Origin of the sequence: Thioalkalivibrio sp. ALJ4, from assembly GCF_000377225.1 — a bacterium.
Lineage (GTDB): Bacteria > Pseudomonadota > Gammaproteobacteria > Ectothiorhodospirales > Ectothiorhodospiraceae > Thioalkalivibrio.
In genome coordinates, this window is sequence record NZ_KB897922.1 from 1 (window position 1) to 57,184 (window position 57,184).

Below are 57,184 nucleotides of genomic sequence, written 5' to 3' on the forward strand. Positions count from 1 at the left end.
TCGTAGGTCTGGGCAATGTTATCCATGTCCTCGAAGCCGCCGATCACCCAGTTGCTGCCGTAACAGGTGTGGTAGGTCGAGTTGGGCTCGATCAGTGTCACGTCCAGCCCCGGAGAAAACGTCTTCAGGTACTTGGCGGCCGTAGCCCCACCCGAACCGCCGCCGACCACGACGATACGTGCGCCATTGGAATAACCACCGGCGATCGCGCCACTGACCCCTGTGACGGAAGCCAGACTCGTAATGCCGAACGCCTGCAAGAAGCGGCGTCGATTGAACTGTTGCATGATGGACCCCCTGTTCAGAATCGGGCGAAGTACGACGCCATGGCGTCGATTTCTTCGTCGGTGTAACCCTTGGCGTGACGATCCATGATCGTCGCGTCACGATCGCCATCGCGGAATGCCCGCATCTGACTGCCGATTACCTCCGGCGACAGGCGGGCGAGATCCGGCACGCCCTTTTCGGCGCCCGCGGCGTTGTGACACGCCTTGCACGAGGCCGCCATCAGCTGCCCGCGCGTCACTTCGTCGTTCTCCGCCAGAACGGTGCCGGGCACCGCGGCAGCCATCAGCAGCGAGGCCGCAAGCCCCGCGATGTACATGCGCATCTTCATTGAACAAACTCCTCTTCACTTCGTGTGAATCGCGTTAATGTCGGCAGCGTTGCAGCCTGCCATCTTCCTTGGCCCCGGTAATCACCTCAGGCCACATGCCGTCTTCCTGTTAGGGCCGCCCCGTCGCTCGACCGGTTCGCCTACTCCCCTTCCTGCGACGCGCCGTTCGCTGATCACGGGAATACGTTCACTCTTCGGTGCTCCCGCTGCTCATCTCAGGCCCGGTAACCCACACCTCATTACTACGCCAAAATTCGTAGACCATCCCGCCAGGGGATACCATTGCACGATCACCCGTGCTCCCTGTCCCAAAACCAACTGCCAGCGCCCCTTTTTAAATTCACACCGGTCCGCCGCCATCCTTGACTCCCAATGGCCCGACAATACCGCGATCCAAGGCATGGCACCTATCAAGACACTGAGATTGCCCTAACGCTTATTCCGACCGCGACTCTGCCCTTTCAGCCTCTCCTTACAGGCGCTCTCGGATAAACTCAATCATCTCAGGCGAATCCCACTTTCGCGGCCCGATCGCAATAAACTTCCTTTGGCCCGTGGTGTCGACCAGTATGGTAGTTGGCAATGCTTTGATTCCCCATTCTCCAAGATTGAGGCTTGCATCCTCTACCACGGGAAACGAAACCGGCACATCTTCAAGAAACTCGTCCATTGCCTCACCACCTGGACCCGCATGAACCGCCAGAATCTGGAGCTTATCCGAACCGAACTCCTGGTACAGCTTTTCCTTGGCGGGCATCTCCAACCGACACGGCGCGCACCATGTTGCCCAGAAATAGACCAGAACGACGCGGTCCCGATAATCACCCAACCGGTGTTCGCCACCCTGCACAGCCGGCAACACGAAATCCGGCGCCATCGGTTCCCCGGGTACAGGATCCATAGCCTGGTCCGCATTGGCGTTCCCAAAGAACAGCATCACCAAAAGAAAAACAACGCTATTAAACACTACAATGAAACGTCTCATCGATTACAAGCCCTCCCCAGGCTCCAGAGGTACAATACGTCTCTCCACCCCTACGTTCCCTACTGGAGCGGCGAATGCGTCGGACACCAGCTCTCTATACTCGCCGGTAAGGGACCGCAGGAAGGCGACCAAATCTTCCCGTTCTTGCTCAGTCAGACCCAATGGCTGAATCCGCTCATCCTGTAAAGGATTTTCTATACCACCGTCGTTATAGAATTCGACGACCGCTTCAAGTGAATCCAATGATCCATCGTGCATATACGGCGCTGTGAGCGACACATTCCGGAGGCTCGGCGTCTTGAAATGCCATCGATCATCAGGGTCTTCCGTGATCCTGTAGCGCCCAAGATCTGGAGCAAGCCGGCTTCCAACCGTTCTAATCGTCTCCTCCGAAATGTTCATATAGACGCCAGGTGCAATCAACACTCGAGACCCCTCAGACGACCCCGACCGCCTTGAACGTTCTACTCCCACACCCGTGTTGTGCAGTTTCTGATCAGTGAACAAGGCGTAATCTTCCTTAACCGTATGACATGCAATACATTGCCCCCGACCCGAGAAGATCTCAAAGCCCCGGATTTGACTCTCAGTGATCGCATCTTCTTCATCACCGAAGTACCAGCGGTCGAAGGGAGAATTCCCCGATATCAGTGTCCGCTGATAGGCGGCAAGAGCCTTGGGAACCGTATCGATATCCGGCCCTCGCCCATCAAACGCCGCTTCGAAACGCCCGTCATAATCCGGCAGCGACTCGATCGTCTGCAAGACGTAGCCGATCGACGGGTTTGCCATTTCATTCTTGTCCAGCATCGGTTGCCAGGCCAGCTGCTCAAGCGACTCTTCTCTCGAATCGTGGAAAAGCTCATCAAAGAATCCAACGTTATACAGAGTCGGGGCATTGCGACCAACGGATCTGCCCATTATTCCAACAGCTGTTCTCGTCTCATTATTGGTGAAGCCCTGCTCGGCAATGTGGCACATCGCACATGACTGGGTTCTATTCAAAGAGAGCCTGCGATCAAAGAAAACCTTTCGGCCTAGTGCAACTCGCTCTTCAGTCAACGGATTGGACTCTGGAATTTCCAGTGGAGGTAGGCCCAGCATGCCTTGCTTTGCCCGGCCGACAAGATCTGCCGGAACACCGATACGTGACTCCAAGGCGAGTGATCGGGTCTGAAAATCCGGCCTGTCATATCCTCTTCGGTCATCGCCTGGGCGATCGAAAATATTTTCACCCGAATCAGCAGAAGAATCGGTATCCTCCGCATAATCCGCGCTCGCCATAAAGGACAGTAACAATGCCGACCCGATGCCAGCTAGGATCCAGAGTCCAGTTTTCATATTAGCCTTCCAACCGTTCATCCCTGCACCTTTCTACCTTAAGCGTGGCGGTTATCATCGTTTAATATCGGCGTTGTCACCCGTCAAGGTCTTGAGAAAAGCTACCAGGGCCGCCTTCTCCTCTGTGCTGAGACCCAAGGGTTGTATCAGTGCTGACTGATACCTGTGGGGGACGCCTCCGCGGTCATAGTAAGCAACGACTCCTTCCAGGCTGCCAATAGAGCCATCGTGCATGTACGGCGCTGTCAGCTCCACGTTTCTTAGGGACGGCGTACGGAACTTCCAGCGATCCGCCGGGTTCAATGTCACCTCATACAGACCAAGATCGTTATATGCGCGTTGTTCCGTACCTGTCAGCGCTTCTTCGTTGATGTTAATTGTTTGGCCTGCGACCTCGATCTGCCGACGTTTGGGCCGAAGCCCCATCGAATGTTCGTACCCAATCCCCGTGTTATGCAGGGAGTTATCCGTGAACAGCGCATAGTCTTCATTGACCGTATGGCATGCAGCACAGTTGGCTCGATCGCGAAACACTCTGAAACCCAGCTCTTCCTCCTCATTCAGAGCATCCGACTCCCCCCCGAAATACCACCGGTCGAACCGTGAGTCGCCGGAGACGATCGTGGTCATGTACGCCGACAGCGCCGCCGCGACGTTAGAAACAGTCGCACCCTCTCCGTCAAACACCTGCTCGAACTTTGCCTCCAGGTCCTCGTTGGAGCGCAGACGCTGCAAGACCTGGCCCATCGAACGATTACCGAGGAAGGGCTGGTCAAGCAGCTTTCCCCAAACCAAGGTGTCTAGAGAGAATTCCCTACCATCCCAGTACAGGCGATCCTGATAGGCGACATTAAAAAGCGAACTCGAGTTTCTGCGCAGACTTTGTCCGCCAATGCCCACCGCACGACTCACGGCGTTCTGAGAAAATCCTTCTTGTGGCTTGTGGCAGGACGCACACGCCAAAGTATTGTTGGACGATAGAACCGGGTTTCGGAACAGTTCGCGCCCGAGGTTTGCACGATCGGCACTCAAGGCGTCCTTCTTTGCGGCCGAGAGCGATGGAAGACCCAGCGGGGCCTCTTCTACCCTACCGAGAAGCAACTCACCCCACGCCTCATCCGTTAGCGTGTGATCTGGGTCATCATCGTCCTTTCGGACGGAGGACTTCCCTGCTTGTTCCAGCATCAGCGTGCGAACATCGGTCAACAACAACTCGGGGTGCAGAAAATCGACGCTGTAGATGTTCCTTATACGTTGATCTCGATCAATCAGATACACACGCAGCACGTGTGCAAAATGGCCAGTGAAATTCCCTTCCTTGTCATGCATCCGATTCACCGCTTGACCGTAATCCGAAAGGATTGGGTCCAGCGCGTCTTCGGACTCGGTCGTCAGGAATTTCCAGCTCGCTGTCTCCTGCGTGAAAGCCCTCCGGTACGAGGCCATCACGTCAGGCGAGTCGTTATTGGGATCGAACGACAATGTCAAGAGACGGACGTCACCGTCCAAGTCACTGTCATTCCGAATCTTTTGATGAATCTGTTGCATGACAAATGTCGCCAGGGGGCAACCATTCACGTCATCGCACGACGTGTACACAAAGCTCAACAGGACGTATTGATCGTCGAACAGATCTTTTAATTCGGCAGAGTCCCCAGTTTCAAGCAAAACATCTCCGGAAGGTGCATTCTTGATTGGTGGCAACCGGTAAGTTCCTGGCTCCGGAAGCTTAAACCCCAACGAACCATATCCGGGAGCAAGAAGTACGTCTTCAGAAGATTGAGCGGCAGTGCCGTCGGTGTGTCGGCCGAGATCATGACCGTCTTGGGCCCACAGCGTATTAGGTACCAGTGCAATGGTCATTAACAAAAGCAAGACACTACGCGGGAAAGAGATCAGTCGACTAATAGAGAGATGTCGGATGCACATAAATACTCCGAAGGAAAATCTAGGAGAAAGGGTATCGGCCCAACGGGCCGATACCAATGACCCCAAGCAGGAGAATCAGAGTCTATTCCATGGCCTTGGCTCCAATTCCCCAAACACGGAGGTCTCCATGTCTCCTACCTTTCAGAGGTCTCCTTGGCGGAGAGGATCAATTCGTCAAAGACTGTGTCCTTCATCTTCTCCGAATCGCCGCTCTTTGCAAGGCCGCCCTCAAACAAGCTCGCAGAGTTGAACGTGATCAAATGCGCCCGACCAAGATTTTCTTCGTAGAAATCAATAGTCCACGCTTCAGTCAGCTCGTAGTTACTCTTGTCGAAATGGTACTTGCGGAAGAACTGTTCGTCCTGGTCTCCTTTCTTGTCCCAGTTCGACAGGAGCGAAGTGCTGAAATACACTCGGTCGCCATCCCAGCTCTGGGAAACCATGTTGACCTGTGCGCCGATCTTCCGCTCTTTCACCAGCTTCGCATTGAACGGATCCGAAACATCGAAGAGCCGGGTCTTGCCATCCATAAAGGTGTTGATCCAGAGGTAGCGGTCATCGGAGGAAATTGAGAAGGCGACTGGAAGCGGAACGTCTTCCGGATTACCAATGGTACCGACCTCTTTGGCGGACCACCCTTCTTCCACATCGTCATAGATCACGTAGATCTTCGACGTTAGCGCCGTCGTAACGAAGCAATAGTTGGCACCCCACGCACACCGGATTTCCAGGGGCGCACCGGGGACGTCAAGGACGCGCTTCGCTTGCCGTTCGTGCAAATCCCACACGACGGCGGTATTCCCGAACCGCTGCATGGCTTCCGGGTCCTCGAGCATCTGCCCGAAGTCCATCATGTAATTCGTCCAGCCAGTGAACGAAGACGTGATCATCGCATTTGCTGCAGGCAGGAACCGAACGTCATAGCCATAGCCGTCGGCAAAGTCGCCCGTTTTCTCCGCACCCTGGAGGTTTTCGTCCGTGGGCATCCAGTAGGTTTCGACAAACTCGCCCTCGTTGGTGTATTCGACCAGAGCCGTTCGGCCACCGTGATCGCGGTCGTTCGAGAGCGCACTGATAATCATCCGGCCTGGCAGTGCGAAAAAGCTGTGCGGCCCAACGACACCGCCGGTTTGTTCCACAAAGTCGTCAATCGTCTTGACCAGCTTCGGATTGGATGGGTCCGTGTGCACGTCAAAGATGAAGATCTTATTCGAGTCCAGACCACCCGCCCACAGATAGCGGCGATCATCGGTATAGCCAGAATGGTGTGCCTCGTTCTGACCACCAACCGACACATAGTTGATGACTTCTCCGTAGGTGTCGGAATTGGGATCGACATCAACGGTTACCAGCTTGTCCTGTTCATCGCCTACGCCGTTTTCACCGAGCGTCCAGACGTATGCGTACTCTTCATGCCCGGTGATCTTGGGCGAGTACGGCGACACACAGGTCTCATCCGCCGAGGCGACTCCCGCTCCTCCAAGCCCAAAGCCGAGCATCACTGCTGCAGCTACCGGGGTCATCATCGTTCGCAGTTTCGTGTAACCTTTCTTCATCACTCCTCACCTCTTCTTGTCGCAGGTGGCGTCGAGCGCGTGCTCTGCCACCCTCCTTGAATCGCGCCACCGGGCGCCGCCAATGACGCATAGCCCCAAGCCGTTGCTAGCTCGGCAATTCATCTCCAACCTAGTACAGCAATCTGCACATAAAACAGCCGTAGAAATACGTACGGGCGTAGTAATACCTATTCGGTGAGGAGGAATTACGACCCGACCTCTATAACGCTTGTCTCTGGATCCCTCTCCATGATTACATCATAAGCGAATGTGTGGCGAGCCCAATCCAGTGATCAGCGGAACACCCAGAGGTACTCCTGATCATCTCTCCAACGCACAGGCCCAATACACCGGACCTACCATGTGATGGGATCGCCAAGACTCAGAGGAAAGCGTAGGCCCAATACCCACCTCGATAATGAAGACCTAAAGGACACTTAAATAGGAGGATTGACCTGGAATCAGTGCAAAGCGAGCCGATCCAGGCGATTCATCAGTAGGATTGCGAACGCACAACTAAAGGCAAGACGCTTGCGCCGCAATATAACAGAGCTTTGAGGGGCCGAATATGGGAATACTTTCAGTGAAAGATATCCGTTTCAGAAGGCGACATGGGAATCTCGATTTCGAGCGGGAGGTCGGGAACACTTTTTCCATCGACCTAATATGCCAAACCGATCTGCGAAAGGCAGCAAAAACTGACCGCCTGTCCGACACCCTGGACTATGCGCCCGCAGTCGCAACCGTAAGAGAGATCATGGAAGGGGAATCGGTACATCTAATCGAAACGCTGCTGGACCGAATCGGCGAATCGTTGATGGCACGATTTCCAGACATAATGTCACTCGAGGTTCACCTACGAAAACTACACCCTCCTATCCCGGAAACCTGCGAATATGTCGAATTGGTCGACCATTGGGAGCGTTAATGAGCCTAATTGGGCTTGCGATTGGCAGCGAGATGTTCCCTCGAGAAACACGTGAAGAATTGGCCTGGCGCCACTTCTGTCGGCAGTTGGTAGAAAAGCGACTCTAGTCGGAACCGACGCAAGCCCGGCAAAGTCGGCCCTCGGAACATGGTATGGAATTCTGATCCACCCAAGAGACAATGACTAGCCGTCAAGTAAAGCCGGGACAGAACATCGGAATAAACCATCGAGGCTAGCACCCTGGGCCCCGCCAACAAATATATACTCCGATAGCCGGCGGACCCTAGCCGCTTAACAAGGGGCGCTCCATCGACCCAACGACCTTCATCTTCGGCCCATACATCGAAGCCTTGTGATCGAAGTGATTTTACACGATCAGAATTGGCCCTCTTGCCAGTTGCGACAATAACCCGCTGGTCACTTGTTTCCGATTTTTGAGGAGTTGGAAAATCCAATGAGGAACTTACGATTACGATATCGGGCTGTTCTTTAAGGCCACGGTGAACGCGCCAATCAAGCAGGTGCCGGGTATCCGGATCGATTCCAACCTTAAGGATATTGCCCAGTCGTCCGGCGGCGAGAGCCCGCAGGTAGGCGCCGTGCACGATTATGCAGTCCGACTGTGCTTCTAGCTCTTGCAACAGGTATATATCTTCGGCTGAACCCATTGCTTCGGGTATGTACGAGTCCGCCTCATCGCGACCTAAAGCAACACGCCCGTCCATGCTCGCGATAAAGTTCCCATACACGAAAGGCTTTTCGTTTGTCCCAAGGAGGTGCAATCGATGCCCCAAGTAGAGGCCTAAGACTGAACGCATTTGGGACGGAGCAGGATATAGCTGAAGAAGTTCTGTATTAATCATCGTATAAAGGCCAAGATTTTACGTAGTCGTCGCAACGGTTACCAGTATTATAGGCAATAGCTGGAGATATGAAATGAGTAAGGATCGCCGAGATGATACGACCTATAGCGTGGATGAGATAAATGCCAGGCTTCAGGAGGAATTACCTCACTGGTACTATAAAGATGGGTGGATTCGTCGGAAATATCGAACGAATGGCTGGAAGGGAACCCTAATGGTTATCGGGGCAGTCGGCCATGTTGCCGAAGCCGCGTGGCATCACCCGGACATTAGCGCTTCTTATGCATTCGTCATCGTGAAGCTCATGAACCACGCCGCTAAGGGCGTGACAGACAAGGATTTCGAGCTGGCGCGCAAGATTGAGGAGATGGTGCACTGGCAGCCGGATCCTAACGGTGCACTAGAGGGGACGCCCGACGATTCGCGTTTTCGCTACATCAAGTACGATTAAGCTGGGTCAGGCGACTTTCTTCGGCATCAGCGCGCGCTCTGACTTAACGATTATCGGCTCGCACCCGCTCACGTAGTCTCTTTAGACGGACTTGGGCCTCTGGTGCGCGCGGAAGCTGTTCGGCGTAGTGTAACGCCCGATCCCAGTCTCCTCGCTGGTGCTCGTGATACTTCGCCAGGGCCTCCAGGGCCTCCTGGTGGCCCTCTTCGGCCAACGCTTCCCAGATCGGCACTGCGCGATCAAAACGCTGCGTACGACGCCACTCCCGTGCCAGCCAGAGCTTTCCCCGTGGCGACAGGCTTTCCTCGCCCACTTCAAGGATCCGGCGGGCGGCGTCTTTCCCATCCAGTCGCTCCACGAGTCGTGCGGCCCCTTCGATCGAGCCCTTATGGGACAGTGGATCCTCCAGTACCCGAGCCAGCACGGGGCCCAGTAGGGTCAGGGAGAGGATGTCGTCGGTGTTGTGTTGAATCACGCGCTCCAGCTCATCGCTGCGGCCGGAGGCGAGATAGGCCTTCCAGGCCCACGGGGCCTCCGACCCGGGCAGGTCGTCCTGGCGATCCAGCGCCAGCAAACGTTCCTCGACCGTGCGCAGCCGACAGTCGGGCCAGGCGTGCCCGAACAGGCTGCGCACCGGGTGCAGGAAATCGGTGTGTGCAGTCTCCGGCACATCCGGACGGCGCTGCATGCGGCGGCGATCACGCAGCAGCGGCAGGTCGAAGGTCTTGCCGTTGTAGCTGACCAGGTGATCGCATTCGTCCAGGGCGGCGTCGACCGCGGCCAATAACGCGCCCTCTCCCGCAAACGCGGTCATCAGCCACTGGCGCAACCGGACCCGTCCGCCCTCCAGCGTGGCCAGGCCGACCAGAAACGCGACGGTCCCGGCACCTCCGGCAAGGCCCGTGGTCTCGGTGTCGATGAAGCCTACCCGCGGAGCTGGGCTCCAGAACGGACTCGCCGAAGCGCGCGCCATCGAGAGTGCATACCGTCCATGCGCGTGGTCATCGGGGATCACCCGGTCGATCTCGATCACATGCTCGGCGAGTCGTTCTCCTCCCAGTCGGTTCGCCAGCGCCTCAGGTGACACCGCCTTCCGGCGTGATGGGGTCTTCGCTCGGGTGCGCCCGGTCCCGGCCACGCCCATCCGATCCAGCCGCGCCCGGATCTCGTCGAGCACATTGCCGCTGCCGGGCGCGAAAGGAGAGGACTCGGTCGACGCTCGGCCAGGTGCCGGTGGCTCGCTACCGGCCTGGCGACGCAGCGTGTTCAGGCGGTCATGCAGACCCATGGGATTCCAGGCCTTCGAGGACCGTGATGGCGGCCTGTTTCGGGGAGAACCCGCGGACCTCGTCGCTTGCGAGGATCGGGCCGATGCATCCCGGACAGCCATGGGCGCAGTCGCACTGCCGGATGAGGCTCAGTGCATCTCGGATCACCCGTTCACGGCTATCGAACAGGGGCGCGGAGAGACCTACACCACCCGGATAATGGTCGTACAGGAACACGGCGGGCCGGAACCGGCCTTCCTGCTCCGGATCGCACTCGCCGCCATCCAGCGTGCGGAGCTGGCCGCGGCCGTTCGATCCCACAGTGGCGAACCACCGGGCACCGCCATCACCGACCGCCCGTCCCAGATCCTGCGGCTCGGCCATCACGACGAGCGAAGCCACGTGGTGCATTGCATACGCAGCGCCCAGAAAACCGTCCAGGGCCTCGTGGCGCGAGGCAAAGCGTTGCTCCAGCGTATCCGGTGCCATCTGCCACCAAACGGCCGTGGTGTGCATCTCTTGGTCCGGAAGATGGATGTTGCCGTACCCGATGTTCTCGTGAGTGTAATAGCGGATCTTCTTGTACCCCGGGATGCGCCGGACGATGTGCACCTCGCCGCGGGCGGCCTCACCCTCCCCTGCGGGTGAGCGCTCGAAGTCATCCAGGATCTTCAGACGCGTGTAGTCGATCGCGTCGGTGTAATAGTCCGCGCGGGTGCGCGTGACGAACGCTTTGCGCCCGGTCCAATCCAGCCGCTCGACCTGGTAGGGCACGGCCTGGACCAGATAGATCGCCCCTTCGTACAGCGTCTCGGCCGCACTGGAGAAGTCCACCTCGGCGATGATCTGCTGCTGACCCTGGGTGGTGTCCACCACCACGAAGTTGCCCTCAGCGACTGAGCGGAGGCTGACGCTCTGGGCCGGGTAGCTGTCTTCGGTCCAGTGCCAGGTGTCGGACTCCCGGTGCAGCACGCCCTGCTCCTCGAGATACGCCAGCAGCGACTCCAGATCCTCGCCCCCGAACGTCTCGCCCTTGCGAAAGGGCAGCTCGAAGGCGGCGCAGCGCACATGGTCCAGCAGGATCAGGAGCTGATCCGGCGCGATGCGGGCCTGCTCCGGGGACTGGCCGAGGAAAAACTCCGGATTGCGGATGATGTACTGGTCCAGCGGATCGGAACTGGCGACCAGCACCCCCAGCGAAGGACGGTTGCGCCGGCCGGCCCGGCCCAGGCGCTGCCAGGTGCTGGCAATGGTCCCGGGGTACCCGGTCAGCAGGCAGACATCCAGGCTGCCGATATCCACCCCCAGCTCCAGTGCGGAGGTAGCGATGACGCAGTCGACGTTGCCGTTGCGCAGCGCCTTCTCGGTCTGGCGGCGCTCGTTCGGGAGGTAACCACCGCGGTAGGCCGCGACGCGCGTGGCCTTGCACGGATCGTTATCGAATACATCCTTCATGTAGCGGGTGATCACCTCGACCATCAGTCGCGTGCGCGCAAAGATGATGGTGGTGAGCTTGCCCCGCAGGGCCATGCGCGCGATGCGCGTGACCTGGGAACGGGCCGAGGCGCGGATGCCGAGGTCCGCATTAACCACCGGAGGGTTCCACAGCAACAGGTGACGTTCCCCGACCGGTGCCCCGCTCTCGGTGATCGCCGTCACCGGCTCGCCGACCAGACCCGAGGCCAGTTCTTCCGGGTTGGCAATGGTGGCCGAGCTCATAATGAAGACCGGGTCCGCCCCGTAGAACCGACAGATACGGCGCAGCCGGCGCATCACGTTCGCTACGTGCGAACCGAACACGCCGCGATAGGTGTGCGTCTCGTCGATCACCACGTACTGCAGGCTCTCGAAGAACTGGGCCCACTTGGTGTGGTGTGGCAGGACGCCCTGGTGAAGCATGTCCGGGTTGGTAACGACGATGTCGCCGCGGGTGCGCACCGCCTTTCGGGCATCCCCCGGGGTATCGCCGTCGAACGTGTAGGCACGGACTCCCAGGTCCCCGGCCTCATTGAGCTCCATGAGCTCCGCGACCTGGTCCTGCGAGAGCGCCTTGGTCGGGAACAGATACAGCGCCTTGGCCTTCTGCGCGCGGGCTGCCTGCAGCACCGGGAGGTTGTAGCATAGGGTTTTCCCCGACGCGGTTGGCGTAACCACTACCGTGTGGTGGCCAGCGCGGATCTGGTCCCAGGCCGCGCGCTGGTGGCTGTAGAGGCGTTCCACGCCGCGCGATCGGAGAGCGCCGGCAATGGCCGGATCAAGATCGGTGGGCAGATCCGCGTACTGGGCCGGCCGTGCCGGGAGGACCAGCTCGCCGGTAATGCGCTTGGCGTAGCGCTCCTTGATGCGCTCGACCAGGCGTCGTGCACCCGCCTCGCCACCCTGGGGTTCGGCGCTCAGCTCGGGGACAGAATCTTCGGGGAGGACGCGCGCCGGTTCGGTCATGGCAATCTTCTCGCGGGAGCCGTACAGTGGCGATCATAGCTTGGAGAACAAAGGGAGAACAATGTTCTCTTGCCTGTGCGATCACGAACCTGGAGAACGGATGCCATGGAGGCAGTGACCCCGCACCAGCGTCGCGTGCTCGAAGCCCTGCAGCGCTTCGCCGCCGAGGGCCATGCGCCGAGTCTGGATGAACTGGCCGAGACCTTGGGCCTGCGCTCACGGGGATCCCTTCACAAGCACATCCGCGCCCTGGAAGCGGCCGGCTATGTAAAGCCCGCCCGTGGCCGCCATCGAGGGATCCGCCTGGCCGATGGCCTGGAAGCGTCGTTCCCGCCGGAAGACGAAGCGCCCGCGAGGGGTTCCTGGGGTCCCGACACCCTGCCCCTTCTCGGACGCATCGCCGCCGGACAACCGATTGAGGCATTGGCACATCCGGAAGCCGTCGAGGTCCCTCCGGCCCTTCGCGGCCGGGGTGAGTGTTACGTCCTCGAGGTCAAGGGCGACTCCATGCAGGACGCCGGCATCCTGGACGGCGACTGGGTCGTGATCGAGTCCCGTAGTCACGCCCGCAACGGTGAGATCGTGGTCGCTCTAATCAATGGCGAGGAAGCCACCCTTAAACGGATCGAGCAGACGCCGAACGGCATCCTGCTTCATGCAGAGAATCCGGCGTATAACCCACTGACCGTTGACGCGGAAGCACTCGAGATCCAGGGCGTGCTCGTCGGGCAGATACGCCGATACGCTCCGTGATGGAGTGCCCGTCTAACCGCATGAATGGGTCGGGAGACCAATCTGAAAGCGCATACGCCAAACAGCGGCTTATCCACCAGCGGCTGTCAGAACTCCAAAAGTTAAGCTGAGCCATAGGATTGACAGGTAATCGAGCCGTGAGACCATCAGTCGCACTCAGACATCATCGCGCCGCGGTCCAGCAGATCGTCGAACGGCACCACGCCAGGAACGCTCGCGTCTTTGGTTCAGTTCTCCGTGGAGACGACAAACCAGGAAGCGATCTGGATTTGCTCGTCGATCCGACTGAAGAGACCTCTCTACTGGACATCGGTGCAATCCGCGGTGAATTGACTGAACTGCTCGGGGTGGAAGTCGACGTCGTCACCCCCGGCGCGCTCCCCGAAAAGTGGAGATCTCAGGTGCTCGAGACAGCGCGAGCCATATGAGCGAAAGGGCCGGAGCACGCGCTATGGCGTCAGCAGTGCCAGTTCTGAATGCTCGTCGTTCGCCTTCAGCATAACGAGAGCCCAACAAACCCCGTACACCCAGCGGTGCCGGGCAGCCTCGCCACTTCGTCGGTGCCGGGCAACCACGACGCCTCTGCGTTTCTCGGGGAGATGCTCCGCGAACGGCGCGGGATTGGCGTCACCAGACTCGAGCGTGACCGGTGCGCGCTGCGCCCAGTATTGATACTGCCCCATCGGCGTTTCTCGGCCTTCACCCTTACCTGAGAAATGCATGTATTCGAAGGCATCATCGAGCTGCGTCTCTCGGAGGAACCGCACCCATAGATTGAGCGCGGGCAAGGTCGGCAAGACAACGTCGAACGGACCAGTCGCTAGCTTGCCTGACAGAAAGATCCGAAGGAGCCGCGCGCGTTCTTCCTTGCTCCAGACGCCCTTCACACCCAGGAGTAGCTGGACCGCTTCCCTCGATAACCCCAGTCCCTGTTGAGTCCGGGGTGAAGACATGATCCGTTCATGGCGCCCTGTGGGAGGTCTGCGAAAGTGCTCCGGAAGGTCCGATAGCCAGGCCCTCAAGGCATCCAGTGTGGGCCCTTGCCATGGTCCTACAAAACGAACGACCTTCGGGTCGTCCTCCGACGCTCGATTCAAGTGCTGAGTCGATGAACGTAGTGATTCATCGTGATCTCGGTCGTCAGGTGCCCCATGAGCGCGCTGATTAGCCGTAGGCTGCGGCGCTGAACCGCATCCGCGCGCGCCGCGAGTTCCGTGCCGAATTCTTCCGCGAACCCGCGCCCAACCAGCTTCTGCTGGAGGGCACTGAAAGGCCGTAATGGCGACACACCCAACGGCCTGGCGCTATCCGACCACAGGATGCATCGAGTCGGTTGTTGCGCCACCGCCGGTCCTGCGGCACCCTCGCGGGACTTCCGCGCCTGGCGGGCGTGTTCCCAACGGTATCCTCCGAGCGAAGGCCATGAGTGAAGCGACAATGACGGCGGTGGCCCGGCAGCGACTGCTGCTCCAGGGGCAACTGTCGACCGCCCTGGCGCGGCTGGTGACCCCCTGTGCCGAGAGATGGGGTGATCGCGAGGCCCTGGAGCAGCGACTCGCGGTGGCTCTGGGCGCACTGCCGTCCTGCAAGTACCTCTATGTGCTCGATCATCGCGCTCACCAGGTGACCGCCAACGTATCCCCAGAAGGCCCCTTGCCAGACCAGGCCGGACGGGATCGCAGCACCCGGCCCTACCTGGCCGATGCCCTGGCCGGTGCCGAGTTTTCCATGTCGTCGGCCTACATCAGCCGCAACCGGCGCCGCCCTACCCTGACGGCCGTGCAACGGCTGACCCAAAGCGATGGCACATTGCTGGGGTTCCTGGGGGCGGACTTCGACCTGCGGGAGCTGCCCCTGACCCGCGACCTCTATCAGCAGCCGGACCAATGGATGCAGCTCAAGGGGGATCCAGCGATCCGCGGGGGTCTGTTCAACCAGCATCGGGTGGACAGCCCGCTCGACACCCGTATCGACGAGGTACTGGACCTCCTGACCGAGCTGGTGGCCGCCCACGGCGTATTCCACGGCAAGCTGCATTTCTCCAGCTCCCGGGCCACCTTGTGGCTGCGCGACGACCCATTCCGCTACCGCTTGCTGGACTACGAGGACCTCACGGATCCCGGGATCTGTCTCGCCTATCCTCAGCGGGCCTACCCCGAGGAGGCATTACTCTCCACGGAGCAGGTAGCCGCGGTGTTCCGTACCTTCCGTGAGCTGCGCTTCATGGACGACACGATCTACCTGCGCTCCGGCTCCCTCAATATCTTCAACGGCATGGTTGGCCTCAACTTCTCCTGTGACGGGTCCCACTACATGAGCGGGCAGGAGTTTCTGGCCAAACGCCTGGACTTCTGGCTGGGCTCCGAAGAAGAGCACGAACGCCCGTAATCCCCCGACGTCCGGGCAATCTACCTTCGGATTGACCCCATAACGCCCGAAAGACAAAGTGGACACCCATCTTGTTCACATGCCGCCACAGCCCCTTTCTCTCGTAGGAGCCCAGCCCTCTGGGCGATGGGGAACTGGACACGCCCGATCGGCGAGAGGGCTCGCCTCCTACAGTGGTAGGACCCAGCCTCACCAGGGAACGGGCGTGGGGTGATTCCGTTGCTACAGGCTACGGACATGCCCCTTGGGGCGCTGGGTCAGGCGGCGTCTAGTGGGTGGATGCGGTTTATGTCGTCCTGAATGGCCTGGGCGGCGTCCCAGAGGTCCACGGCACGTTGAGCATTCATCCAGTACTCCGGGGTAGTCCCGAACAGCCGTGCGAGCCGCAGTGCCATCTCCGGACTTAGAGCTCGACGTTCGCGCAGCAGTTCGTTGATGGACTGGCGCGATACGCCTGCCGCCTTGGCCAACTCCGCGGTGCTCAGGCCAAAATCCGGAAGAAAGTCCTCGCGCAGCATTTCACCCGGATGGGTCGGCCGCCGCTTCAGGCCGGTGGTGTTGGAGATGCTCATCACTATTGCCTCCTAGTGATAATCCGTGATTTCGACATCGAAGGCGTCGCCATCCTCGAACCGGAAGCAGAGCCGCCGCTGGTCATTGACGGAGATTGCATACTGACCCTTGCGATCTCCTTCCAGCGCGTGCAGCCGATTGCCGGGAGGAACCCGCAAGTCATCAAGCTGCTCGGCTACCGAGAGATAGTCCAATTTGCGGACCGCCCTTCTGGCAACATCTGGCGGGATCCGCTTCGACTTCCCTGTCGCGTACAACTCTTGCGTACGCCGATCCGCGAACGTCTTGATCATGGCACCAATGTCTCGTATCACGTGACACGTGTCAATCTGCTAGCTAACGCGGCGAGAAAGCGGAGTCCCATCTTGTTCACATTCCGCCACAGCCCCTTTCTCTCGTAGGAGCCCAGCCCTCTGGGCGATGGGGCATTGGACATGCCCGCTCGGCGAGAGGGCTCGCCTCCTACAGTGGGTAAACCCCAGCCTCGATGACGCACAGGCGCAAGCGCTTTGGGGCGGTATCGCCGTTTCGCTGGAGGCTGGATTCCGGCACAGGCCGCTAATGGGTCGAGGCAGTACCAAAAAACTCAACCATGCGTGCAAGGGTTGTCTATAGTTCACAAGACACATTCCAAGAGGACTTCGAATCACATGGCCGATGTTTCCGGCAGCACCCCGCAGGCGAAGTCCTCTCCAACTCCATCCGATAACACCACCAGCCGGGAGTTTGTCCGGGGCCTGCCACGGATGGTCGCCGACCTGGCCGACCGGTGGTACATGATCCGGCAGCGTGGCTGCCGCCATGTGGACCTGGGGGAGATCCGCGCGCTGACCCGGGTGATCGCCGGAGGGCTGGCCGGGACGGCGCTGAAGGAAGCGCTGAACACCGCACGGCGCATTGACGAGCGTGTGGCCCAGCATCTGCAAAGCCCGCTGCCTCCCAACTCCAACGAGCAGGAGACCATTGGCGCCCTGATCCTGCGCCTGCAGGGGACGCTTCCGGACGATCTCGCCGCGTCGGAGGGGCTCCCGGCGGCTCCGGAGCCCGACAGTATGCCGACTCCGGTTCCCGACCGACTGCGGGTCCAGTTGCTCGGGCCGGCCGGCGCGGAACGCGACGAACTGGCACTGCAACTGGTGGCCTGTGGCTTTCGGGTGGACGCCTTCGCCAGCCTGCAGGAGGCGGTGCATGCCGAATCGACAGCGACGCCTCATGCACGCGTCGTCCTGGCGGCGCCGCCGGGCCCGCCAACACCGGATGACGATGCAGCGTTGCCCAATATCCTGATCCTGCAAGCTTCCCAGGTCGGGGAACAGCCAACCACGATCGATGACTGGGACGCGGTCCTGTCGATGCCCACGATTCCCTCCGAGATCGCCGCGACACTGGAGGGCCTGGTCGACTCCAGCCCATGGGATCCGCTGCGGATCATGCTGGTCACCACCGGGCAGTCGGTCTCCCCGACCCGCGCCCTGCAGGAGGCCCCGGCACTCGACATCCAGCGTCTCTTGCCGGAGGACGATGTGCCGGGCCAAGCCCTGGAGAGCCTGCCCGAGGCCATTGTGATCGACGTGGACATCACGCCCGGTCAGGCCGCGGCCCTATCCCGCTCCCTTGATCAGGACCCATCGCTGTTCGACATCCCGCGCGTTCTGCTGACGCCACCAGAAGGCCCTGGAGCCGAGCCGGGCCCTCGGCTTGCGCACATATCGCCGGAGGCGGCGCCCGCGCGTGTCCGCGCCGAGGCGCGCCTCTGCCGCCGACGTCGTCGGGCCGGGCGGGCCCCCGCCACCCTGCGCTCCGGCGACCTGGCGCCCCTGCTGGACCACTGGCGAGCGGGGCTGGCCACTCAGCCCGGAATCGTCGCCCTCGCCTGCGTCGAATGGGACGAGGCCTCAAGTCTGATCCGGGAACAGGGAGTGGCCGGTTTCTCGCTGCTTCAGCGTCGCCTGCTGGGGCGAATCGCGTCAGGCCTGGCCGCGGGCGAGCGCATCACCCGATTCAGCGAGAACGCGACCCTCGTGCTGCTGAACCGAGCCGACGCGGAAGCCCTGTCAGGCTGGGGCGATGCCCTTTATGCGAAGGTCCCGGCGCCGCATGGTGCCCCGAGCCACGCGCCGTACCCGGGCCTGAGCATCGGGATCACGGCACTGGCCGACATACCCGCGGCAGATGCAGTGGACCAGTCTCTGGCGCTTTGTGCGCAGGCCCGCCGGGAGGGCGGAAACCGTATCCAGCTGGACCCGGCGCTGATCACGCCGGAGTGCGGTGCCGCCCAGCAGCAGCACTGGCGCCAGGTGATCACTCGGGCGATTCACGAGCACCGCCTTTTTCTGGTGTATCAGCCGATCGCCAACATCGCCGGCTCCGACAACACGGAGCGCTACGAAGTGCTGCTCCGGATTCGCGATCCGGAAGGCCACACCCAATTACCCGGCCCGTTCGTCAACATGGCCGGACACCTGGACCTCGACCGGGCGCTGGACCGCTGGGTGCTGGCCAACGCAGTGGACATCCTGGGCGCACGACTGCGCACCCATCCGGACTCGGTGTTCTTCGTCAAACTGTCGCGCGGGTCGCTGCGCGACAAGGACCTGGCAGGTTGGCTCGGGCGCATCCTCGCCCAGGCGGCCTTGCCAGCCCGAGCGCTGGTACTGCAGCTGGCGGAGGAAGACATCGTGGCGGACCTACAGCAGGCCGAACGGGTCATTGGGACACTGCGCGATATCCATGTCGGAGTGGCCGTGGAGCACTTCGGACTCTCCAGCGAACAGCCGGCGCAGCTACTGCGCAGCCTGCAGCCCGACTACGTGAAGGTCGCGCGTCCACTGACCCACGGGCTGCACGATGCCGCCGACAAGCTCGCGCGCCTGGAGCCGCTGCTGAACATCGCCCGGGCCAGCGGCGCACGCACCATGGCGGCCTATGTGGAGGATGTGGACGGCCTGGCCCTGCTGTGGCAATCGCAGATCGACCTGGTGCAGGGCAACTTCCTGCGTCAGCCGGACGAAGAGCTGCGCTACGACATCGAGTTCTAGCGCACGGTGCGGTGGTGTCTTCAGTCGCAGGAGGGCCCGGGGTCTGCCTTCAGATTGAGCAGACCGCCGCGTTAGCGGAAGAGGTCGCCCATCTTGCGCGCACACCGCCCCAGCCCTTTTTCTTGTTTTTCTTGTAGGAGCCCAGCCCTCTGGGCGATGGTGAGCCGGACACACCCGATCGGCGAGAGGGCTCGCCTCCTACTGTGGGCAGGCCCCAGCCTCGGCGACGAACCGGCGCGGACACGGGGTCAGACCTTGCCTGTTGCCCTGCCCGGCCAACTTTGGCGCAAAGGGGGGCTCGGATTCCGAGGGGCTCTGTTCCGGCCACACGGGGACGAAAACCAGGATCTGACCTTGTGCCTTGGCTCGTCGATCATTGCGGTCGGTCACAAGGGCCACCTACGGTACCGAGCGAACAGCTACCTCTCGGAACGGTCCGGCAGATTGCCGCGGTCTCTGCGAGACCTCGCAATGACGGAATATCGCGGGCATGACGGGGCCGGACCAAGGTAAGGTCAAACGCATGCACGGCGACGCGGTGCCGCATCGCGAAGGTGGCCCGGATGGCGCGAGTCAGGTCCCCGATGCGACGACCTTGAGGGGTCCGTGGTCGTCGCAGTGGTCACCATGGGGGTGATGCAGGTGGCCGTCTACCAGGTAGTCGACGTGGTCCCCGTGCGGAACGGGCTCGTGGCCGCAGCCGGGACCGTGCACGTGATTCGGGTCGTGACCTTGGCACTGATGGTCCGGGGTGCAGTGATCGGGGTTCGTTTCGCTCACCTCGATGACATGCTCGTCAACATGGTCGCCATGCGGGTGGTGGAGATGGCCATCATGCAGGTAATCCACGTGTCCATTGTGCTCCACCGCGGTGTGTCCGCAGCCGGGTCCGTGTTCATGATCGTGATTCGGATGTTCCTGGCAACTCATGACGCTTTCTCCTGCTGGACAACCTGTTGAGCGATCGCACCTAACCCGTGTTTTAGGTGACCATGGCGATTTCCTCAACTCGTTGGTTGACCCGACGGCACAGCAAGTTCCGACCGTTGTGCTGATCAATGACAGGGTTGGACCCCGGTAACCGGCCAATACGACCGCGGAGAGCCGGACTCTCTGACGTCACCTCGCCTGTTTCCAAGGGCCGTTTACCGCTGCGCGGTTGCCGGTCGCCCCGGGACACCAAAAGCATCCTGAGGGAGCCTGCTTGCAGGCGCCTACCGGGCCCAGAATCGCTCAGGCCTATGGCGAGTGATCAGGGGTACATGATCGTTCGGTGCGCCCGCCGCTGCGATCGAAACTGGCAGCGTGTGGTCGGATAGAGACCTTTGTGCCGATGGCGAGCGACCCAGCCCATGACTTCTCCGAATGTGGAACACGACCGAACCGTTGATCCCGCCGAGGTGGAACGCTACCGCGCCCTGGCCGAGATGTGGTGGGAACCGGATGGAAGACTCTGGCCCCTGCACGTGCTGAACGGCCTGCGCAGTGACTACATCCGCGACCAACTCTGCCACTCGCTCGGGCGGGACGCGGAGGCCGAGCGCCCCCTGGACGGCCTGCGCATCCTCGATATTGGCTGTGGCGGCGGGCTGCTGAGCGAGGCCATGGCCCGCCTGGGCGCGAATGTACTGGGCGTGGACGTCGTCGACCGGAACATCGCCGCGGCTCGGCTTCATGCCGCGGAGCAGGGCCTGGATATCGAGTACGAAGTGAACACCGCGGAAGCCCTCGCGGCACGAGGCGAGACCTTCGACGTGATCCTGAACATGGAGGTGGTGGAGCATGTGGCGGACCTGCCCGCGTTCATGGCGAGCGTCAACCGCATGCTGCGCGCCGGCGGCCACACCTTCGTGGCCACGATCAATCGCAATCCGGTCTCGTTCGTGGTGGCGATTGTCGGTGCCGAGTACCTGTTCCGCATCCTGCCCCGGGGCACCCATCAGTGGAAGCGCTTTGTCACACCGCGGGAAACGAGGGCGCTGCTCGCGCGGGACGGCCTGGAGCCCGTGGCGCAGACGGGAGTCAAGGTGAATCCGCTTTCCCGCCGGATGTGGCTGTCGCGCTCCATGAGCGTCAACTACATGTTGCTGGCACGGAAGCCCGAAGCCTGAAGGACGGGTTCGCTGTATGCCGATTCCGCCGATCCCTCATCCGGGTTACACGATCATGAAAGAGGACACCCACTTTTCCATCAGGCCAGTAGTCCCTTAATCCGGCTGATACTCCAGCGACGAGTGATGCAGATTGATGCGCAATGCACCGGCGTCATCGCGCACAAAACCCCAGGTCTTGTCGACGGTTGTAACCTCTCCATCCTGGTCCGTGAAATGCACCTTCCCCATCGTGATCGCGCTCTTGCCATCGATGAAGATTCCGGCATTCTGTGGTTCGCACTCCTTCCAGGCCTCGAGAGCAAACCCGGAGTCGTCAGGAAAAGAGGAATCGCCCCCCACGAAGTACGACAATGCACCTTCCCGGGTCATGCGGAACGTGTCCGGTTTCTGCGCCAGCGTGGGTTTGAAGAGAACCGTGCCCATCTGGTAGGCATATGCTTCGTCGATGATGTCTGCGGCGAGCGCCTTGGCGGCTTCATGCCCGCTTTCCGCATAGGTGGAACTGATATCGACAAGCGCCTCGCACCAAGCGTCCTGAGCCGCCAGGACGTCTTGCTTCAGAATCGATTGATCGACCACCACGACATCTTCCGCAGCCGCCGAGCCGGAGATCAACGAGATCGTTGCGACTAGTGCGAAGCCAAAAGAGTGCTTCATTGTTACCTCCTCTTTACGCGAGATCATCTCTGTCATGCACTGTCCTGGCGGGCGTCACGCGGTTGGTCGCTCGGCCGGGCGATATCCCGAGCAGCGAGCGCCCGTGAGACCCTTGCACAAAAGCATTCGCGAACGGCGCCTGCTCTACACTCCGCTCGAACCCGGGCCAGCACCCCCCACGACTGAAAGCCCACGCAGTTCCTTGCGGTCCGACCGCGCGAGACATGGACATCGAGCCTGCGAAATAACAGCCAATGGGTCAAGCAGCGACGAGGACGGGCACAGATGTACTTTTCTGAAGGTGAAGCAAGATAAAGGACACCCATATTGTTCACCCGCCGCCACAGCCGCTTTCGCTCGTAGGAGCCCAGCCCTCTGGGCGATAGGGCGCTGGACATGCCCGATCGGCGAGGGGGCTCGCCTCCTACAGTGGGTAGGCCCCAGCCTCGGCGACGAACCGGCGTGCCAGATGCCGCACACGCCCCTTCTCTCGTAGGAGCCCAGCCCTCTGGGCGATAGGGCCCTGGACATGCCCGATCGGCGAGAGGGCTCGCCTCCTACAGTGGGTAGGCCCCAGCCTCGGCGGCGAACCAGCGTGCCAGATGCCGCACACGCCCCCTTCTCTCGTAGGAGCCCAGCCCTCTGGGCGATGGGGCGCTGGACATGCCCGATCGGCGAGAGGGCTCGCCTCCTACAGTGGGTAGGCCCCAGCCTCGGCGACGTGAGAATGCGGCAACCCACCCTCCTCCGGCTCCACGCTGCCTTTCCGGCTGCATTGGAGCTCCAGGTTATCTACCGTCAGGATCGACAGTCCCGTTCGTGTATCGCTCCAAATGCAAGCGCTTCGACGCGGTATCGCCGTTTCGCTGGGGAAGACTAACGGGACATCGGGGAAGACTAACGGGACATCCACCTTTTGGCACGTCCGGGAATCCACCATCGCCGTACGCCGCAGTGCCCCGTTTTGGCATGGCTGTGCTTGCGCCCTATGTCGGCTGCGGAGCGCGGTCTATGATCGAAGGGACATGGGTTCGGTGCCGAGCGCACCCGGGGATGCTGGCGAAAAGAGAGGAACATCATGGCGGGGCCATATCGGATGCTGCATGGGGCCGGGTTGGTGCTTGTTCTGCTGGCAGTCGTATCGGCCGCAGGCTGTGCCATCAGCCAGCCGACGGAAGGCCTGGATGACGAGCGAAACACGATCGCGGTGGCGCGCGAGGCGGGGCCGAGCGTAGTTTCGGTGCGGGTGTCGAGAACAGCAGAAGAGGACGACGCGGGCCCCGACGAGATGACCGAGGTGATCGGTGGCAGTGGCTTCGTGGTAAACGACGAGGGCCAGATCATCACCAACTTCCACGTGATCGCGGCCACGGTTGGCGAGGCGAAGGAGGACCGCATCGATCTGGCACCAGGGGCGACGCTAACGGTGTCGTTCCTCGGGACGCCGGAGGTGGAGCACGATGTGCGGGTGGTCGGTGCCAACCCGGACGTGGATCTGGCGCTACTGGAGCTAGTGGACCCGGCGGCGGCGCCCGACCCCGGCCCGATCCCGCTGGGCGATTCCGACCGGTTGCAGGTCGGCCAGAAGGCGATCGCGATCGGCAATCCGTTCGGCCTGCATTCGACGGTCACCGCCGGGATCGTGTCGGCGCTGGAGCGCGAGCGTCCGGGGCTGGTGGGGATCGAGATCCCGTACATCCAGACCGATGCTGCGATCAACCCCGGCAATTCCGGCGGGCCGCTGCTCGATTCCAGTGGCGAGGCGGTGGGGGTCAACAATGCCATCCTGGCGCCGGCCGGAACCTTCGCGGGCATCGGTCTGGCGGTGCCGAGCAACCTGGTCGCCGAGGCGATGGCGGAGCTGCGCGCGGGCGGTTTTTCCGGCCTGGCGGCCGCGGCGGCGCAGCTGCCGGAACGCCCGCGCATGGGCATGGAGGTGGCGCTGCGGGTGGTGGATTACCCGCGCGGCCTGCGCGCGGAGCTGGGGCTGCCAGAGCATGGCGTGGTGGTGACCGACACCTCGGCCGACGGGCCGGCCGAACGCGCCGGCATCCGGCGGCCGGAGAACGTGGTGCTGGTAAACGGGCGCGCGTTCCCGGTGGATATCGACGTGATCACCCATATCGACGGACAGCGCGTGACGCGGCCGATCGACATCCAGCGCGTGATTCTGGGGCGCGAGGAGGGCGACGTGGTGACGCTGCGGGTATGGCGCGACGGCACTGAGCGCGAGGTGGAGGTCGCACTGGAGATCGTTCCCCTGGGCGAGGATTGAGCCCGAAGGCGGGAACCGCCGCACCCTTGGTCTGACGCCTCTGGCGTGCGCTCTCCGGCAGGAGCCCAGCCCTCTGGGCGATGGAGGCTGGACATGCCCGATCGGCGAGAGGGCTCGCCTCCTACAATGGGTAGACCCCAGCCTCGGCGGCGAACCGGCGTGCCACATGCCGCACACGCCCCCTTCTCTCGTAGGAGCCCAGCCCTCTGGGCGATGGGGCGCTGGACATGCCCGATCGGTGAGAGGGCTCGCCTCCTACAGTGGGTAGGTCCCAGCCTCGGCGGCGAACCGGCGTGCTTTCAGGCGGAGCTGGCGGGTCGGGCGATGACGAGGACGGATGCGCGCGAGCCGTGGCGTCCGAGTGTGGTGAACTCGTCGATCACAAACCCGGCCCCCGCCACCTGTTCCCAAAACGCTTCTTCGTAGGTCACGCGACCGAAATCGATGGTGGTGATGCGTCTGAGCAGCGGCTTGAAGCGTTCCATCCAGCGGGAGGGGCGGGTCTGGAAGGTCTGGGTGAAGAAGACCTTCCCCTCCGGCTTCAGCAGGCTGCGGCAGTGGCGCAGAGCGCCCTCGGGGTCCGGCAGGAGCATGAAGCTGGCGGAGAAGTAGATCGCGTCGTACGGGCCACCCGTGTGGTCGTAGATGGATTCGAGTCGGGCCTCGGCATGATCGGCCAGGGACGAGTCGCGCAGGGCTCGCCGGGCGTGCTTGATGTAGTCGGCATCGATATCGATCCCCGTGATGACGAGCCCCTTCTCGCGCGCCGTGTCGGCATTGGCGAGCAGCGCGCCGGCGGTGCCAATGCCCACGTCCAGCAGGGCCGCCCCGTCCGGCAGCCGCCGCATGACCTCGGCATACCACTGCGAGGTAAGGCGGAGGATCAGCAGGTTGTAGATAGCGCTGCGCATAGGGGAGTCGTCACTGGGATCGGCCGGTAGCGGGCCTACCATACCGGAGCCGGCGCACCGGCTCGAAGCCAGGGTTTCTTGCCAGCCCGTAATACTGTTTATATAAACAGTCTATGGATGCCACTACCCCCGAACCATCGGAGTACGCCGAGCTGACGGCCGTCAGCAACTTCTCGTTCCTGCGCGGGGCCTCGCACCCGGAGGAGCTGGTGGAGCGGGCCCGAGCGCTGGGCTATCGCGCGCTGGCGCTGACCGATATCGCCTCGCTGGCCGGCGTGGTCCGCGCGCACGCGGCGGCGAAGGACTGCGGGTTGCACCTGATCCTAGGGGCGACCTTCCAGCTGGCACACGGCCCCGCCCTGACCCTGCTGGTGCGCAATGCGGCGGGCTATGCCGCGCTGTGCCGGCTGATCACCCATGCACGCGGGGCGGCGGACAAGGGGCACTACCACCTGACACAGGCGGACCTCGACGCCCTGCCCGCCGAGGCGCGTGCCGGCTGGCACGTCCTGCTGCGTATCGAGCCCGAGATCGCGGAGCCGACGCTCGCCGAAGCGGCCCGCTGGCTGGCCGGGTGGGCCGCGCCGGGGCAGGCCCATCTGGCGGTCAGCCAGCTGCGCACGCCGGAGGATGCCGCGCTGGCAACCCGCACACAGCAGCTCGCCGACACGGTGGGACTCCCGATCGTCGCTTGCGGCGATGTGCACATGCATTCTCGCGGCCGGCGTGCCCTGCAGGACGTGCTGACCGCGCTGCGCCTGCGCACCACAGTTGCCGAGGCGGCCCCGTCGCGCTTCCCCAACGGCGAGCGCTGCCTGCGCCCGCGCGACGACCTGGCCGCGCTGTATCCCGCCGCCTGGCTCGCGGCCAGTGTGCGGATCGCGCGGGACTGCGACTTCTCGCTGGACGCGGTCACCTACCGCTACCCGACCGATCCCCTGCCCCGGGACACGAGCCCGGCCGCCTACCTGCGCAAGGAGACCCTGAAGGGCGCGCGCGGGCGCTGGCCCGACGGCATCCCGCCGAAGGTGTCCGAACAAATCGAACGCGAGCTCGGGATCATCGCGCAGCTTGGCTACGAGCCCTACTTCCTGACGGTCTACGACATTGTGCGCTTTGCTCGCGGCCGCGGGATCCTGTGCCAGGGGCGCGGCTCGGCGGCAAACTCCGCCGTTTGTTATGCGCTCGGGATCACGGCGGTGGACCCCTCGCGCTCCAGCATGCTGTTCGAGCGCTTCATCTCCGCCGAGCGTGGCGAGCCGCCGGATATCGACGTCGACTTCGAGCACGAGCGCCGCGAGGAGGTGATCCAGTACATCTACCAGCGCTACGGCCGCGAGCGCGCGGCGCTGGCCTGCACGGTGATCCGCTACCGCCGGCGCAGCGCCCTGCGCGACGTCGGCCGCGCGCTGGGCATCTCGCGCGCGCGGCTGGATGCGCTGACCGCCAACCTCGCCTGGTGGGACGACGGCATCCCCGCCGAGCGCCTGCGCGAGGTCGGGCTGGATCCGGATGGTGCCCTGGCCCGACAGTGGCAGGCGCTGACCGCCGAGCTGCTGGGCTTCCCCCGCCACCTGTCGCAGCACACCGGCGGCTTCGTGATCGCCGAGGGCCGGCTGGACGAGCTGGTGCCAATCGAGAACGCGGCGATGCCGGAGCGCTCGGTGATCCAGTGGGACAAGGACGACCTCGACGCGGTGGGGCTGTTGAAGATCGACATGCTGGCGCTGGGGATGCTCTCCTGCGTGCGCCGCGCGCTGGAGCTGATGGCGCGCCACCGGGGCCGCGACTGGGGTCTGGCCGACATCCCCGCCGAGGATCCGGCGGTCTACCACATGCTGCAGAAGGCCGACACCCTGGGTGTGTTCCAGATCGAGTCGCGCGCGCAGATGAGCATGCTGCCGCGCCTGAAGCCGGCGAACTTCTACGACCTGGTGATCGAGATCGCCATCGTGCGCCCCGGCCCGATCCAGGGCGAGATGGTGCACCCATATCTGAAGCGCCGTGCCCACCCGGAGCGGGTGCGTTATCCGAATCCCGAGATCCGGCGGGTGCTGGGGCGCACCCTGGGGGTGCCGATCTTCCAGGAGCAGGTGATCGAGCTGGCGATGGTCGCGGCCGGCTTCTCCGCCGGCGAGGCGGACGGGCTGCGCCGCGCGATCGGGGCCTGGCGCCGTACCGGCCAGCTCGCGCGCTACCGCGAGCGCCTGATGGACGGGATGCGGCAACGCGGCTATCCGGAGAAGTTCGCCGAGCAGCTGTACAAGCAGATCCTTGGCTTTGGCGAGTACGGCTTCCCCGAGTCGCACTCGGCCAGCTTTGCGCTGATCACCTATGTCTCGTCCTGGCTCAAGTGCCATGAACCGGCGATCTTTGCCTGCGCGCTGCTGAACAGCCAGCCGATGGGCTTCTACGCCCCTGCACAGATCGTCGCCGACGCGCGCCGCCACGGCGTGGAGGTGCGCCCGGTGGATGTGCGCTGCAGTGACTGGGACTGCACGGTGGAGCCGGTGGCCGGGAGCGACGCGCTGGCCCTGCGCCTGGGCCTGAACCGGGTCGGCGGGCTCGCGCAGGCCGTGGCCGAGCGCGTCGTCGCCGCGCGCACCGAGCGCCCGTTCGCGGACGTGCCGGATCTGGTCGCCCGCGCCGCCCTGACCCGTGCCCAGGCCAACCGCCTGGCCCGCGCCGACGCCCTGAAGGGACTGGCCGGCAACCGCCACCAGGCGCGCTGGGCAACCGAGGCAGTGGAGGAACCCCTGCCCCTGTTCGCCGACGCCCCGGCCGACACAGTGCGCGAAGCCGACGTGACCCCGCTGCTGCCGCGCCCGGATGCGGTGGATGACCTGGTGCAGGACTACGCCACCCAGGGCCTGAGCCTGGGCCCGCACCCGCTGGCGCTGATGCGCCCGTTCCTGGAGCAAAGACGTTTACCCACCGCCGCCCGGCTGCTGGAACGCCCTGGGCATCCCGGTGCCCGCTATGCCGGCATCGTCATTACCCGCCAGCGTCCCGGCTCGGCCAACGGCACGGTGTTCCTGACCCTGGAGGACGAGAGCGGCACGCTGAACCTGATCGTCTGGCCGGACCGGGTGGAGCGCTTTCGCGCCGAGGTCCTGCACGGCCGCCTGCTGGAGGCCCACGGGGAATGGCAGTACAGCGAAGGGGTCGGCCACCTGATCGTGCAGCGCCTGATCGACCGCAGCGCCTGGCTGGGCGAGCTGACCACCCGCTCCCGCGACTTCGGCTAGTGCGAGGGATAGCCGCTCGGGCGGTATTCAGACGCGGCCGTAGAGGTCCTCCAGCCGCACGATGTCGTCCTCGCCCAGATAGCTGCCGGACTGGATCTCGATCAGCTCCAGCGGGATCGCGCCCGGGTTCTCCAGCGAATGGATCTGCCCGATCGGCACATAGGTGGACTGGTTCTCCGTCACCAGATAGGTCTCCTCGCCGTTGCGCACCCGCGCGGTGCCGCTGACGACCACCCAGTGTTCCGCGCGATGGTGATGCATCTGCAGCGAAAGCTTCGCCCCGGGTTTTACGGTAATGCGCTTGACCTGATAGCGCCGCCCGACGTCGACACACTCGTAGCAGCCCCAGGGGCGATACACCGCCGGGTGGTCCACATGCTCGCTGCGGTTGTCCGACTTCAGCCGCTCGACGATGCGCTTGACGTCCTGCACGCGGTCGCGGTCCGCCACCAGCACCGCATCGCGGGTGGCGACCACCGCGAGGTTGCGCAGGCCAATCCCCGCGACCAGCAGGCCGTCGGCATCGACCACGCAGCCCTCGCTGTCCTCCAGCAGGCAATCGCCGCGCAGGGTATTGCCCTGCGCGTCAGTGCCGCGCACCCCAGCCAGCGCGGACCACGAGCCGATATCGCTCCAGCCCGCGGCCAGGGGCGTGACCGCCGCGCGGTCGGTGCGCTCCATCACGGCGTAGTCCACCGAGATGTTCGGGGCCCGGGCAAACGCCTCCGGGGCTACGCGCAGGAAATCGAGGTCCTCGCGCGCCCCCTCCAGCGCGGCCTGACAGGCCGTAACGATCTCGGGCTCGAAGCGCTCCAGCTCCTGCATATACTGCGAGGCACGGAATACGAACATGCCGCTGTTCCAGAGATAGCCCCCCTGGCTCAGGTACTCGCGCGCCGTGGCAGCATCGGGCTTTTCGACAAAACGCGCGACCCGCGCACCGGCCTCGCCCAGCGACTCGCCCTGCTGGATATAGCCATAACCGGTCTCCGGCGTCACCGGCACGATCCCAAAGGTGACCAGATAGCCGGCCTCCGCCAGCGCCACGGCGCGGCCCACGGCAGCCTTGAAGGCATCGCCATCGCCGATGTGGTGATCCGCGGCCAGGACCAGCAGCAACGGGTCGTCGCCTTCCGCGCGGGCCTGCAGCGCCGCCAGGGCAATCGCCGGGGCCGTGTTGCGCCCCTCCGGTTCCAGCAGGATGCGCGCCTGTTCGACACCAATCGCGCGCAATTGCTCGGCGGCGAGGAAGCGGTGCTCCACGTTGGCCAGCACCATTGGTGCCGCCGCATGCAGGCCCTCCAGGCGCGCGACAGTTTGTTGCAGCAGCGTCTGGTCGCCGGTCAGGGGCAGGAACTGCTTCGGGTAATGGCTGCGCGACACCGGCCACAGCCGCGTGCCGGTACCGCCGGCCAGGATCACCGGTTGCAGCTGGTTCTGGGTATCGGCAGGCGCCATCGTTGTTATCCCCGTATCAGGCGGGAAAGCTCTTCCACGCGACGCTCCAGCAGGGCCGGATCAGCGCGGGTCTCGACGTTCAGCCGCAACAGCGGTTCGGTGTTGGAGCTGCGCAGGTTGAAGCGCCAGTCCGGGAACTCGAGGCTGACGCCGTCGGTGCGATCTTCCTCGCCACCCTGACCCTCAAGGGCCGCGAGAACGCGATCCGTGGCGGCTTCGACGTCCGCGACCTCGAAGTTCAGCTCGCCGCTGCAGGGGTAGCGCGCCATGCGCTCGGCCACCATTTCGCCCAGCGACTGACCTCGGCGCCCCATCAACTCGGCGACCCGCAGCCACGGCAGCATCCCGCTATCGCAGTAGTAAAAGTCCCGGAAGTAGTGATGCGCGCTCATCTCGCCGCCGTAGATGGCGTCCTCGTGGCGCAGGCGCTCCTTCATGAATGCGTGCCCGGTCTTGGACTGGACGGGCTCGCCACCCGCCGCTCGCACCATCTCGATGGTGTTCCAGGTCAGCCGCGGGTCGTGGACGATCCGCTCGCCGGGTTGCCCGCCTTCCAGGCAGGCCTGAGCCAGCAGCCCCACAATGTAGTAGCCCTCGATGAAATTCCCCGCTGCATCGAACAGGAAGCAGCGATCGAAGTCGCCATCCCAGGCCACACCCAGATCCGCGCCATGCTTGCGCACGGCGTCGGCCGTGGCCGCACGGTTCTCCGGCAACAGCGGGTTGGGGATGCCATTGGGGAAATGTCCGTCCGGCTCGAAATTCACGCGGATCAGCTCGAACGGCAGATGAGGCTCCAGTGCCTCCAGCACCGGGCCCGCACCGCCATTGCCCGGGTTTACGACTACGCGCAGCTTCGGCAGCGCCTCTCGGTCGACCGATGCGAGCAGCCGGGCGATATAGTCCGGCCGATGGTCCAGCGGATGTACCTGGCCTTGTGGCATGGGGCGGAAGTCGCCGCGCTCTGCGCATGCCTGGATCGCCTGCAGCCCGGAGTCCCCGCTGATCGGTCGCGCCTCGCCGCGCACGAGCTTGAGCCCGTTGTAATCCAGTGGGTTGTGGCTCGCGGTAACCATCACCCCGCCACCAGCCCCGTAGTGCGCAGTCGCAAAGTAGACCTCTTCGGTCCCGCACAGACCGATATCGGCCACGTCGCTACCGCCGGCGGTGAGTCCTTCGATCAGGGCCTGGGCCAGTGTCGGGCTGGAGAGGCGGATATCGTGTCCGACCACCGTACGGCCGGGCCGGACCTCTTCGGCAAAGGCGCGTCCGATGGCGTATACCACCTCGGGGTTGAGTTGATCCGGCACGCGGCCGCGTACGTCGTACGCCTTGAAGCAATCGATCTTCATGCAGTTCCCTTCCGGCCCCCTCCGACTCCCGGCACCGCCGGCAGCGCGCACTCCTTTCTCCTCATGATACATAGCAGAGCCGCAGCATGATGCGACGGAGGTTACAACGACCTCAGTAGGTTTACTTGACGCTTGCGGCTCATGCCCCTGAACATGGTGGGTTTATCCAACGAGGAGAAGCCGATGAGTGAGCCGCAAGTGAAGACCGAGGAGAAGAAGCAGCATTTCGACGATATCTACGTCGCCGAGACCCCGGTGCCGTTCAAGGAGCGCATCATCGACGCGCTCGATTACATCTCCGACGACTTCAACCGGCAAACCTTCGACCGGCTGATTCTCCCCTGGGCGCAGCAACAGGCTGACGCAGGCAAGACCCTGAATTACGTCGATCTGTGCTGCTGCTTTGGCAACACCACCATGGCGGCCGTGCACGGCATGGATGTCGAGGCAATCCGCGCCAACTGGGCCGACGAGCAGGCCTGCAAGACGGTTGCTGCCCCGCGCCGTCTGCCCATCAAAACGACCGGCATCGACATCTCCGGCAACGCCCTCGCCTACGGCAAGAGCTCGGGTCTGTTCGACCAGACCTTCGAGGCTGACCTGAACCAGGCCGACGCCGACACGCGCAACGCGATCGAGCAGTCGATGGAAGAGGCAGACATCGTCATCTCCACCGCATCGCTGGTCTATCTGGACCCCCCGGCCATCGAGAGCCTGGTGGACGCCTTCGCGCGGGGCAAGGGCGAAGGCTACATGCTGGTGAATTTTCTCAACCCCTTCGCACTAGAAAAAGCGGACGCCACCAAGCGTTTGTTGCTGAATCGTCTGGACTTTGTCGGCAGTACTGCGACCCGTCACCGTCGTATGTCCCCGCTGGAGCAGGAAAACTACCCCGGCGAAGACTGGGCCCTGCTGGAAATCTGGGTGCTGCGTCGCCGCGGGTAAGCCGTTACCGGCGCCTTCAGCGCATCAAGGAAAAGGCCGGCGTTCGCCGGCCTTTTTTGTGTCTCCGTCACCGGATACCTAGAGCGCGACCACACGATCGCGCCCTGCCCGCTTGGCCTGGTACATCGCCTCGTCAGCCCGCCGCGCGAGGAGCTTGGCGCTGTCACCGGAGGCCCGTTCGGCGACCCCGAAGCTGGCGGTGACGCCCGGCACCCCGGGCACGCTCATCGCAGCGACCGCCTGGCGCAGCTTTTCGGCCATGGCCGTCGCACCCACCAGCCGGGTCTCGGGCACCAAGATGATGAACTCTTCTCCGCCCCAACGACCGAGGGTATCCGCGTCGCGCAGTTCCGCACTCACGGTCTTCGCCAGCGCTTTAAGGACTTCGTCGCCGGCATCGTGGCCGTAACGGTCATTCACCGCCTTGAAGTGATCCAGATCGAACATGATCAGGCTCAGCGGACGACCATAGCGCTGGCTGCGCTCGATCTCCGCCTCCAGCGTGTTCCCGAGGCTCAGGCGATTCGCGACGCCGGTCAGCCAGTCGGTATGCGCCACACGCCGGATCTCGTCCTCCATGCGCACCCGGTCGGTCACGTCCTTGCCCAGGGCGACGTAATGCGAAATCTCGCCGTGGTCATCGAGTACCGGGGTGATCGTCTGCTCCAGATGGATCAGAGATCCATCGCGACGCCGATTCACGAACTCGCCCCGGAAGGTCTCGCCGCGCTCCAGCGACTCCCACATCCCGCGATAAAAGGCATCGTCGTGACTGCCCGATCTGAAGCGTCGCGGATTCGCGCCCAGGACATCGCGGCGCGAATAGCCCATGAGCTCCTCGAAGGCGGCATTAACGTAGGTAATCGTACCTTCAGGATCGGTGATCAGGACCGGATCACCCGACACTTCCAGCGCGGTCGACAGCAGTCTTAACTGCTCGTCGCGTTCCCGTTCGGCGGTCACGTCCTGCTGCAGTGATACGTAATGCGTAATCCGTTCCGGCGCATCGTCGGCATACACGGGCGAGATATGCCAGCGCACCACGTAGGTACTGCCATCCTTGCGATAGTTGATCGCCTCGCCGTCAAACATCTCGCCCGCATCCAGCGCGGCGCGCAGGCGGTCGAGGATTACCCGTGATGTCCGCGGCCCCTGCAGCAGGCGCGGGGTCTTGCCCAGCACCTCGTCGGCCGCGTACCCGGTCATCTGTTCGAAGCCGGCATTCACGTAGACGATGCGTGGCCCGTCGTCCAGGTCCGCGTCCGTGATCAGAACAGAGTGGCTCGACTGGTCGATGGCTGCATCCAGCAGCCGGAGTTTCTCGAACCCCTCGATGTACGCGACAGTGGCCACGGGACTCCTTTGAAATGGATCAGCCTGGGACCGGCACTACCGGTCCGAGTGTCCCGCGGCGGGGAGGTTCATTCCATATCCGCCATTTCGAGAATCGAGCCCACGATATCGCTGGTGGTAACGATTCCTTCCAGGGTATTGCCCCGCAGCACGACCAGGCGCCGGATGCCCTGATTGACCATCAGCCGCGCCACGTACTTCACGTCCATCTCGGCCGGCACGGTGATCACCGGCTTCGCACAGACATCGTAGACGTTGGAGAGGTCGATATCGCCCTCCTCCGCCACGATGGTCTTCAGGATTGTTGTGTAGGTGATGATCCCGTAGGCGTCGTGCTCGTGCTGCTTGTCCACCACCAGGGACTTCACGTTGTGCCGCCGCATCAGCTGCATCGCCTCGCGCAGCGGCGCGAGCGGCGACACGGTAATCACATTGGGCTTCAGGATGTCGCTTACCAGCATGCTCGAGTCCTCCTCAGATCTCTTCCTTTACGTGTTCCTGGAACTGCTCGATCTGCTTGCGCCCGATCCCGGCCAGGTGGGCAATATCCACGGTGAATGCAACGCCGCGCGGGTCTCCTTCGAGTTCCAGGTCCTGACTGATGACCTTGAGCACGTTCAGCGCGACCTTCTTTTCCAGCACCCACATCAGCACCGACTGGCTGCCCTCGTAGGTCATGCCCAGAAACGTCTTGCGGGCCTCCGCGCCGATACCGCGGGCATCCATGATCGTGACGCCGCCGGCGCCCGCGGCCTTGGCCGTCTCGATGGCCCGCTGCTCGAGGTCATCCGGAAGCACGGCGATCAGTGCCGAAAATCTCATGGCGAATCCTCCTGTTGTGCGCGGCCCCTGCCGGTCCAGCGCTCGTAGATATCCACTAGGATGGCGTAGACCATCACGGTGACGATGGGGAAGATCGACGCGAAGGCGATCAGGCCGAAGCCGTCGATCAGGACATTACGGTCTTCCAGATGCGTGGCCAGACCGATCCCGAGGGCCGTGACCAGGGGTACGGTCACCTCGGAGGTCGTCACCCCGCCCAAGTCGAAGGCGAGCGCCACGATCTGCTTGGGGGCGAGGATCGTCAGCACGATCACCAGCAGGTAGCCAGCCATGATGTATTGATGGATGGAGTCGCCCGCCAGGATGCGGTGCACGCCAATGGTGATACCGATTGCGACCCCCAGCGCCACCAGGATGCGGATTACATTGCCGCGTAATGAACCGCGCGCCGCCTCCTCGGCCTTCTGGCCAATCGCGATGAGCGCGGGCTCCGCCATCGTGGTCGCAAATCCGATGGAAAACGCGAACAGGTAGACCCACAGGAACAGTTCGTTGGTGATCAACTGCTCGGCCATGCTCTCGCCGATCGGGAACAGGCCCAGCTTGAGCCCGACCACGAAGGCGTACAGGCCCAGCACGACCAGCACGAAGCCGAAGATCACCCGCGGCAGATACGGGATGCGCTTGCGCAGCACGAAGTACTGGAACACCACAATCACCGCGATGATCGGTGCGACATCGCGCAGCATCAGTAGCAGGTCCATCCCCATCGCGGAGAGCCAGTGTTCCTCGCCCGCACCCGGAAGGTCCGTGTCCGCATCCATGGCCGCGGTCTCGCCATTGCCCGGGGCGTCGACCTCCGCGCCGGCGAACACAATGATTCCGTAGAGCTGCACCGTGATCATTGGCACCATCACGGCAAGCGCCACCAGGCCAAAGCCGTCGCGCAGTGGATTGCGCCCGCTGATCGAGGCCGCCAGGCCGAGGCCCAGCGCCGCGACCAGCGGGACGGTCACGATGTTCGTGGTCACCCCGCCCGAGTCGTAGGCCAGGCCGACGATCTCCTCGGGGGCGAAGAAGGTGACCAGCACCACCAGCACGTAGCCGCTCAGAATGTACCAGTGCAGCGGATGGCCCATGACCGTGCGCAGGATGCCCAGCGCCACCACGGCACCCACGGACAACGCGACAATCAGGCGCAGGACCAAGCCCTCGATCCGTCCCTCGCTGATCAGCTCCGCCTGCTCCGCCACAGCGATCAGGGCCGGTTCCGCGATCACGGTAGCGAAGCCGAGGGTAAAGCCGAACGCCATCAGCAGGAGCAGCGAACCGCGCCGGGCCAGCGCGTTGGACAGGTTCTTGCCGATGGGGAAGATCCCCATCTCCAGGCCCTGCAGGAACAGCGCCACGCCAAAGACCACGATGGCCAGCCCGATCACCATGGACAGCAGGCCATCCGGCACCGTACGCAGCACCAGCGCCTGGAACACCGCAACCACGATCACGATGGGCGCAAGATTGCGCGCCGCATGGCCCAGCGTGTGGAGAAAGTTCATGCGCTCCCTTGCCGAGGCATGGCCCCGGAATCAATTCCCCGCGCCGTGGTCGCAGGCAGTATGGAATCCCTGCAGATACCCTATCGCGCCGTGGTCGTCGGTGCCACGGGCGGGCTCGGCGCCGCGTTTGTTGAGCATCTTGAAAACGACCCGAACTGCGGGTGCGTAGTGGCACTTGGCCGCCACAGCGAACCGCCCGTCGATCTCCTCGACGAGACCAGCATCGAACACGCCGCTGGCTGGCTACGCAAACAAGCGCCCGAATGGGATCTAATCCTGGACGCCACCGGCATCCTGACCATCGACGGCCACGGCCCGGAGAAGCGTCTGCGCGATCTCGATCCGGCGATCATGGCGCGCTCGTTTGCCATCAATGCCATCGGCCCGGCCCTGCTGTTCAAACACCTGGCACCTTTGCTGCCGCGTCAGCGCAAGGGCATCCTGGCGACCCTATCGGCCCGAGTCGGCTCCATCGAGGACAACCAGCTGGGTGGATGGGTGAGCTACCGCGCTTCCAAGGCCGCTCTCAACCAGATTGTCCGCACGACGGCGCTGGAGCTGCGCTTCAGCCATCGCCAGGCCGCGGTGATCGCCCTGCAGCCGGGGACCTGTGCGACCCGCCTGTCGGAGCCCTATCGGGCCCGCGCCCCGGAAGTGCTCGCGCCGGAATACGCCACCGGCGAACTCCTGAAGGTGCTGGATCGTCTGGAGGCATCGGACTCCGGGAACTTCTACGACTTCGAGGGCCAGCGGCTGCCGTTCTGAAAACTATTGTCGCTCGTGATCTGCATCAACAAGTGCTAATACCAGGCGGGCAATAGTACCTCTGAACCATCACATTGTCGGAGGAACCGAACATGCGCCGTACCCTGACCTTTCGTGCCCTAGCCCTGGCCGGCCTGCTGGCCCCGGCGGCCCTCATCCCGGCCCAAGCGGCCGCCGCCAGCGCGGATGTCTCCGCCGGCGACTGGCTGCTGCGCGGCGGCCTGACCTACATCTCGCCGAAGTCCGACAACGGCGAACTGACGGGAGATGACCTGAGCGTGGACGTCGGTTCCAGCACGCGCCCGACCGGCACTGCGACCTACATGCTCACTGACAACCTGGGTCTGGAGCTGCTGGTCGGGATCCCGTTCAAGCACGACATCGCGTTGGAAGGTCTGGGCAACGTCGGCTACACCCGACACCTGCCGCCGACCCTGAGCCTGCAGTACCACTTCAACACCGGCTCGGCGTTCCGCCCGTACCTGGGGGCGGGCGTGAACTACACCCACTTCTTTGACACGACCACCCGCGGTGCACTGTCCGACAGCCGCCTGCGGCTCGACGACTCCTGGGGTGTCGCTCTGCAAGCCGGGATCGACATCGCGCTGGATGACAACTGGTTCCTGAACACCGAGGTGCGCTGGATCGACATCGAGAGCACCGCGCGTCTCGACGGCCAGCGTATCGGGACGGTCGAGATCGACCCGTGGACCTTCGGGATGAACGTCGGCTACCGCTTCTAAGCCGGCCTAGCCCAGTCGTTCCACGAGGCCGAGGACCCGCTGCATGCGGTCCTCGGCCTCGTTCTTTTCCAGGCCCCGCTCGGCGGGGACGCCCCAGACCGGGCCCGGCCAGGCCGGATCGCCCGGCTGACGGGCGACATGGTGCAGGTGCAGCTGCCCGACGATATTGCCCAGCTTGGCCACATTCAGCGTCTGCGGCTCGAAGGCCGCCTGCATCGCCCGCGCCAGGACCAAAGACTCCCGTGCCAGCATTGCCGCATCGTCGGACCCAAGGTCATGCAACTCGCGTAAACCTGCGCGGCGCGGGACCAGGATGAACCACGGGATTGCCGCATGATCCATCATCAGCAGCGTCGACAGGGGCCAGTCCGCGACGAACCAGGTATCCGCGTGCAGGCGCCTATCCAGCTCGAACGCCTCCGTCATTGCAGTTCCTTCCAGATCCCCGGCGTGGCCCAGTGCCCCGTGCGGCGCTCTTCGCCTTCCAGCAGGACATAGCTGTAATGCGCGCGGTGGCGCAGCTCGCCCGCCAGCGCACGGCGTTGCTGCGCATCCGAGCCCGAAATCACGATCACATCCTCGCCGGGCACGGCCCAGGCGGCAGCGTCCGGGGACTCGGGCAGATCACTGTCGATCGCCACCGGCGATTCCGGCCAGTCGCGGGCGCGCAGCCAGTCGCGGACCGAGTCCGGCTCGCCGAGCACGATGCGGGTCCCTTCCATGTTTTGGCTCTGCTCGGGTGCGCGCCCCAGCCAGGGCGCCACCTCGACCGGCCGCGCCGAGCCCAGTGCGATCACCTGTGTGTCCGGGTCTAGTGCGGCGCGGCGCAGGATCGCCGGGGATTCGCCTTCGGCCAGATGGCGAAATAGCCGCCAGTCGGGATCGGCGGCGACGCGCAGCGGCTTGGCATCCAGATCCACCTCGAACGCCTTTTCACGGTCGGCCAGCGCAATCCAGAACGTCTCCGCCCCCTGTTCGGTCTCGACCACGAGGGGTACACGCAGATCCCAGGGGTCGTCATCACGGGACTGACGCAACGTACCCGACAGCGTCCACCCATTCGTCTCCTGTTCGACGGCAAGATCGGCCAGTTCGAGTGCCGGCGCACCGCGCCGATCAACCCACTGGCGGAAGAACGGTTCCAGATCCTCGTCGGTGGCGGAATCGAAGGCCGCGATCAGCGCATCCCAGTCCGCCTCGCGCCCCTTCCAGTCGTTGTAGAGCGTGCGAGCACCTTCCAGAAACGCCTCGCGCCCGATCCAGTCCTCCAGCATCCGCCAGATCATCGCGCCCCGGTGATAGCCGGCGATGCGCAACGCGCCCTGGTTGCCGCCCTGGTACTCCCCATGGGCGCGATCCTCGTCCGCCGGGAGTGCCGCGTAGTCGCGCAGCCACTGGGCTCGCTCCTCGCGCCCCTCACCCGCCTCGCGCTTGAACTGGTAGTCCGCCATGTAGGTGGTCAGCCCCTCCGACCAGTTGCCGCCCGAGCGATCGACATAGACCCCCGTGCCCCACCACATGTGCAGGACCTCGTGCCCCAGCGAGGTATGCGGAATGAACGGGAGCGGGATGACTTGTTCGCCCAAGAGCGTAAAACCGGAGAACGCCAGCCCCACCGGCTGCGGCGAGGCCGCCACGGTCAGGCTGCTGTACGGATACGGTCCGATCTCCGATTCGAAACGCTCGATGTACTCGACGGTCTTCTCGCGGTAGGTCTCGCCAAAGGCCTCATGTAGCGACTGCGGGAACAGGGTACGCACCTGCCACCCGTCGCCCTCGATCACGCCCAACTCCCAAATGCCGGAGGCGAGCGCCAGGTGGCGCGCAGCGGGGTGTTCGTAACGGGCCTGATAGCGCTCGCCCTCGCGCGTGTCATCGATCAGCGAGCCGGAGACCACGGCCTTCTGGCCACCGTCCACCGTCAGTTGAATTCGCATGGGCACGGGCTCGTCCTCCAGCGCGGGATACCAGCCCGCCCCCGCTGGCAGAAACCCGGCTTCCTCGCCCAGGAATCCCGAGCCGGGACGCGCCTGATCAGGCCGCGACAACCGAGCGCCATACGCGATCACCAGGAGCCCGGCATCGCGATCGGACAGCGCGCTCCCCAGTTCCAGCCAACCCGACTCGGTCAGCTCGTGTTCGATGGAGTCACCATCCAGGGTCACGGCATCCACTCCCATGGCGGGATCGAGGCGCAATCGGCTCGGCGGGTCCCGGTCCAGGAGCTCCAGATCCAGCGCCAGACGCCCGTCGAAGGTCGATTCGCCCGGGTGCAGGTGCACGCTCAGGCCGAGCGGGAAGTCGGAATCGGGTTCGACGTAATCGTTACCGGCCGCCGAAGCGACCGGGAAGCCCAGCAACGCCAGAAGGCCCATCGAGATCCACCATGCCGCGCGCATATTGCCCCCTCGTTTAATCGGCGTACGGGAATCGGGCTACGCGCTCTTCGGCCTCGCCGTTGCGCTCGATCTCCAGCGGCAGCCAGGTGCCCGGTGTCACGCGCTGGACGATCCGTTGCAGATCCGACGGGCGCTCCACTGGCTGGTCGCCGGCACGAAGGACTCGGTCGCCCCCCTCCAGGCCCGCGGCCTCACCCACGGAGCCCGACTGCACACCCTGGATGGTCACCCCGCCGTCCTCGTCGCCGCGCAGCTGCACGCCGAGCATCGGCGAAGCGCGGTCAAAGCGATCTCCATCCGTGATGCCGAATACCGCCCGGGCCAGGCCCGGATCGGCCGCGGAACAGTCCTCCCGGTACTCGCGGGGCAGCAGCACCGGGGCCTGTTCATAGCCCAGATCGGCCAGCTGATGCGGCACGCCATGGCCATATTGCAGGTGGCCGGAACCGATGATCCCGACCACCAGCGGCGGCTCGTCCGAAGCCTCCAGGATCTCGGCAATACCGGCGGCCATCATGCGGTCCCACGCCAGCTGCGACCCGATGAACCGGTCGGAGTCGCGCTCCATGCCCGCCGGATGGCGTTCCATCACCTCCACCAGATACTCGCGGTAGGCCTCGGGCGGATCGGCCGGCTGGCTGACGCCGTAGCGCTCATCCTCCGGGACCGCGTCCCAGCCTTCCTGTCCGAGCCGCTGAACCAGTGCACGTTCGGCGTTCAGCGCCACCAGCGGGACATCATGTACACGGGCAAAATGGAGAATCGGCCAGTACAGCTCCGGGTCGAAGCCCCAGTGGGTATACCAGTCGCTGTCGCGCAGAAATGCATCCGCGTCCAGTTCGCCGGCCACCCACTGATCCAGCACCGGTTGCACGGAGCGCGGCAGCATCTCGAGGCCGATGACCATGTCCGGGCGCTGTCCGTGCAGGGCAGCCAGTGTTCCCAGCTGCCAGCGATGGTGATCCATGCGATCGTGGCGCTCGCCCAGGAGCACCGCATCCGCCTGCGCCAACTCGGCGAACAGCTCCGCGCGATCCAGCTCCTCGCCGGCCGGCGTGGCCCATTGCCCCGGGGCCGGACACGCCGCGCTGGCCACACCGGGCACCAGTGGCGCGGCCAGCATCGCGGCCAGCATCACGCCCATGCCATGCCGTCGGATTACTCTGCCTTGCATGCAATTCTCCTGTTTGAGGCACCATCCCCGGTGATAGACCTACTCTCGGACCCCCCGATGGCCGGCACGTTCCGCGTCCGGTAGCCTGCCGACATGGACACGCCCGAGGACACCGCCGCGCGCAACCGGCTCCCCCAGCACCTGCAGGCATGGCTGGGCACCCTGCGCTCGATGGCGATCTACTGGCGACCCGGGCGCCAGGCCGGCCTGCGCCGCCTCTACGCCGAGTTCGTGCGGCCCGGTGACCTCGTGTTCGACATCGGCGCCCATATCGGAGATCGCACCCGCGCCTTCGCCGCACTCGGGGCGCACGTGATCGCGCTCGAGCCGCAGCCCCATATCCTGCGGCTGCTGCGCAAGGCGACCTCCAGGCTCCCCGGCGTGCGCGTTCGCCGCGAGGCCGTGGGGCCCGAGAATGGTACCGCGCAGCTCGAGGTCAGTCGCAGCACCCCGACCGTCTCCTCGGTCTCGCGACGTTTCACAAGCGAGATCGCGAAACGCAATCGCAGCTTCCGCAACGTGACCTGGGACGATCAGATCGCGGTCCCGATGGTCACCCTGGACCAGCTCATCGCCGATCACGGACTGCCGGACTTCTGCAAGATCGATGTCGAGGGTCTGGAGGCCGAGGTCCTGCGCGGACTCAGCCAACCCGTCCCGGCGTTGTCCTTCGAGTTCGTCGCCGGCGCCGACGAGGTCACCGAGGAGTGCCTGGCGCAACTGACCGCCCTGGGTGACTACGAGTACAACCTGATCGTGGGTGAACAGCGCCGCTTCCGGTTCGACACCTGGCAGAGCGCGGATGCCATCCGCGCCTGGCTGGAACAGCATGTGGAGCGTGTAGGTTCCGGCGACATCTACGCCCGGCTGCGCGGGGCTTGACCCGGACCGCGCTCGCGGACAACGCTGCCTGAATGGACACCCGCACCCTGATCCGCTGGCAGGACCTGACCACCGAGGCCATTGCCGACCATGCCCGTCGCGACGCGGTCGTGGTGCTGCCCATGGCCGCGATCGAGCAGCATGGCCCCCACCTGCCGCTGGAAACGGACCTGCGCATCGGCCTGGGCCTGCTGGACGCGGCGGCGACGATACTCCCGAGCGATCTCGAGCCGCTGGTGCTGCCGCCGCTGGCGATCGCTACCAGCGCCGAACACACCCATTTCGCAGGGACGCTGAGCCTCACACCGGAGACGGCGCTCGCGGTGTTGCGCGAGATCGGCGCGGGCGTCGCCCACGCCGGCTTTCGCCGCCTGGTGCTGGCCAACAGCCACGGGGGCAACACCGCGATCATGGAGCTCGCCGCACTGGATCTGCGCCGGGACCATGGACTGCTGGTCACCAAGCACCACTACTTCCTGCAGCCACTGCCGGACACCATCGACATCCCCGAACGCGAGTGCCGACATGGCCTGCACGGTGGTCTTAGCGAGACCGCAATGATGCGTGTGCTGGCACCGACACTCGTCCAGATGGACCGCGCGCCGGACGCCCGTTCGCTGGGCGAGGATCTCGAGGGCACGACCGGACGCCTGGGTCCCACCGGCGAGACTGCGTTCGCCTGGATGGCGGATGACCTCAATCCAGAGGGCGTCGTAGGCGCCGCGGACCGCGCCACGCCCGAGTTGGGTCAGGCCCTGATCGACCACTACGCCGAGGGGCTGGCCCAGGCGATCACTGATACCGCCGCCTTCCCGATCGAACGCCTCGCCCGCTGAATCCCCGCTTACGCTATCTGGCTGGCGTAGCGCTCTTCGAGTGCCCCGTGCAGCGCGCGCAGCCCCATCGCCTCGCCCCCCTTGGGGCGGCCCGGCCGGGCGCGCACGTTGAACGCCATGATGTCGAAGTGCAGCCACGGGACGTCTTCCGGCACGAACTCCTTCAGGAACAGCCCTGCGGTGATCGCGCCGGCGTAGCCACCGGTCGAGCTGTTGACGATGTCGGCGACGTCGCTGTCCAGCATGTAGCGATACGGGGCATGCAGCGGTAGCGCGCAGACCGGGTCGTCCCAGGCTCTGGCCGGGGCTTCCAGCGCGTTCGCCCAGTTTTCATCGCTGGCAAAGACAGCGCTGATCTCCGTCCCCACCGCGACGCGGGCCGCGCCGGTCAGGGTCGCAAAGTCGACCAGCAGGTCCGGGTGGAAGCTGCCCGCCCGGTCCAGCAGGTCCGCGAGCACCAGCCTTCCTTCCGCGTCGGTGTTGTCCACCTCGATCGTCTTGCCATTGCGCGCGGTCAGCACGTCCCCGGGGCGGAACGCACGCGAACCCACCGCGTTCTCGACCGCGCCGATCAGTACTGTCAGCCGAACCGGCAGTTCCGTCGCCATGATCAGGCGCGCGAGCCCCAGCACGATCGCAGCCCCGCCCATGTCCTTTTTCATCTGGCGCATGGAGTTGCCCGGTTTCAGGTTCAGGCCTCCGGAATCGAAACAGACGCCCTTGCCCACCAGCACGACGGACGGGGCACCCGCGGGGCCCCAGGTGAGTTCGATCACCCGCGGGCCGTGCGCACTCGCCTCGCCCACCGCGTACACGCAGGGGAACGACTTCTCCAGCGCGTCGCTGTCGCTGACCACGTGCAGGCTGCAGCCAAAGGCCTCGGCCAGCTCGCGCGCGGTCAGGGCCAGATTGGCCGGCATCATGTCGGCGGCCGGGGTATTGATCAGGTCCCGGGTCATGGCGATGGAGTCGATATAGGCCATCACTCGCTTGCGATCGACCGCCTCGGGCCAGACCAGCCTGGGCGCCGGCCGATCCTCGGCCGCCCGATAGCGGTCGAAGCGGTAGCACCCCAGACCCCAGCCGATCGCGGCCTGCTCCTGAATGGTCGGGTCGAGACCCTCCGTGACTAGGCGATAGTGGCCCGTCGCCAGGGTCTCGGCCGCCGCGGCTAGCATCCACAGGGGTGTCTCGGCATCGAATCCCACCAGGACCGCGGCAAGCTGTCCCTGATCCCCGGGTACACGCAGGACCTGCCCGTCCTTGCCCTCGAAGCGCCCCGCCTCGGCCCAGGCGCGCCACGTTGGCGGGGCCGCCTCGAGACGGGACTCCAGGGTGTCGGTGGTGACGGGTACCAGATCGATGGCATCGTCGGCGGCTTCAACAAAGGCAGAATCCACGCGGCTTTCCTCCCGGTTCGGTCAAAATGGCCATAATAACGCCCGTCGGCCGCCCCGGCCGGTACACCCACCGTCACAGGATGTGAGCATGACACCAGCGCTGGAAATTCGCGGCCTGCGCAAGACCTACAAGAACGGATTCGAGGCCCTCAAGGGCATCGACCTGGAGGTGGCGCCCGGGAGTTTCTTCGCCCTGCTCGGGCCCAATGGGGCGGGCAAGTCGACCACCATCGGCATCATCACCTCGCTGATCAACAAGACGGCCGGTGAGGTGCGCGTGTTCGGACACGACCTCGACCGCGATCAACAGTCCGTGAAGCGCTCGATCGGCCTGGTCCCGCAGGAGTTCAACTTCAACAACTTCGAGCCGATCGGCGAGATCGTGGTGAACCAGGCCGGCTACTACGGCATCCCGCGCCACGAGGCCTGGCGCCGCACCGAGCACTACCTGCGCGAGCTGGGGCTGTGGGAGAAGCGCAAGGACATGGCACGCACCCTGTCCGGCGGGATGAAACGGCGCCTGATGATCGCCCGCGCCCTGGTGCACGAACCGAAACTGCTGATCCTGGACGAACCCACGGCCGGAGTGGACATCGAGCTGCGTCGCTCGATGTGGGATTTTCTCCGTCGCATCAATACCGATGGCCGCAGCATCATCCTGACCACGCACTATCTGGAAGAGGCGGAGTCCCTCTGCCGCAACATCGCGATCATCGATGACGGCCAGATCGTCGAAAACACCACGATGAAGCAGCTCCTCGCGAAGCTCGAGACCGAGACCATGGTTCTGGACCTGAGCGAGCCGGTCCGGCAGCTGCCCCACGACTCCGAGATCCCGTTGCGGCAGATCGACGAACTGACCCTGGAGGCCGACATCAAGCGCGGGCAGCACCTGAACGACCTCTTCCGTGTCCTGGACCATGCCGGGCTGCGGGTTCAGAGCATGCGCAACAAGTCGAACCGGCTGGAAGAGCTGTTTCTGCGCATGACCCGCAGCGACGCCGCCCCCAGCCACCTGACGCAGGGGGCCACGGGCACCGCCGAACAGCCGGAGAACCCGCAATGAGCGAGCGCCACCTGCATGACTACTGGGTCGCCTTTCGCACCATTGTGACCAAGGAGGTGCTGCGCTTCGCGCGTATCTGGGTGCAGACCATCCTGCCGCCGGTGATTACCACCGCCCTGTACTTCATCATCTTCGGGGGGCTGATCGGCGAACGCATCGGAGACATGGACGGCTTTCGCTACATGGACTTCATCGTCCCCGGGCTGATCATGCTCGCGGTAATCACCAACAGCTACTCGAACGTCGTCTCGTCCTTTTTTGGCTCCAAGTTCCAGCGCCACATCGAGGAGATGCTGGTCTCGCCGATCCCCAACAGCGTGATCATCCTGGGCTTTGTATTCGGGGGTGTCGCCCGCGGGCTCAGCGTCGGCGTGGCGGTGCTGCTGGTCTCGTTGTTCTTCAGCCCTCTGAGTATCCACAACGCAGGCGTGATGCTGATCGTGGTCCTGCTCACCTCGATCCTGTTCGCACTGGCCGGGCTGATCAACGGCGTGTTCGCGCGCACCTTTGACGACATCGCGATCGTGCCCACCTTCGTGCTCACGCCCCTGACCTATCTCGGCGGGGTGTTCTATTCCGTCAGCCTGCTCCCGGAGTTCTGGCAGGGCGTATCGATGCTCAACCCGATCCTCTACATGGTGGACGGCTTCCGCTACGGCAGCCTCGGGTCCAGCGACTTCCCGATCATGGTCTCGTTTGCCGTAATTGTGGCCTTCATCGCGGCCCTGTACACGGCGGCCCTGATACTGTTGAACAAGGGCATCGGGATCCGGTCCTGATGCATCACGAGAACGCCACCCTGCCTGCGACCCCGCGCAACGTGGGCAAGAGGGGGTTTATTACCGGAAAAAACGTGGTATAAAGCGGAAACTTTTCCGGGCAGAGGCCATATGGGCGTCAAACGAAAGATCCCACCCGTCTTTCTTCTCGGCGCAGCCGGGGTCGCTGTTGCAATCAGCGCCAGTCTTCTTCTCGCTTCTCAGCCCGCAGAAACCTCGCAACCGCTCGATATCGCGGCGTTGCAAGCCGGGGCCAACGGCAAGATGTCGCCGATGGTCCCCACCGTTTCCCCCGATAGCCAGAACGGCCAGGCCGAGCAACTCTCCCAGCCGCATGGACCGGGAGCGGCCGGATCTGCCGGTTCGCACTTCGACGCCGAAGCCACCAAGGTCGCCTACGCAACCGACCTGATTAATGATTCCGGGTTCGACGACGAGACCGACTACCCCACTTCATACGAAACCTTCGACCTCGACGAAGGCGAGGACCGCGTGGCCGAAGAGGACCGCTCGGACTGGAACAACCACAAGCTCGAGAGCGGCGAGCGCCTGACCAGCCTGTGGCAACGCGACTGGGACCTGCCGCTGGCAACCCTCTACCGACTCCTGGACGATGACGAGAACGCATCGATCCTCAACCGCATACGGCCGGGGCAGGAGATCGAGTGGCAGGTGGACGAAGACGGCTACCTGACCCACCTGCGTCTCTGGACCGACCGCGCAAGCGGCTACGAATGGGTCCGCGAGGAAGATGGCTGGGATTTCCAGCGCGGTGAGGTCGAGAACGGGCGCGAAGTCAGCCACATGGTGATCAGTGCCGAGATTGAGGGCAATGTGTCCGCCGCGCTAGCACAACGCACCGACCTCTCGCCCCGCGCGGCCGGCGCCATCGCCGTGCTGCTGGACCGCTACCTCCCGGTCCGCACACACGCCCGTACCGGCGACGAGTTCACTCTGCTGCTGGAGATGGAAACCCTGGTCGGTGACGACACCCCGCACAATCTCCGCCTGCTTGCCTTCGACTACGAGGGACAGCGCATCACGGTACGCGCGGCCCGCAACTCCAATGGCCGCTTCTACACGCCGGACGGCGAAAGCCTTTTGCCACCATTTGATCGTCGTCCGTTCTCGGGCAATTACCGCATCAGTTCCGGTTTTGATCCGCGTCGGCGGCATCCGGTCACGGGCCGTGTGGCACCGCATTCCGGGACGGATTTCGCCATGCCGATCGGCACCCCGGTGAACGCGCCAGCTGACGGCCGCGTCACCCGTGTGGAGAACCATCCCTACGCAGGCCGCTTTATCGTGATCGAGCACGGGCAGGGCTACTCTACCCGGTACCTCCACCTGCACCGGCAACTGGTCAGCGTCGGAGACACCGTGGAACGCGGGGACCGTATCGCGCTGTCCGGCAACACCGGCCGCTCGACCGGGCCACACCTGCACTACGAGGTCCACGTGAACAACCAGCCGCGCGACCCGATGCGTGTGGAGCTCCCCGAAAGCGAGTCGCTCGCGGGGGAGGAACTGGAGAAGTTCAAGAGTTTGAGCCAGACCCTCCTGGCGCAACTCGACAACGGCGTGCGCAACACGCAGGTCGCGTTCACACCCTACGACGAGTTGCTGAGCCAGTAACGCATTGCTTTTGCCAAAGGTCGGCGCCCCACCCCTTTACAGGTGGGGCGCGCTTCGATTGTGACCCCCGCACATTCTCCCGCTATTCCATGTGAACCACTGGCGCAGGCGCGCCTCGTCTGGCGCGACGGGCGACCGTACGCACCCGAATACCAGGACGCCTATTTCGGCTCGGACGACCCCGGGGCCGAGGCCTTCGAGGTCTTCATCAAGGCCAACGACCTCCCGCGTCGATTTGCCGCCGGCGGAACGGTCGCCATCGGGGAAACTGGTTTTGGTACAGGCCTCAACGTCCTGCTGACGCTGCAACAGTGGCGGCAACACGCGCCGCCCGGGGCCTTCCTGTCGATACTGAGTCTGGAAGCCCATCCATTGTCACTCGACGATCTGCGGGAGGTCCATCGGCACCTGGACCTGGACGACGCCGATAGCCGGGCCCTCCGTGCGCAGTACCCCCCACCGATCAGTGGCCTGCACCGGATTGTGTTTCCCGGAGCCCGCGCAATCCTGACGCTCGGCCTGGGCGATGCCGCTCCCCTGCTGGCGCAGATCCGCGGCGGTATCGATGCCTGGTTCCTGGACGGTTTCGCGCCACGCTCGAACCCGGGCCTGTGGAACACGGCGGTCTTTCGCCAGATCGCGCGCCTTTCGCGCCCCGGCGCCACCTTTGGCACCTATACCGCCGCCGGACAGGTACGCCGGGATCTGGAGGCAGTGGGATTTGAAGTCCAACGTGCCCCGGGACATGGCCAGAAGCGTGAACGCCTGGAAGGCAGCTATCGCGGACCTGTACCCGACGCGCTCAAGCGGCCCCGGGTTGCGATCATCGGTGCCGGCGTTGCCGGGCTCGCCTCTGCATTCGCATTGCATAACAGAGGCTGCGAGGTCCGGCTGTTCGACCCTGCCGGCGCCGGGGGCGGCGCATCCGGAAACCCGGCCGCGGTCCTGTTGCCGAACCCCCACCCCAGGGACACGGAGTTGAATCATCTGGCCCTGGCCGGCATGCGCTCGACCCGGGGCCTGCTCGGCGAGATTACTGCGCAAACCGGCATTGACCCCGTGCTGGCGGAAGGGGTCTCCTTTCATGGTGTCAGCGCCCACGGCCGCAAACGGGTGCAGCGCCTGCTGCGCGCTGGGCGGGAGCACACCGGGGCTTTGTTCGACCTCGAGGGCGGACCGGATTCGGGTCCGGAGCCACGTCTGTACTATCCCGGGGGCTGCGGCCTCAATCTCGCCCGGCTTTGTACGGCCCTCGCGCAGTCGCTCCCGCCTGTGGAGACCCGCCGGATCGCCGGCCTGCGCCTCACCGACGAGGGCCTGATACTGGAAGGCCAACCGGCCGGGTCCAGCGCCGATTCTCTCCCATGGGATCACGTAGTGGTCGCGACAGCGGCTCCCGGATTACACGCCCTGTGCCCCGAACTGGAACAGGTATCGACCGTGTCGGGGCAAATGACCCGGATCCGTGCCCCGCTCCCAGACTGGGGTGGCCAGGTCACGACGGGCCAGGGGTACTGCATCCCGCTAGGCCCGGGCGAGGCCTGGATTGGCGCTACGTATCGGCGGACACAGATGCCGGATGCAGTGGAAGCCGCACCCGACACCACGCCTCGCCGCGAGGACGACCAGCTCAACCTCGAGCACCTGAGCTGGGTTCCCGGTCTGGGTGACCCCGCCCAGGTCGTGACGCTGGAACGCTGGGCGGGTAACCGTGCCGTGGTACGTGATCGCTTGCCTCTGGCCGGTGCGAGTCTTCGCGACCCCGGCCGCCGCGTCTGGCTCAATGTGGCCCACGGCTCGCGCGGGCTGTTGTACGCACCCCTGGCCGCGGAATTGGTGGCCGACCGCCTGTTGGGTCTGCCAGAGCCCTTGCTGGACAGCACCGCCGGCCGCCTCGACCCGCAACGCCCGCTCGCCTAGTCGTCCCATTCGCCGGTTGTTGTGGACTACACCCTCGGCGTGGGGCGCCCATGGTTAGGGGGGGCATCACCGGCCAGGCCGACATCATTGCGCCCCTGCGCCTTCACCTGATACATGGCCCGGTCGGCTGCGACCATCAGGTCCGACAGATGCCGGCCCACATCCGGATAGAAGGCCACACCAATACTGGATGTGACCTTTAGCTCCACGAATTCGCCAGGACCGGTGTGGACCTCGAACGCGTTATCGAGATCCTGCTGCACCCGCTGGGCCAGATGAAGGCCCTCTTCACGCTCCTCCAGCGGCGCGGTCAGGACGATGAACTCGTCCCCGCCCAGACGGACGAGGACGTCGTCCGGGCGCAGATGCGATTTCAGCCTTTCCGCGACCCGGCGCAAGAGCTGATCGCCCACGACATGGCCATAGCGATCATTCACCGGCTTGAAGTGGTCCAGATCGATGAACAGCAGCGCGAGGCGTCCCCCCTGACGCTCGGCACGCGCCACAAGCCGCGGGAACGCACGATCCAGTGCCGCCCGATTGGCCATCCCGGTCAGGGGGTCTTCCCAGGCCATGGTCTTCAGCTTGACCTCCAGCTCCCGCCGATCCGTGACATCAAGCGCGTGCCAGACGACTGCGGGGAGGCCGTTGATTGCGCGCGCCAGAGGCCGGATCCGTGCCTCGAACCAGCGCGCGCCGGTTTCATGCTCGGGAATCCCCAGGCGCTTCAACAGATCCACATCCAGGCGGTATTCGTGCATCTGCAGCGTCCCCTCATCGATCGCCCGGTTCACCATCTCGAGGAAGTTCGCCGCCACGTCCGAGGGAAACAACTGATCCAGGGTGTCGCCAAGGAGGGCCGGGGCCATCTCCTGTCGATGGCAAGCCTCCCCGAACACGTGTCGAACCGTGCCCTCCGAATCGACCACAAAGGCATACCCCGGAATGGCCTCGAACATCGCATCCTGCAGATCCCGCGCGGCGGTCAGGGCATCGAACAGCAATCGGTTTTCGTTGACGTCGACGAAGGTCAGCAGCCACGCACGGCCTCGCTCCCAGTCCACAGGCACCCAGCGCAACAGGAAAAAGCGGCATCCCCCGTGAAACACGCATATCCGTACCTCGCGTCCATGCGTCTCGGGAGGTGAATCGGTGAAATCGAGGTTGGGTGGAAGCCGGTCGAGATCATCCGGGTGCACAAGGTCCAACTGTGCCAGCTCCGTATTCACAGGCGGTTGTTGTCCCAGCATTCGAACAAACGCCGGGTTTGCCCAGAGGATACGTCGCCCGGACACCACGAGCGTCGGGTCTTCCAAGCGATTCACCAGGCCCCGGTAGCGATCAAGGTCACGTCGACGTGCCTGCATGCCCGTCCCGACGCGATAGGTGTAGCCGCCCACTGCCAGTGCGCCCACGAACCCCAATGCCCACCAGGCCATGGGACGATCCGTATCCCTGTGCGCCGGATCTACATCGGCCAGGAGTTGCCATTCGCCCCCCGGGAAACGAATCCGATGCCGGTGTGGCGCCTCCTCGGCGAGGTCATGAGGATTGTAGAAAAACGGGCCAGCCTCACCCACACCATCCCGGCCGCGCAGGGCAAGCAACAGCGTACCCAGTTGTTCACCGATGCCCGCACGCTCGAGCAAGGCCTCAAAATCCAGCGCTATGCTGCTGATACTAAGCTGGTCCATAGGCTCGTCAACGGCGAGGTGAGCAGGACTGTCTGGAACGGGCTCCGTGTCGACCGGGGCGCGCACCAGGAGCCCATAACCGCCCTGAACCAGCGGCCAGGGGCCCGCTACGACCACCTCTCGCTCGTTCAGGACTCGGCGAAAGGAATCCGCCTGTTCGGGGTGAGTGGCGAGGTTGAGCCCGACCACGCCTTCGTTCCCCTCAAGGGGATAGACAAATTCGACGATCGGCCCCCGGGCCAGCGTCAGGGAAATCACGAGGTCTTCATGCCCGCGGTAAATGCGCTCGGCTACGCGCTCGAACTCGTCGGTCCCCAGGTCCGGATGAACATAGGCGTAAGCCGCCAGCCCGATGGTCGAATGCACCAGCCCATTGATCACGCTTTCCACCTGCGTGCGCAGACTGGCGAGCTCGCTCGCCACCGCGGCACTCTGGCGATCTTCCAGCTCGATCTCCCAGGCGCGATCAATCAGCAGAAACAGCCCAAGGAATATCAGGGCGGCCACCAGGCCCAGGGCAAAGGGGCCCGCCGTGGACCCCGAATCCCGGCCCCTGTGGCGAGGCGCGTCGTGCGGGGCTTCCGTGCGCGTGTGGGTGCTGTCATCCATGCCCAGACCTGTCACTACCAGCGGTAGTACCCACTATGCGCCTAAAACACCCCCCTGTGAACGGTGAGATCGCTGCTCACCCGAGGCGCAGAAATATGCTTTTGGAAGTGACGATTAGCCGTGGCACTTCAAGTGCAAGGAAAGATAATGGTGGGGGCGGCCGGACTCGAACCGGCACAGCCTTGCGGCCGAGGCATTTTAAGTGCCTTGCGTCTACCCGTTCCGCCACGCCCCCGGGGACTCGCATCATACCGGCTACACCAGCCGGGTGTGGAGCCTTATCCCGCTGACCCGCTCCCCTGCGAGCCATCCGCCATCTCGGCGATGGGCAACGGGATGTGCAGCGCAGCGGCCATCGCGCGCAGCAACTCGATCTCGGCTACCTGGACGCCACCGCCGCGCTGAACCGTCGCCAGCATCGCCTCTACCAGCGTCCGCTTGTCCTTGACCCGTAGGTCGTCGAGCCGCTCCAGGGCCTTGTCCAGCACGGCTGCCCAGGCATTGCCGGTGGTGGCCTGCTCGAGTTCGGGCGGGGCCTCCGACTCCAGCGGCATGATGCCGGTCAGCGCCGCCACGCCGGCATTGAACGCCGTGATGGCCGCATCGGGATCGTCGGGGTGCCCGTGGTGGGCCAGGACCGCCAGCGCGTAGCGTGCCTGTCCACTGTTGTCGGCCAGCCGGCGGCGGCCACCTGAACGGGCCTGCGACGGCCGTTCGATATCCTGCAGCTGACGCCGTACAAGGCGCCCGAGCGCGTACTCGAAGGCCGACACCCGTCCATCGGCCTGAATCAGCTCATCTACAAGCCCTGACAAGACCTCGCGTTCCTGTGGGGGGTGACGGCGGAGCACGGGGAAGGCCATCTCCAGCACCGGGATGCGCAGATCGGGACTGGGCTCCGGTACTGCCTGCAGCAGGTCGCGCACGCGCTTCTCGCTGTCCTCGCCGCGCGTCTCGAGGATGCGCATCAGCTGGGCATCTCGCACCTCCGCGTCATTGGAGATCAACAGATACAGCACGGCCTCGGCGGCCCAGCGATCGGAATGCACCGAGCGTTCCAGGGCGCTGGGCACTGCGGCGACCAGGAAGCCGGCGCCGAGGATATGCGCAAGGCCGGGGTCGCCAATCGCTTCGAGCAGGGCCTCGGGGTGCAACGCCAGCCCACCCCCGGCCTTCGGCTCGGCCTGTTCGCGCGCGGCCTCGGCCTCCTGCTCCTCGCGCCGGCGCCGCGCATCGTCCTGCATGCGCTTTTGTACAGCCTCCAGCTCCGAGGGATCAAAACTCGGCTCGATCTTGCGGATACGATCTTCCAGCGGCGGATGGGTCGCAAACATCCGGCCCAGGCCCCCATTGACGAACAGCATGTGTCCGACCTCTTCGCTGTCCGCGTTGAGCCCGGAGTAGCTGGCCCCGATCTTCTTCAGCGCCCCCGCAATACCCTCCGGCTGGCGCGTGAACTGCACGGCTGAGGCATCCGCCAGGTATTCGCGCTGACGCGAAACCGATGCCCGGATCCAACGCCCGAAGAACAGACCGATGTAACCCACGATCATCAGCACCAGGCCCGCGACCACGATCCCACCGGCGTTCCGGTTGTTGCGGGAAAAGCGCATCGCCAGCAGCACACGCTGCCCGATCAGTGCCATCACCAGAATCCCGAACAGCATCCCCACCAGGCGGATGTTCATGCGCATATCGCCATTGAGGATGTGCCCGAACTCGTGGGCGACCACGCCCTGCAGCTCGTGCCGGTTCAGGTGTTCCAGCGCGCCGCGCGTCACCGCGACCGCGGCATCGGACGGCGAATACCCGGCCGCGAAGGCATTGATGCCCGGCTCCTGCTCCAGCACGTAGACCTCGGGCACCGGAACCCCCGAGGCGATCGCGACCTCTTCCACCACGTTCATCAGGCGGCGGCGCAACGGATCACGGGTGTCCCCTTCAATCCGCGTGCCCCCAAGCTCGCGCGCAACCGCGCCACCGCCATCGCGCAGGCTCAGCATGCGATAGAGACTGCCCAGACCGATCAGCCCCACGGTGAACGCACTGGTCCAGCCAACCACGTCCAGGTTGTCGCGGAGAAACGCCCGAGTCAGCCAGGGTTCGCCCGGTGCGGTCGCCTGCGCCTGGCCGAACAGCACCAGCGCGATCAGGTTCATCACCACGACAATCGCCAGCACAGCCAGCATGAACAGGCCCAGCAGCACCCGCGTGCGCCGCTGGGCACGGTCCTGATGTTCAAAGAAATTCATGCCCTGTCCCTAGGAAAAGTTGACCTCGACCGGCTCGCGCTTCTGCGGGTCCTCGATCTCCAGCAATTGCGCCGGGCGGAAGGCGAAGTTGTTCGCGATCAGGGTGTTCGGGAACATCTCGCGCAGGATGTTGTACTGCATCACCGCATCGTTATAGCCCTGACGCGCGAAGGCCACCCGGTTCTCGGTGCTGGTCAGCTCTTCGGAGAGCTGCATCATGTTCTCGTTCGCCTTCAGGTCCGGATAGTTCTCGGACAGCGCGAACAAGCGTCCCAGGGCGCCGGACAGCCCCTGCTCGGCCCCGGACAGCTGGCGCACGGCCTCGGTGTTCGTGGGGTCCCCGCCCACCTGCTTCAGCCGGTCCATCGCCTGATTGCGCGCCTGGATCACTGCTTCCAGCGTGTCGCGCTCATGGCTCATGTAGCGTTCCGCGACCTTCACCAGGTTCGGGATCAGGTCGTAGCGGCGGGTCAGCTGGACGTCGATCTGGGCAAACGCGTTCTTGTAGCGGTTGCGCGCCGTCACCAGCCGGTTGTATGTCCAGACCGCCCAGACCACGAGCAGCACCACAATCGCGATCAGCACCCATTCCATGCCGGCCTCTCCCTCAGCAAACAAAGCCCCGAGTGTACGCAGGAACGACGCCGCCGGCGAACGCCCGGGACTGCGTGAACCCGGCGCGGCCGTGCTATACCCTGACCCCCATCAATCCCGGAGCCTTACGGATTCCTGAATGAATCTCTCGACCCTTCTCGGCATCATCGGCAGCCTGCTGGTTTTCGGCAGCGTGATCGCCTTTTCCTCGCAGGACCTGCATGCCTTCCTGAACCTGCCGGGGCTGGGTATCGTGCTCGGCGGCACGATCGCCGCGACCCTGATGAGCTATCCCTTTCACGAGGTGGTGCGAGTCTTCCGTGCGGGGGCGCATGCCATCCGCGAGGAGCGCTACGACATCGCCAGCGACCTGGAAGAGATCGTTCAGGTCTCGCGCTACTGGTACTCGCAGAACCTGCGCGGCGTCCAGCAGCGCCTGGAGCAGGTCCAGAATCCGTTCCTGCGCACCGGCATCCAGCTGGTGATCGATGACACCCCGATGGACGACATCCAGGACCTGCTCAACTGGCGCATGGCCCGCCTGCGCGCCCGCGAACAGGCCGATGCGCAGATGTTTCGCACCATGGCCACCTATGCCCCGGCCTTCGGCATGCTGGGGACGCTGATCGGACTGATTAACCTATTGCTGACCACCGAGACCGATGACTTCACCATCATCGCGGTCAACCTCGGGATCGCCCTGATCACCACGTTCTACGGCATCCTGCTGGCAAACCTCGTGTTCCGCCCGATCGCGATCAAGCTGGAACGGCGCACCGAGGGCCGCGTGGTGCTGATGACCATGGTGCTCGAAGGCATCATGCTGATGCGCAAGGGCCGCACCCCGGGGTACATCCGCGAGACCCTGCGTTCGTTCATGGAGAACCACCGCGACGAGATCCGCCAGACCGAGCCCAACGGCGAACCCGATCCGGATGAAGCCGAACGCCAGGAACGCACCTGAGCATGCCCAGCCCCGGATACTCCACCTCCAACCGCGCGGCCATGCAGGCCGAGATGGATGCCCAGGCGGCCACGCGACCGGAACAGGCCTTTCTCGGCTCCTATCCGGGCGAGCGCCAGCGCGACGACGAGCACGCCTGGATCCTCACCTATCTCGACGTCCTCACCCTGGTCATCGTCATATTCGTGATCATGCTGACCTTCATGGACCCGCGCGACGACCGCCCACTGGCCAGCGCGGCTCAACCGATCCAGCTCGCCCACCCCGATCACCAGGCCCTCCTCGACCCGTTGGTCGCGCCCCTAACAGGAGACCTGGGCGATCTCGAAGGCCGGCTCCATGAACTGCTGCCGGAAGTGGACGACCCCGATCCCGAGGGCACGGCCACGACCGCATCCAGGATGCGCGAGCAGGCACCTCAGGGCGTCGAGGTCGTCGAGCACCCCGGCCGCACCGAGCTGCGCATCCAGGACGAGATCCTGTTCGCCAGCGGACAGGCCGACCTGCAACCGGAAGGCCGGGCGCTACTGGCGCAGCTGGAGACCCTACTGGACGAGCACGACGGCCTGGTTACCGTCGAGGGGCACACCGACAACATCCCGATTGGGACGGAGCGCTTTCCCTCCAACTGGGAGCTCTCCTCCGCCCGCGCCAGCGGCGTGGTCCGCTACCTGCTGGACCAGGGACTCGACGCCGAGCGACTGCGCGCCGTGGGCCGCGCCGACACCCAGCCTGTGGCCAGCAACGACACCGCACGCGGCCGTTCCGAGAATCGGCGCGTCGCGCTGATCCTCGAGTCTCCAACCGCCACGGATCCATGACGCCCAAAGGATTCCCATGCCTTCCCCGGGAATCCCGCAGCACGCAACCCACCACTTGACCACGGGCCCTGCGCCCCTAAAGCTGTGCACTTTATTCAACTTATGAGCAACGGGCAGACATGCGCACAGGACGCGGCCTCCTACTCGGCGACTTCCTCGACACCACCAATCACAAGGACAAGCTGATCGCGCTGATCGGGGCCGTGATCGGCCTGTATCTGTCACTGGAGGTCGCGGCCTCGGTCACCGAAAGCGGGATCAACGGGCTCATCCTCGCCTCCCTGGGCGCTACCGCCGTCCTGCTCTTCGCCGCACCCCGGGCCGCGCTGTCGCAGCCCTGGAATGTCCTCGGCGGGCATGCCATTGCGGCTATGGTCGGGGTCGCCGTCCGTCACCTGGTCGATCACCCGCTGGTGGCCGCCGCACTCGCGGTCGGCCTCACCGTCTACGCGATGTACTACCTGCGCTGCCTGCACCCTCCCGGGGGTGCCACGGCGCTGTATGCCGTGCTGGGCGGCGCCTCGGTCGAGGAGCTGGGGTTGCTGTTCATCCTGCACCCCGTTCTCTCCAGCGTGGCCGTCATGCTGCTGGTCGCCTTCATGATCAACTACCCGTTTCCATGGCGCCGCTACCCGGCCGCCCTGGCGCGCCTGGGCGAGCCCTCACCCGCCGGCCCATCCGGTGCACTGGAGCGTGCCGGCCTCAGCCAGGCCGACCTGGAACACGCGATGCGCGATCTCAATCTGTATCTCGACATGACGGAGGACGACCTGGCCCGCCTGTACCTCCTGGCACGACGCCACCATGCGCACCCGGACGCGATCGATCCTGCGGATGTTCGTCCCGGACAGTGCTACAGCAACGGCGC

At 64.3% G+C, this 57,184-nt stretch carries 49 protein-coding genes and 1 tRNA gene (1 of these 50 cut by a window edge); 22 read left to right on the top strand and 28 right to left on the bottom strand.

Annotation, left to right across the window (positions count from 1 at the left end; genetic code table 11):
- From C936_RS14380 to C936_RS0113555, 6 genes are all read right to left on the bottom strand, one after another.
- On the bottom strand, nucleotides 1-287 hold a 287-nt coding region (locus tag C936_RS14380), incomplete at its 3' end, for an FAD-dependent oxidoreductase (protein ID WP_038044202.1).
- A 14-nt stretch (nucleotides 288-301) separates the two neighbouring features.
- Nucleotides 302-616: a c-type cytochrome gene (locus C936_RS0113530; protein ID WP_018173878.1), complete on the bottom strand. Its 315-nt coding sequence runs from the start codon at nucleotides 614-616 to the stop codon at nucleotides 302-304.
- Between the two features lie 472 nt (nucleotides 617-1,088).
- A complete protein-coding gene (locus tag C936_RS0113535) occupies nucleotides 1,089-1,601 on the bottom strand; it encodes a TlpA disulfide reductase family protein (RefSeq protein ID WP_018173879.1) in 513 nt (170 codons plus the stop codon).
- A 3-nt stretch (nucleotides 1,602-1,604) separates the two neighbouring features.
- Nucleotides 1,605-2,942, bottom strand: coding sequence for a cytochrome-c peroxidase (locus C936_RS0113540; RefSeq protein ID WP_231362957.1), 1,338 nt, complete (start codon nucleotides 2,940-2,942; stop codon nucleotides 1,605-1,607).
- Between the two features lie 54 nt (nucleotides 2,943-2,996).
- Entirely contained in the window at nucleotides 2,997-4,805 is a 1,809-nt protein-coding gene (locus tag C936_RS0113550) for a cytochrome c peroxidase (RefSeq protein WP_231363229.1), read from the bottom strand.
- A gap of 200 nt (nucleotides 4,806-5,005) precedes the next feature.
- A complete protein-coding gene (locus C936_RS0113555) occupies nucleotides 5,006-6,427 on the bottom strand; it encodes a selenium-binding protein SBP56-related protein (RefSeq protein ID WP_304412303.1) in 1,422 nt (473 codons plus the stop codon).
- 568 nt (nucleotides 6,428-6,995) lie between these two features.
- Here C936_RS0113555 and folB point away from each other — a divergent pair.
- Nucleotides 6,996-7,355 (top strand): dihydroneopterin aldolase, encoded by a 360-nt coding sequence (folB, locus tag C936_RS15220; protein ID WP_081616876.1) that lies wholly within the window; start codon nucleotides 6,996-6,998, stop codon nucleotides 7,353-7,355.
- 5 nt (nucleotides 7,356-7,360) lie between these two features.
- Here the strand turns inward: folB and C936_RS15225 are convergent, their stop codons facing one another.
- Nucleotides 7,361-8,218: a dihydrofolate reductase family protein gene (locus C936_RS15225; RefSeq protein ID WP_081616875.1), complete on the bottom strand. Its 858-nt coding sequence runs from the start codon at nucleotides 8,216-8,218 to the stop codon at nucleotides 7,361-7,363.
- Nucleotides 8,219-8,291: 73 nt separating this feature from the next.
- Between C936_RS15225 and C936_RS14385 the strand changes: the two genes are divergently transcribed.
- On the top strand, nucleotides 8,292-8,669 hold the full coding sequence (locus C936_RS14385; protein WP_038038899.1) for a 4a-hydroxytetrahydrobiopterin dehydratase: 378 nt from the start codon (nucleotides 8,292-8,294) through the stop codon (nucleotides 8,667-8,669).
- Nucleotides 8,670-8,712: 43 nt separating this feature from the next.
- Here C936_RS14385 and C936_RS0113565 read toward each other — a convergent pair whose 3' ends face one another.
- Nucleotides 8,713-9,957, bottom strand: a complete 1,245-nt coding sequence (locus tag C936_RS0113565) for a ribonuclease H-like domain-containing protein (RefSeq protein ID WP_018173885.1) — start codon at nucleotides 9,955-9,957, stop codon at nucleotides 8,713-8,715.
- Nucleotides 9,944-12,379 carry a DEAD/DEAH box helicase gene (locus tag C936_RS0113570; protein ID WP_018173886.1) on the bottom strand — a complete coding sequence of 812 codons (2,436 nt, stop codon included), beginning with the start codon at nucleotides 12,377-12,379 and terminating at the stop codon, nucleotides 9,944-9,946. The genes C936_RS0113565 and C936_RS0113570 overlap by 14 nt, the downstream gene beginning before the upstream one ends.
- A 105-nt stretch (nucleotides 12,380-12,484) precedes the next feature.
- Here C936_RS0113570 and lexA point away from each other — a divergent pair, with 105 nt between their 5' ends.
- Together lexA and C936_RS0113580 are read left to right on the top strand one after the other, a co-directional pair.
- Nucleotides 12,485-13,132 (top strand): transcriptional repressor LexA, encoded by a 648-nt coding sequence (gene lexA, locus C936_RS0113575; protein ID WP_018173887.1) that lies wholly within the window; start codon nucleotides 12,485-12,487, stop codon nucleotides 13,130-13,132.
- Nucleotides 13,133-13,269: 137 nt separating this feature from the next.
- A complete protein-coding gene (locus C936_RS0113580; RefSeq protein ID WP_026278846.1) occupies nucleotides 13,270-13,560 on the top strand; it encodes a nucleotidyltransferase family protein in 291 nt (96 codons plus the stop codon).
- A 21-nt stretch (nucleotides 13,561-13,581) separates the two neighbouring features.
- On the opposite strand, the gene C936_RS0113585 is transcribed toward C936_RS0113580, so the two are convergent.
- The gene (locus C936_RS0113585; RefSeq protein ID WP_018173889.1) at nucleotides 13,582-14,085 is read right to left on the bottom strand and encodes a hypothetical protein; all 504 of its coding nucleotides are present in this window, start codon (nucleotides 14,083-14,085) and stop codon (nucleotides 13,582-13,584) included.
- A gap of 484 nt (nucleotides 14,086-14,569) precedes the next feature.
- On the opposite strand from C936_RS0113585, the gene C936_RS0113595 reads away from it, so the two are divergent.
- The gene (locus C936_RS0113595; protein WP_018173891.1) at nucleotides 14,570-15,520 is read left to right on the top strand and encodes a PDC sensor domain-containing protein; all 951 of its coding nucleotides are present in this window, start codon (nucleotides 14,570-14,572) and stop codon (nucleotides 15,518-15,520) included.
- Between the two features lie 257 nt (nucleotides 15,521-15,777).
- On the opposite strand, the gene C936_RS0113600 is transcribed toward C936_RS0113595, so the two are convergent.
- Nucleotides 15,778-16,092 carry a HigA family addiction module antitoxin gene (locus C936_RS0113600; RefSeq protein WP_018173892.1) on the bottom strand — a complete coding sequence of 105 codons (315 nt, stop codon included), beginning with the start codon at nucleotides 16,090-16,092 and terminating at the stop codon, nucleotides 15,778-15,780.
- A 12-nt stretch (nucleotides 16,093-16,104) separates the two neighbouring features.
- A complete protein-coding gene (locus C936_RS0113605) occupies nucleotides 16,105-16,386 on the bottom strand; it encodes a type II toxin-antitoxin system RelE/ParE family toxin (protein ID WP_018173893.1) in 282 nt (93 codons plus the stop codon).
- Between the two features lie 453 nt (nucleotides 16,387-16,839).
- Between C936_RS0113605 and C936_RS0113610 the strand changes: the two genes are divergently transcribed.
- The 3 genes from C936_RS0113610 to ubiG all read left to right on the top strand — a co-directional run bounded on the left by C936_RS0113610 (nucleotide 16,840) and on the right by ubiG (nucleotide 21,242).
- Nucleotides 16,840-19,131: an EAL domain-containing protein gene (locus C936_RS0113610; RefSeq protein ID WP_018139716.1), complete on the top strand. Its 2,292-nt coding sequence runs from the start codon at nucleotides 16,840-16,842 to the stop codon at nucleotides 19,129-19,131.
- A gap of 606 nt (nucleotides 19,132-19,737) precedes the next feature.
- Entirely contained in the window at nucleotides 19,738-20,091 is a 354-nt protein-coding gene (locus C936_RS0113615) for a hypothetical protein (protein ID WP_018173894.1), read from the top strand.
- Between the two features lie 392 nt (nucleotides 20,092-20,483).
- Nucleotides 20,484-21,242: a bifunctional 2-polyprenyl-6-hydroxyphenol methylase/3-demethylubiquinol 3-O-methyltransferase UbiG gene (gene ubiG / locus C936_RS0113620; protein ID WP_018173895.1), complete on the top strand. Its 759-nt coding sequence runs from the start codon at nucleotides 20,484-20,486 to the stop codon at nucleotides 21,240-21,242.
- 96 nt (nucleotides 21,243-21,338) lie between these two features.
- Here ubiG and C936_RS0113625 read toward each other — a convergent pair whose 3' ends face one another.
- Entirely contained in the window at nucleotides 21,339-21,938 is a 600-nt protein-coding gene (locus C936_RS0113625; RefSeq protein ID WP_018649553.1) for a hypothetical protein, read from the bottom strand.
- Nucleotides 21,939-22,998: 1,060 nt separating this feature from the next.
- On the opposite strand from C936_RS0113625, the gene C936_RS0113630 reads away from it, so the two are divergent.
- On the top strand, nucleotides 22,999-24,177 hold the full coding sequence (locus C936_RS0113630) for a trypsin-like peptidase domain-containing protein (protein ID WP_018173897.1): 1,179 nt from the start codon (nucleotides 22,999-23,001) through the stop codon (nucleotides 24,175-24,177).
- Between the two features lie 299 nt (nucleotides 24,178-24,476).
- Here C936_RS0113630 and C936_RS0113635 read toward each other — a convergent pair whose 3' ends face one another.
- Complete coding sequence (locus C936_RS0113635) at nucleotides 24,477-25,088, bottom strand: bifunctional 2-polyprenyl-6-hydroxyphenol methylase/3-demethylubiquinol 3-O-methyltransferase UbiG (RefSeq protein ID WP_018649554.1); 612 nt, start codon at nucleotides 25,086-25,088, stop codon at nucleotides 24,477-24,479.
- Nucleotides 25,089-25,201: 113 nt separating this feature from the next.
- Here C936_RS0113635 and C936_RS0113640 point away from each other — a divergent pair, with 113 nt between their 5' ends.
- Complete coding sequence (locus C936_RS0113640; RefSeq protein WP_018173900.1) at nucleotides 25,202-28,336, top strand: error-prone DNA polymerase; 3,135 nt, start codon at nucleotides 25,202-25,204, stop codon at nucleotides 28,334-28,336.
- Nucleotides 28,337-28,363: 27 nt separating this feature from the next.
- Here C936_RS0113640 and C936_RS0113645 read toward each other — a convergent pair whose 3' ends face one another.
- Together C936_RS0113645 and C936_RS0113650 are read right to left on the bottom strand one after the other, a co-directional pair.
- Nucleotides 28,364-29,794: a mannose-1-phosphate guanylyltransferase/mannose-6-phosphate isomerase gene (locus C936_RS0113645; protein WP_018173901.1), complete on the bottom strand. Its 1,431-nt coding sequence runs from the start codon at nucleotides 29,792-29,794 to the stop codon at nucleotides 28,364-28,366.
- A 5-nt stretch (nucleotides 29,795-29,799) separates the two neighbouring features.
- On the bottom strand, nucleotides 29,800-31,146 hold the full coding sequence (locus C936_RS0113650) for a phosphomannomutase/phosphoglucomutase (protein ID WP_018173902.1): 1,347 nt from the start codon (nucleotides 31,144-31,146) through the stop codon (nucleotides 29,800-29,802).
- 183 nt (nucleotides 31,147-31,329) lie between these two features.
- On the opposite strand from C936_RS0113650, the gene C936_RS0113655 reads away from it, so the two are divergent.
- A complete protein-coding gene (locus tag C936_RS0113655; RefSeq protein WP_018994312.1) occupies nucleotides 31,330-32,091 on the top strand; it encodes a class I SAM-dependent methyltransferase in 762 nt (253 codons plus the stop codon).
- A gap of 78 nt (nucleotides 32,092-32,169) precedes the next feature.
- Here the strand turns inward: C936_RS0113655 and C936_RS0113660 are convergent, their stop codons facing one another.
- The 4 genes from C936_RS0113660 to C936_RS0113675 form a co-directional block, all read right to left on the bottom strand.
- The gene (locus C936_RS0113660; RefSeq protein ID WP_018649555.1) at nucleotides 32,170-33,444 is read right to left on the bottom strand and encodes a sensor domain-containing diguanylate cyclase; all 1,275 of its coding nucleotides are present in this window, start codon (nucleotides 33,442-33,444) and stop codon (nucleotides 32,170-32,172) included.
- Between the two features lie 68 nt (nucleotides 33,445-33,512).
- Complete coding sequence (locus C936_RS0113665; protein WP_018139706.1) at nucleotides 33,513-33,905, bottom strand: CBS domain-containing protein; 393 nt, start codon at nucleotides 33,903-33,905, stop codon at nucleotides 33,513-33,515.
- A 13-nt stretch (nucleotides 33,906-33,918) separates the two neighbouring features.
- On the bottom strand, nucleotides 33,919-34,266 hold the full coding sequence (locus C936_RS0113670; RefSeq protein WP_018173905.1) for a hypothetical protein: 348 nt from the start codon (nucleotides 34,264-34,266) through the stop codon (nucleotides 33,919-33,921).
- Nucleotides 34,263-35,783, bottom strand: coding sequence for a DUF1538 domain-containing protein (locus C936_RS0113675; RefSeq protein WP_018173906.1), 1,521 nt, complete (start codon nucleotides 35,781-35,783; stop codon nucleotides 34,263-34,265). Before C936_RS0113675 ends, C936_RS0113670 begins: the two co-directional genes overlap by 4 nt.
- A gap of 60 nt (nucleotides 35,784-35,843) precedes the next feature.
- On the opposite strand from C936_RS0113675, the gene C936_RS0113680 reads away from it, so the two are divergent.
- Complete coding sequence (locus C936_RS0113680) at nucleotides 35,844-36,548, top strand: SDR family NAD(P)-dependent oxidoreductase (protein WP_018173907.1); 705 nt, start codon at nucleotides 35,844-35,846, stop codon at nucleotides 36,546-36,548.
- Nucleotides 36,549-36,640: 92 nt separating this feature from the next.
- Nucleotides 36,641-37,291: an OmpW family protein gene (locus C936_RS0113685; protein WP_018139702.1), complete on the top strand. Its 651-nt coding sequence runs from the start codon at nucleotides 36,641-36,643 to the stop codon at nucleotides 37,289-37,291.
- A 6-nt stretch (nucleotides 37,292-37,297) separates the two neighbouring features.
- Here C936_RS0113685 and C936_RS0113690 read toward each other — a convergent pair whose 3' ends face one another.
- Genes C936_RS0113690 through C936_RS0113700 form a run of 3 tightly spaced genes read right to left on the bottom strand, consistent with a single transcriptional unit; the run spans nucleotide 37,298 to nucleotide 40,834 of the window.
- Nucleotides 37,298-37,717 carry an HIT domain-containing protein gene (locus C936_RS0113690; protein WP_018173908.1) on the bottom strand — a complete coding sequence of 140 codons (420 nt, stop codon included), beginning with the start codon at nucleotides 37,715-37,717 and terminating at the stop codon, nucleotides 37,298-37,300.
- Entirely contained in the window at nucleotides 37,714-39,690 is a 1,977-nt protein-coding gene (locus C936_RS0113695) for a M1 family metallopeptidase (protein WP_018173909.1), read from the bottom strand. The genes C936_RS0113690 and C936_RS0113695 overlap by 4 nt, the downstream gene beginning before the upstream one ends.
- 13 nt (nucleotides 39,691-39,703) lie before the next feature.
- On the bottom strand, nucleotides 39,704-40,834 hold the full coding sequence (locus tag C936_RS0113700; RefSeq protein ID WP_018173910.1) for a ChaN family lipoprotein: 1,131 nt from the start codon (nucleotides 40,832-40,834) through the stop codon (nucleotides 39,704-39,706).
- Between the two features lie 123 nt (nucleotides 40,835-40,957).
- On the opposite strand from C936_RS0113700, the gene C936_RS0113705 reads away from it, so the two are divergent.
- Entirely contained in the window at nucleotides 40,958-41,746 is a 789-nt protein-coding gene (locus tag C936_RS0113705) for an FkbM family methyltransferase (protein ID WP_018173911.1), read from the top strand.
- A gap of 32 nt (nucleotides 41,747-41,778) precedes the next feature.
- Complete coding sequence (locus C936_RS0113710) at nucleotides 41,779-42,582, top strand: creatininase family protein (protein WP_018139697.1); 804 nt, start codon at nucleotides 41,779-41,781, stop codon at nucleotides 42,580-42,582.
- Nucleotides 42,583-42,590: 8 nt separating this feature from the next.
- Here the strand turns inward: C936_RS0113710 and C936_RS0113715 are convergent, their stop codons facing one another.
- Complete coding sequence (locus C936_RS0113715) at nucleotides 42,591-43,982, bottom strand: M17 family metallopeptidase (RefSeq protein ID WP_018173912.1); 1,392 nt, start codon at nucleotides 43,980-43,982, stop codon at nucleotides 42,591-42,593.
- 88 nt (nucleotides 43,983-44,070) lie between these two features.
- Between C936_RS0113715 and C936_RS0113720 the strand changes: the two genes are divergently transcribed.
- From C936_RS0113720 to mnmD, 4 genes are all read left to right on the top strand, one after another.
- Nucleotides 44,071-45,048, top strand: a complete 978-nt coding sequence (locus C936_RS0113720; protein WP_018173913.1) for an ABC transporter ATP-binding protein — start codon at nucleotides 44,071-44,073, stop codon at nucleotides 45,046-45,048.
- On the top strand, nucleotides 45,045-45,827 hold the full coding sequence (locus tag C936_RS0113725) for an ABC transporter permease (RefSeq protein WP_018139694.1): 783 nt from the start codon (nucleotides 45,045-45,047) through the stop codon (nucleotides 45,825-45,827). The genes C936_RS0113720 and C936_RS0113725 overlap by 4 nt, the downstream gene beginning before the upstream one ends.
- 264 nt (nucleotides 45,828-46,091) lie before the next feature.
- Nucleotides 46,092-47,462: a peptidoglycan DD-metalloendopeptidase family protein gene (locus C936_RS0113730; RefSeq protein ID WP_018993152.1), complete on the top strand. Its 1,371-nt coding sequence runs from the start codon at nucleotides 46,092-46,094 to the stop codon at nucleotides 47,460-47,462.
- A 60-nt stretch (nucleotides 47,463-47,522) separates the two neighbouring features.
- A complete protein-coding gene (mnmD, locus tag C936_RS0113735; protein WP_018649557.1) occupies nucleotides 47,523-49,382 on the top strand; it encodes a tRNA (5-methylaminomethyl-2-thiouridine)(34)-methyltransferase MnmD in 1,860 nt (619 codons plus the stop codon).
- A gap of 26 nt (nucleotides 49,383-49,408) precedes the next feature.
- On the opposite strand, the gene C936_RS0113740 is transcribed toward mnmD, so the two are convergent.
- The 4 genes from C936_RS0113740 to C936_RS0113755 all read right to left on the bottom strand — a co-directional run bounded on the left by C936_RS0113740 (nucleotide 49,409) and on the right by C936_RS0113755 (nucleotide 54,531).
- Entirely contained in the window at nucleotides 49,409-51,685 is a 2,277-nt protein-coding gene (locus C936_RS0113740) for a diguanylate cyclase (protein WP_018649558.1), read from the bottom strand.
- 148 nt (nucleotides 51,686-51,833) lie between these two features.
- Nucleotides 51,834-51,920: transfer RNA gene (locus C936_RS0113745), tRNA-Leu, on the bottom strand.
- Nucleotides 51,921-51,963: 43 nt separating this feature from the next.
- Nucleotides 51,964-53,937, bottom strand: a complete 1,974-nt coding sequence (locus C936_RS0113750; RefSeq protein WP_018173917.1) for a M48 family metallopeptidase — start codon at nucleotides 53,935-53,937, stop codon at nucleotides 51,964-51,966.
- Nucleotides 53,938-53,946: 9 nt separating this feature from the next.
- On the bottom strand, nucleotides 53,947-54,531 hold the full coding sequence (locus C936_RS0113755) for a LemA family protein (protein WP_018139689.1): 585 nt from the start codon (nucleotides 54,529-54,531) through the stop codon (nucleotides 53,947-53,949).
- A 139-nt stretch (nucleotides 54,532-54,670) separates the two neighbouring features.
- Here C936_RS0113755 and C936_RS0113760 point away from each other — a divergent pair, with 139 nt between their 5' ends.
- The 3 genes from C936_RS0113760 to C936_RS0113770 all read left to right on the top strand — a co-directional run.
- A complete protein-coding gene (locus C936_RS0113760) occupies nucleotides 54,671-55,495 on the top strand; it encodes a motility protein A (protein WP_018139688.1) in 825 nt (274 codons plus the stop codon).
- 2 nt (nucleotides 55,496-55,497) lie between these two features.
- Nucleotides 55,498-56,316, top strand: coding sequence for an OmpA family protein (locus C936_RS0113765; protein WP_018173918.1), 819 nt, complete (start codon nucleotides 55,498-55,500; stop codon nucleotides 56,314-56,316).
- A gap of 119 nt (nucleotides 56,317-56,435) precedes the next feature.
- Nucleotides 56,436-57,184 carry the 5' portion of an HPP family protein gene (locus C936_RS0113770; RefSeq protein WP_018139686.1) on the top strand. 157 nt of this gene lie beyond the right edge of the window, so the window shows 749 of its 906 coding nt (coding positions 1-749); it begins with the start codon at nucleotides 56,436-56,438; its stop codon lies beyond the right edge, outside the window.

What these genes read in the sequence shown, in the direction of transcription:
- C936_RS0113640 (WP_018173900.1), top strand. Translation starts at nt 25,202, where the DNA reads ATGGATGCCACTACCCCCGAACCATCGGAGTACGCCGAGCTGACGGCC.
- C936_RS0113635 (WP_018649554.1), bottom strand. Translation starts at nt 25,088, where the DNA reads ATGCGCAGCGCTATCTACAACCTGCTGATCCTCCGCCTTACCTCGCAG.
- C936_RS0113645 (WP_018173901.1), bottom strand. Translation starts at nt 29,794, where the DNA reads ATGGCGCCTGCCGATACCCAGAACCAGCTGCAACCGGTGATCCTGGCC.
- C936_RS0113570 (WP_018173886.1), bottom strand. Translation starts at nt 12,379, where the DNA reads ATGACCGAACCGGCGCGCGTCCTCCCCGAAGATTCTGTCCCCGAGCTG.
- C936_RS0113700 (WP_018173910.1), bottom strand. Translation starts at nt 40,834, where the DNA reads ATGGGCGTGATGCTGGCCGCGATGCTGGCCGCGCCACTGGTGCCCGGT.
- C936_RS0113685 (WP_018139702.1), top strand. Translation starts at nt 36,641, where the DNA reads ATGCGCCGTACCCTGACCTTTCGTGCCCTAGCCCTGGCCGGCCTGCTG.
- C936_RS14385 (WP_038038899.1), top strand. Translation starts at nt 8,292, where the DNA reads ATGAGTAAGGATCGCCGAGATGATACGACCTATAGCGTGGATGAGATA.
- C936_RS0113585 (WP_018173889.1), bottom strand. Translation starts at nt 14,085, where the DNA reads ATGTCTTCACCCCGGACTCAACAGGGACTGGGGTTATCGAGGGAAGCG.
- C936_RS0113695 (WP_018173909.1), bottom strand. Translation starts at nt 39,690, where the DNA reads ATGCGCGCGGCATGGTGGATCTCGATGGGCCTTCTGGCGTTGCTGGGC.
- C936_RS0113710 (WP_018139697.1), top strand. Translation starts at nt 41,779, where the DNA reads ATGGACACCCGCACCCTGATCCGCTGGCAGGACCTGACCACCGAGGCC.
- C936_RS0113555 (WP_304412303.1), bottom strand. Translation starts at nt 6,427, where the DNA reads ATGAAGAAAGGTTACACGAAACTGCGAACGATGATGACCCCGGTAGCT.
- C936_RS0113535 (WP_018173879.1), bottom strand. Translation starts at nt 1,601, where the DNA reads ATGAGACGTTTCATTGTAGTGTTTAATAGCGTTGTTTTTCTTTTGGTG.
- C936_RS0113750 (WP_018173917.1), bottom strand. Translation starts at nt 53,937, where the DNA reads ATGAATTTCTTTGAACATCAGGACCGTGCCCAGCGGCGCACGCGGGTG.
- C936_RS0113565 (WP_018173885.1), bottom strand. Translation starts at nt 9,957, where the DNA reads ATGGGTCTGCATGACCGCCTGAACACGCTGCGTCGCCAGGCCGGTAGC.
- ubiG (WP_018173895.1), top strand. Translation starts at nt 20,484, where the DNA reads ATGACTTCTCCGAATGTGGAACACGACCGAACCGTTGATCCCGCCGAG.
- C936_RS0113605 (WP_018173893.1), bottom strand. Translation starts at nt 16,386, where the DNA reads ATGATCAAGACGTTCGCGGATCGGCGTACGCAAGAGTTGTACGCGACA.
- C936_RS0113665 (WP_018139706.1), bottom strand. Translation starts at nt 33,905, where the DNA reads ATGCTGGTAAGCGACATCCTGAAGCCCAATGTGATTACCGTGTCGCCG.
- C936_RS0113680 (WP_018173907.1), top strand. Translation starts at nt 35,844, where the DNA reads ATGGAATCCCTGCAGATACCCTATCGCGCCGTGGTCGTCGGTGCCACG.
- lexA (WP_018173887.1), top strand. Translation starts at nt 12,485, where the DNA reads ATGGAGGCAGTGACCCCGCACCAGCGTCGCGTGCTCGAAGCCCTGCAG.
- C936_RS0113670 (WP_018173905.1), bottom strand. Translation starts at nt 34,266, where the DNA reads ATGAGATTTTCGGCACTGATCGCCGTGCTTCCGGATGACCTCGAGCAG.
- C936_RS0113720 (WP_018173913.1), top strand. Translation starts at nt 44,071, where the DNA reads ATGACACCAGCGCTGGAAATTCGCGGCCTGCGCAAGACCTACAAGAAC.
- C936_RS0113760 (WP_018139688.1), top strand. Translation starts at nt 54,671, where the DNA reads ATGAATCTCTCGACCCTTCTCGGCATCATCGGCAGCCTGCTGGTTTTC.
- C936_RS0113690 (WP_018173908.1), bottom strand. Translation starts at nt 37,717, where the DNA reads ATGACGGAGGCGTTCGAGCTGGATAGGCGCCTGCACGCGGATACCTGG.
- C936_RS0113765 (WP_018173918.1), top strand. Translation starts at nt 55,498, where the DNA reads ATGCCCAGCCCCGGATACTCCACCTCCAACCGCGCGGCCATGCAGGCC.
- C936_RS0113650 (WP_018173902.1), bottom strand. Translation starts at nt 31,146, where the DNA reads ATGAAGATCGATTGCTTCAAGGCGTACGACGTACGCGGCCGCGTGCCG.
- C936_RS0113530 (WP_018173878.1), bottom strand. Translation starts at nt 616, where the DNA reads ATGAAGATGCGCATGTACATCGCGGGGCTTGCGGCCTCGCTGCTGATG.
- C936_RS0113550 (WP_231363229.1), bottom strand. Translation starts at nt 4,805, where the DNA reads ATGACCATTGCACTGGTACCTAATACGCTGTGGGCCCAAGACGGTCAT.
- C936_RS0113705 (WP_018173911.1), top strand. Translation starts at nt 40,958, where the DNA reads ATGGACACGCCCGAGGACACCGCCGCGCGCAACCGGCTCCCCCAGCAC.
- C936_RS0113755 (WP_018139689.1), bottom strand. Translation starts at nt 54,531, where the DNA reads ATGGAATGGGTGCTGATCGCGATTGTGGTGCTGCTCGTGGTCTGGGCG.
- C936_RS0113600 (WP_018173892.1), bottom strand. Translation starts at nt 16,092, where the DNA reads ATGAGCATCTCCAACACCACCGGCCTGAAGCGGCGGCCGACCCATCCG.
- C936_RS0113730 (WP_018993152.1), top strand. Translation starts at nt 46,092, where the DNA reads ATGTCGCCGATGGTCCCCACCGTTTCCCCCGATAGCCAGAACGGCCAG.
- C936_RS0113595 (WP_018173891.1), top strand. Translation starts at nt 14,570, where the DNA reads ATGACGGCGGTGGCCCGGCAGCGACTGCTGCTCCAGGGGCAACTGTCG.
- C936_RS0113630 (WP_018173897.1), top strand. Translation starts at nt 22,999, where the DNA reads ATGCTGCATGGGGCCGGGTTGGTGCTTGTTCTGCTGGCAGTCGTATCG.
- C936_RS0113675 (WP_018173906.1), bottom strand. Translation starts at nt 35,783, where the DNA reads ATGAACTTTCTCCACACGCTGGGCCATGCGGCGCGCAATCTTGCGCCC.
- C936_RS0113540 (WP_231362957.1), bottom strand. Translation starts at nt 2,942, where the DNA reads ATGAAAACTGGACTCTGGATCCTAGCTGGCATCGGGTCGGCATTGTTA.
- C936_RS0113655 (WP_018994312.1), top strand. Translation starts at nt 31,330, where the DNA reads ATGAGTGAGCCGCAAGTGAAGACCGAGGAGAAGAAGCAGCATTTCGAC.
- C936_RS0113625 (WP_018649553.1), bottom strand. Translation starts at nt 21,938, where the DNA reads ATGACAGAGATGATCTCGCGTAAAGAGGAGGTAACAATGAAGCACTCT.
- folB (WP_081616876.1), top strand. Translation starts at nt 6,996, where the DNA reads ATGGGAATACTTTCAGTGAAAGATATCCGTTTCAGAAGGCGACATGGG.
- C936_RS15225 (WP_081616875.1), bottom strand. Translation starts at nt 8,218, where the DNA reads ATGATTAATACAGAACTTCTTCAGCTATATCCTGCTCCGTCCCAAATG.
- C936_RS0113725 (WP_018139694.1), top strand. Translation starts at nt 45,045, where the DNA reads ATGAGCGAGCGCCACCTGCATGACTACTGGGTCGCCTTTCGCACCATT.
- C936_RS0113610 (WP_018139716.1), top strand. Translation starts at nt 16,840, where the DNA reads ATGGTCGCCGACCTGGCCGACCGGTGGTACATGATCCGGCAGCGTGGC.
- C936_RS0113740 (WP_018649558.1), bottom strand. Translation starts at nt 51,685, where the DNA reads ATGGATGACAGCACCCACACGCGCACGGAAGCCCCGCACGACGCGCCT.